54 protein-coding genes (2 of these 54 running past the window's edge) are annotated in these 57671 nt (G+C 48.3%); 29 read left to right on the top strand and 25 right to left on the bottom strand.

Translation table 11 applies throughout. From position 1 onward, the window contains the following. Nucleotides 1-460 carry the 3' end of a glutamine--fructose-6-phosphate transaminase (isomerizing) gene (gene glmS, locus Q4488_RS03285; RefSeq protein ID WP_303579028.1) on the top strand. 1370 nt of this gene lie to the left of the window's left edge, so 460 of the gene's 1830 nt are visible here — the last part of the coding sequence; the start codon falls outside the window, past its left edge; it ends in the stop codon at nucleotides 458-460. 226 nt (nucleotides 461-686) lie between these two features. On the opposite strand, the gene Q4488_RS03290 is transcribed toward glmS, so the two are convergent. Continuing rightward, a complete protein-coding gene (locus Q4488_RS03290; RefSeq protein WP_303579029.1) occupies nucleotides 687-1880 on the bottom strand; it encodes a YbfB/YjiJ family MFS transporter in 1194 nt (397 codons plus the stop codon). A 25-nt stretch (nucleotides 1881-1905) separates the two neighbouring features. Beyond that, entirely contained in the window at nucleotides 1906-2493 is a 588-nt protein-coding gene (locus Q4488_RS03295; RefSeq protein WP_303579030.1) for a 2-hydroxychromene-2-carboxylate isomerase, read from the bottom strand. 165 nt (nucleotides 2494-2658) lie between these two features. On the opposite strand from Q4488_RS03295, the gene Q4488_RS03300 reads away from it, so the two are divergent. Then, nucleotides 2659-3531, top strand: coding sequence for a LysR family transcriptional regulator (locus tag Q4488_RS03300; RefSeq protein ID WP_303579031.1), 873 nt, complete (start codon nucleotides 2659-2661; stop codon nucleotides 3529-3531). Nucleotides 3532-3610: 79 nt separating this feature from the next. Beyond that, entirely contained in the window at nucleotides 3611-4189 is a 579-nt protein-coding gene (locus tag Q4488_RS03305; protein WP_303579032.1) for a TetR/AcrR family transcriptional regulator, read from the top strand. A 26-nt stretch (nucleotides 4190-4215) separates the two neighbouring features. On the opposite strand, the gene Q4488_RS03310 is transcribed toward Q4488_RS03305, so the two are convergent. From Q4488_RS03310 to Q4488_RS03325, 4 genes are all read right to left on the bottom strand, one after another. Beyond that, nucleotides 4216-5973: an FAD-binding protein gene (locus Q4488_RS03310; protein WP_303579033.1), complete on the bottom strand. Its 1758-nt coding sequence runs from the start codon at nucleotides 5971-5973 to the stop codon at nucleotides 4216-4218. 4 nt (nucleotides 5974-5977) lie between these two features. Beyond that, complete coding sequence (locus Q4488_RS03315; protein WP_303579034.1) at nucleotides 5978-6193, bottom strand: ferredoxin family protein; 216 nt, start codon at nucleotides 6191-6193, stop codon at nucleotides 5978-5980. 24 nt (nucleotides 6194-6217) lie between these two features. After that, entirely contained in the window at nucleotides 6218-7600 is a 1383-nt protein-coding gene (locus Q4488_RS03320) for a ferric reductase-like transmembrane domain-containing protein (RefSeq protein WP_303579035.1), read from the bottom strand. 486 nt (nucleotides 7601-8086) lie between these two features. Then, a complete protein-coding gene (locus Q4488_RS03325; protein WP_303579036.1) occupies nucleotides 8087-10075 on the bottom strand; it encodes a sigma-54-dependent Fis family transcriptional regulator in 1989 nt (662 codons plus the stop codon). 393 nt (nucleotides 10076-10468) lie between these two features. Between Q4488_RS03325 and Q4488_RS03330 the strand changes: the two genes are divergently transcribed. The 9 genes from Q4488_RS03330 to Q4488_RS03370 all read left to right on the top strand — a co-directional run bounded on the left by Q4488_RS03330 (nucleotide 10469) and on the right by Q4488_RS03370 (nucleotide 22097). After that, nucleotides 10469-12613: a hydantoinase/oxoprolinase family protein gene (locus Q4488_RS03330; RefSeq protein WP_303579037.1), complete on the top strand. Its 2145-nt coding sequence runs from the start codon at nucleotides 10469-10471 to the stop codon at nucleotides 12611-12613. A gap of 34 nt (nucleotides 12614-12647) precedes the next feature. Continuing rightward, entirely contained in the window at nucleotides 12648-14981 is a 2334-nt protein-coding gene (locus Q4488_RS03335; protein WP_303579038.1) for a hydantoinase B/oxoprolinase family protein, read from the top strand. Nucleotides 14982-15084: 103 nt separating this feature from the next. Then, nucleotides 15085-15585, top strand: a complete 501-nt coding sequence (locus Q4488_RS03340) for an acetone carboxylase subunit gamma (protein ID WP_303579039.1) — start codon at nucleotides 15085-15087, stop codon at nucleotides 15583-15585. 105 nt (nucleotides 15586-15690) lie between these two features. Continuing rightward, nucleotides 15691-16143, top strand: a complete 453-nt coding sequence (secB, locus tag Q4488_RS03345) for a protein-export chaperone SecB (protein WP_303579040.1) — start codon at nucleotides 15691-15693, stop codon at nucleotides 16141-16143. A gap of 87 nt (nucleotides 16144-16230) precedes the next feature. Further along, nucleotides 16231-16422: a hypothetical protein gene (locus Q4488_RS03350; protein WP_303579041.1), complete on the top strand. Its 192-nt coding sequence runs from the start codon at nucleotides 16231-16233 to the stop codon at nucleotides 16420-16422. A 325-nt stretch (nucleotides 16423-16747) separates the two neighbouring features. Next, nucleotides 16748-18001 carry a cytosine permease gene (gene codB, locus Q4488_RS03355; protein ID WP_303579042.1) on the top strand — a complete coding sequence of 418 codons (1254 nt, stop codon included), beginning with the start codon at nucleotides 16748-16750 and terminating at the stop codon, nucleotides 17999-18001. Beyond that, nucleotides 18001-19242 (top strand): PucR family transcriptional regulator, encoded by a 1242-nt coding sequence (locus tag Q4488_RS03360; protein ID WP_303579043.1) that lies wholly within the window; start codon nucleotides 18001-18003, stop codon nucleotides 19240-19242. The genes codB and Q4488_RS03360 overlap by 1 nt, the downstream gene beginning before the upstream one ends. Beyond that, the gene (gene codA / locus Q4488_RS03365; protein ID WP_303579044.1) at nucleotides 19229-20485 is read left to right on the top strand and encodes a cytosine deaminase; all 1257 of its coding nucleotides are present in this window, start codon (nucleotides 19229-19231) and stop codon (nucleotides 20483-20485) included. The genes Q4488_RS03360 and codA overlap by 14 nt, the downstream gene beginning before the upstream one ends. 121 nt (nucleotides 20486-20606) lie before the next feature. Beyond that, entirely contained in the window at nucleotides 20607-22097 is a 1491-nt protein-coding gene (locus Q4488_RS03370) for an FMN-binding glutamate synthase family protein (protein WP_303579045.1), read from the top strand. 57 nt (nucleotides 22098-22154) lie between these two features. On the opposite strand, the gene Q4488_RS03375 is transcribed toward Q4488_RS03370, so the two are convergent. Both Q4488_RS03375 and Q4488_RS03380 read right to left on the bottom strand, forming a co-directional pair. Further along, a complete protein-coding gene (locus Q4488_RS03375; protein WP_303579046.1) occupies nucleotides 22155-22373 on the bottom strand; it encodes a PA3496 family putative envelope integrity protein in 219 nt (72 codons plus the stop codon). A gap of 206 nt (nucleotides 22374-22579) precedes the next feature. Continuing rightward, complete coding sequence (locus Q4488_RS03380; protein ID WP_303579047.1) at nucleotides 22580-23461, bottom strand: MurR/RpiR family transcriptional regulator; 882 nt, start codon at nucleotides 23459-23461, stop codon at nucleotides 22580-22582. 228 nt (nucleotides 23462-23689) lie between these two features. On the opposite strand from Q4488_RS03380, the gene Q4488_RS03385 reads away from it, so the two are divergent. Next, a complete protein-coding gene (locus Q4488_RS03385) occupies nucleotides 23690-24817 on the top strand; it encodes a TRAP transporter substrate-binding protein (protein WP_303579048.1) in 1128 nt (375 codons plus the stop codon). Nucleotides 24818-24915: 98 nt separating this feature from the next. Here Q4488_RS03385 and Q4488_RS03390 read toward each other — a convergent pair whose 3' ends face one another. Beyond that, nucleotides 24916-26295 carry a TRAP transporter large permease subunit gene (locus tag Q4488_RS03390; RefSeq protein ID WP_303579049.1) on the bottom strand — a complete coding sequence of 460 codons (1380 nt, stop codon included), beginning with the start codon at nucleotides 26293-26295 and terminating at the stop codon, nucleotides 24916-24918. After that, nucleotides 26292-26846, bottom strand: a complete 555-nt coding sequence (locus Q4488_RS03395) for a TRAP transporter small permease subunit (protein ID WP_303579050.1) — start codon at nucleotides 26844-26846, stop codon at nucleotides 26292-26294. The genes Q4488_RS03390 and Q4488_RS03395 overlap by 4 nt, the downstream gene beginning before the upstream one ends. A 194-nt stretch (nucleotides 26847-27040) precedes the next feature. Here Q4488_RS03395 and Q4488_RS03400 point away from each other — a divergent pair, with 194 nt between their 5' ends. The 3 genes from Q4488_RS03400 to Q4488_RS03410 are packed head-to-tail and all read left to right on the top strand — an operon-like array spanning nucleotide 27041 to nucleotide 28356. After that, complete coding sequence (locus Q4488_RS03400; RefSeq protein ID WP_303579051.1) at nucleotides 27041-27637, top strand: YjaG family protein; 597 nt, start codon at nucleotides 27041-27043, stop codon at nucleotides 27635-27637. Beyond that, complete coding sequence (locus tag Q4488_RS03405) at nucleotides 27637-27897, top strand: hypothetical protein (RefSeq protein WP_303579052.1); 261 nt, start codon at nucleotides 27637-27639, stop codon at nucleotides 27895-27897. The genes Q4488_RS03400 and Q4488_RS03405 overlap by 1 nt, the downstream gene beginning before the upstream one ends. 15 nt (nucleotides 27898-27912) lie before the next feature. Further along, nucleotides 27913-28356 (top strand): hypothetical protein, encoded by a 444-nt coding sequence (locus Q4488_RS03410; RefSeq protein WP_303579053.1) that lies wholly within the window; start codon nucleotides 27913-27915, stop codon nucleotides 28354-28356. A gap of 30 nt (nucleotides 28357-28386) precedes the next feature. On the opposite strand, the gene Q4488_RS03415 is transcribed toward Q4488_RS03410, so the two are convergent. Next, nucleotides 28387-29319: an NADP-dependent oxidoreductase gene (locus Q4488_RS03415; RefSeq protein WP_303579054.1), complete on the bottom strand. Its 933-nt coding sequence runs from the start codon at nucleotides 29317-29319 to the stop codon at nucleotides 28387-28389. 142 nt (nucleotides 29320-29461) lie between these two features. Here Q4488_RS03415 and Q4488_RS03420 point away from each other — a divergent pair, with 142 nt between their 5' ends. Beyond that, nucleotides 29462-29686, top strand: coding sequence for a hypothetical protein (locus Q4488_RS03420; RefSeq protein ID WP_303579055.1), 225 nt, complete (start codon nucleotides 29462-29464; stop codon nucleotides 29684-29686). A 28-nt stretch (nucleotides 29687-29714) separates the two neighbouring features. Next, entirely contained in the window at nucleotides 29715-30506 is a 792-nt protein-coding gene (gene cysZ / locus Q4488_RS03425) for a sulfate transporter CysZ (RefSeq protein ID WP_303579056.1), read from the top strand. Nucleotides 30507-30603: 97 nt separating this feature from the next. On the opposite strand, the gene phoR is transcribed toward cysZ, so the two are convergent. The 4 genes from phoR to Q4488_RS03445 all read right to left on the bottom strand — a co-directional run bounded on the left by phoR (nucleotide 30604) and on the right by Q4488_RS03445 (nucleotide 34174). Next, nucleotides 30604-31917 (bottom strand): phosphate regulon sensor histidine kinase PhoR, encoded by a 1314-nt coding sequence (gene phoR / locus Q4488_RS03430; RefSeq protein WP_303579057.1) that lies wholly within the window; start codon nucleotides 31915-31917, stop codon nucleotides 30604-30606. A 9-nt stretch (nucleotides 31918-31926) separates the two neighbouring features. Beyond that, nucleotides 31927-32622, bottom strand: coding sequence for a phosphate regulon transcriptional regulator PhoB (gene phoB / locus Q4488_RS03435; protein WP_303579058.1), 696 nt, complete (start codon nucleotides 32620-32622; stop codon nucleotides 31927-31929). Between the two features lie 105 nt (nucleotides 32623-32727). Continuing rightward, on the bottom strand, nucleotides 32728-33615 hold the full coding sequence (ubiA, locus tag Q4488_RS03440) for a 4-hydroxybenzoate octaprenyltransferase (protein WP_303579059.1): 888 nt from the start codon (nucleotides 33613-33615) through the stop codon (nucleotides 32728-32730). 16 nt (nucleotides 33616-33631) lie between these two features. Continuing rightward, nucleotides 33632-34174, bottom strand: coding sequence for a chorismate lyase (locus Q4488_RS03445; protein WP_303579060.1), 543 nt, complete (start codon nucleotides 34172-34174; stop codon nucleotides 33632-33634). A gap of 66 nt (nucleotides 34175-34240) precedes the next feature. Between Q4488_RS03445 and Q4488_RS03450 the strand changes: the two genes are divergently transcribed. Further along, a complete protein-coding gene (locus Q4488_RS03450) occupies nucleotides 34241-34840 on the top strand; it encodes a DUF1415 domain-containing protein (RefSeq protein ID WP_303579061.1) in 600 nt (199 codons plus the stop codon). 248 nt (nucleotides 34841-35088) lie between these two features. Next, nucleotides 35089-35376: a hypothetical protein gene (locus Q4488_RS03455; protein ID WP_303579062.1), complete on the top strand. Its 288-nt coding sequence runs from the start codon at nucleotides 35089-35091 to the stop codon at nucleotides 35374-35376. A gap of 81 nt (nucleotides 35377-35457) precedes the next feature. On the opposite strand, the gene phoU is transcribed toward Q4488_RS03455, so the two are convergent. The 5 genes from phoU to Q4488_RS03480 all read right to left on the bottom strand — a co-directional run bounded on the left by phoU (nucleotide 35458) and on the right by Q4488_RS03480 (nucleotide 42191). Further along, the gene (gene phoU, locus Q4488_RS03460; protein WP_303579063.1) at nucleotides 35458-36192 is read right to left on the bottom strand and encodes a phosphate signaling complex protein PhoU; all 735 of its coding nucleotides are present in this window, start codon (nucleotides 36190-36192) and stop codon (nucleotides 35458-35460) included. A gap of 16 nt (nucleotides 36193-36208) precedes the next feature. Then, the gene (pstB, locus tag Q4488_RS03465) at nucleotides 36209-37042 is read right to left on the bottom strand and encodes a phosphate ABC transporter ATP-binding protein PstB (RefSeq protein ID WP_303579086.1); all 834 of its coding nucleotides are present in this window, start codon (nucleotides 37040-37042) and stop codon (nucleotides 36209-36211) included. A 24-nt stretch (nucleotides 37043-37066) separates the two neighbouring features. Next, nucleotides 37067-38755, bottom strand: a complete 1689-nt coding sequence (gene pstA / locus Q4488_RS03470; protein WP_303579064.1) for a phosphate ABC transporter permease PstA — start codon at nucleotides 38753-38755, stop codon at nucleotides 37067-37069. 26 nt (nucleotides 38756-38781) lie between these two features. Continuing rightward, the gene (locus Q4488_RS03475) at nucleotides 38782-41058 is read right to left on the bottom strand and encodes an ABC transporter permease subunit (protein ID WP_303579065.1); all 2277 of its coding nucleotides are present in this window, start codon (nucleotides 41056-41058) and stop codon (nucleotides 38782-38784) included. A gap of 161 nt (nucleotides 41059-41219) precedes the next feature. Beyond that, the gene (locus Q4488_RS03480) at nucleotides 41220-42191 is read right to left on the bottom strand and encodes a PstS family phosphate ABC transporter substrate-binding protein (protein WP_303579066.1); all 972 of its coding nucleotides are present in this window, start codon (nucleotides 42189-42191) and stop codon (nucleotides 41220-41222) included. Nucleotides 42192-42410: 219 nt separating this feature from the next. Between Q4488_RS03480 and Q4488_RS03485 the strand changes: the two genes are divergently transcribed. Continuing rightward, nucleotides 42411-42809, top strand: a complete 399-nt coding sequence (locus tag Q4488_RS03485) for an acyl-CoA thioesterase (RefSeq protein ID WP_303579067.1) — start codon at nucleotides 42411-42413, stop codon at nucleotides 42807-42809. A gap of 37 nt (nucleotides 42810-42846) precedes the next feature. On the opposite strand, the gene Q4488_RS03490 is transcribed toward Q4488_RS03485, so the two are convergent. The 4 genes from Q4488_RS03490 to Q4488_RS03505 form a co-directional block, all read right to left on the bottom strand. After that, nucleotides 42847-44076 carry a nucleoside recognition domain-containing protein gene (locus tag Q4488_RS03490; protein ID WP_303579068.1) on the bottom strand — a complete coding sequence of 410 codons (1230 nt, stop codon included), beginning with the start codon at nucleotides 44074-44076 and terminating at the stop codon, nucleotides 42847-42849. 84 nt (nucleotides 44077-44160) lie between these two features. Further along, nucleotides 44161-46377, bottom strand: a complete 2217-nt coding sequence (uvrD, locus tag Q4488_RS03495) for a DNA helicase II (RefSeq protein WP_303579069.1) — start codon at nucleotides 46375-46377, stop codon at nucleotides 44161-44163. Between the two features lie 118 nt (nucleotides 46378-46495). Continuing rightward, on the bottom strand, nucleotides 46496-47449 hold the full coding sequence (locus Q4488_RS03500) for a homoserine kinase (RefSeq protein ID WP_303579070.1): 954 nt from the start codon (nucleotides 47447-47449) through the stop codon (nucleotides 46496-46498). Between the two features lie 34 nt (nucleotides 47450-47483). After that, entirely contained in the window at nucleotides 47484-47771 is a 288-nt protein-coding gene (locus tag Q4488_RS03505; RefSeq protein ID WP_303579071.1) for a DUF2782 domain-containing protein, read from the bottom strand. Between the two features lie 117 nt (nucleotides 47772-47888). Here Q4488_RS03505 and polA point away from each other — a divergent pair, with 117 nt between their 5' ends. Continuing rightward, a complete protein-coding gene (gene polA, locus Q4488_RS03510) occupies nucleotides 47889-50630 on the top strand; it encodes a DNA polymerase I (RefSeq protein WP_303579072.1) in 2742 nt (913 codons plus the stop codon). Nucleotides 50631-50879: 249 nt separating this feature from the next. Here polA and yihA read toward each other — a convergent pair whose 3' ends face one another. After that, a complete protein-coding gene (yihA, locus tag Q4488_RS03515; protein WP_303579073.1) occupies nucleotides 50880-51515 on the bottom strand; it encodes a ribosome biogenesis GTP-binding protein YihA/YsxC in 636 nt (211 codons plus the stop codon). 205 nt (nucleotides 51516-51720) lie between these two features. On the opposite strand from yihA, the gene Q4488_RS03520 reads away from it, so the two are divergent. From Q4488_RS03520 to tatA, 7 genes are all read left to right on the top strand, one after another. Beyond that, entirely contained in the window at nucleotides 51721-52323 is a 603-nt protein-coding gene (locus Q4488_RS03520; RefSeq protein WP_303579074.1) for a cytochrome c, read from the top strand. 135 nt (nucleotides 52324-52458) lie between these two features. Beyond that, complete coding sequence (locus tag Q4488_RS03525; RefSeq protein ID WP_303579075.1) at nucleotides 52459-53082, top strand: thiol:disulfide interchange protein DsbA/DsbL; 624 nt, start codon at nucleotides 52459-52461, stop codon at nucleotides 53080-53082. A 150-nt stretch (nucleotides 53083-53232) separates the two neighbouring features. Continuing rightward, entirely contained in the window at nucleotides 53233-54759 is a 1527-nt protein-coding gene (locus tag Q4488_RS03530; protein ID WP_303579076.1) for a GGDEF domain-containing protein, read from the top strand. A 100-nt stretch (nucleotides 54760-54859) separates the two neighbouring features. Further along, on the top strand, nucleotides 54860-56497 hold the full coding sequence (gene ubiB, locus Q4488_RS03535; RefSeq protein ID WP_303579077.1) for a ubiquinone biosynthesis regulatory protein kinase UbiB: 1638 nt from the start codon (nucleotides 54860-54862) through the stop codon (nucleotides 56495-56497). A 104-nt stretch (nucleotides 56498-56601) separates the two neighbouring features. After that, entirely contained in the window at nucleotides 56602-56991 is a 390-nt protein-coding gene (gene hisI / locus Q4488_RS03540) for a phosphoribosyl-AMP cyclohydrolase (RefSeq protein ID WP_303579078.1), read from the top strand. An 8-nt stretch (nucleotides 56992-56999) separates the two neighbouring features. Beyond that, nucleotides 57000-57335: a phosphoribosyl-ATP diphosphatase gene (locus Q4488_RS03545; protein ID WP_303579079.1), complete on the top strand. Its 336-nt coding sequence runs from the start codon at nucleotides 57000-57002 to the stop codon at nucleotides 57333-57335. Between the two features lie 95 nt (nucleotides 57336-57430). Then, nucleotides 57431-57671 carry the 5' portion of a Sec-independent protein translocase subunit TatA gene (tatA, locus tag Q4488_RS03550; protein ID WP_303579080.1) on the top strand. It continues 5 nt past the right edge of the window, so the window shows 241 of its 246 coding nt (coding positions 1-241); the start codon lies at nucleotides 57431-57433; its stop codon lies off the right edge, out of view.

The following is a 57671-nucleotide window of genomic DNA, read 5'->3' on the forward strand; positions in this document are numbered from 1 at the left end:
GATGGCCGAGCACTTTGTCGATAAACATCATGCACTGTTTTTAGGCCGAGGCACGATCTATCCGGTGGCTGTCGAAGGGGCGCTCAAGCTGAAAGAGATCTCCTATATTCATGCAGAGGCTTATCCCGCTGGGGAGTTGAAACATGGCCCGTTGGCCTTGGTCGATGAAAATATGCCGGTGGTCGCGGTGGCTCCGAATAACTCGTTGTTGGAAAAATTACAGGCCAACTTAGAAGAGGTGCGCGCACGGGGTGGAAAGCTATTCCTCTTTGCCGACTCCAAAGCCCAGGTAAAACCGGGTAATGATCTGGAATTAATCACTCTGCCGGATGTACCGACAGTGATGGCGCCGATCATCTATTCGATTCCGTTACAGCTATTGGCTTATTATGTTGCTGTGCTGAAAGGCACCGATGTCGATCAGCCGCGAAATCTTGCTAAATCGGTGACGGTCGAATAGGCGTTTTGTGAAGCGTGTTATCGGTGTGTTATGACAATAAAGTTTGATAAGTAACCCGATAATTTGATCAAGATACTGTGAATGAAAAGCCTATCGATAAATCGATAGGCTTTTTTTATAGTGTTTACTTCAGCAAACGGTGTCGTGAAAGCCGAATAAAGGGTGACGAAGATCGGTAAGTGTTTAGGCCTATCTTCGCTTACTAACATATTGGACATATTTGGCTTTAGTTGACGGAGCTGAGGGGGGATTGTGTTTTAGGTTCTCGTGCTTTAAGCATCAGTAGCAGTATGCTACCCAAAGCCATAATGAAGGCGGCCATATAAACCGCGCTGATATAGTTACCACTGTGCTCTGCTAATAGGCCCGCTAATGCCGGAGCGATGATCTGAGCGGTGCCAAAAGACAGTGTCATCTTGCCCATCATTTTGGCTGGACGGGTAGGGTAATAACGTCCCGCCATGGTGAGCACCAGACACACCATACCAACGAAGGTGCCGCCATATAAGATCGCGCCGATCATCGTCAATAGATAGCTGGTTTCGATGACGGGCAGCAGTATGCCGATCACCTGTAATATGCTGGCACAGATCAATGCGTTGAGTGGGCCAAAGCGTCGAGCGATGAAGTCCCAACCGATAGCGCTGGGGGTGGCCGCCAGTCCGATGATGAGAAATGCCCAGCTACCCTGTCCTTCAAGTCCGGGTAGTTGATCAACCAGTGCCACGATAAAGGTGGCGCTGATCACATAGCCGACACCGGCGCAGAAGTAAGCCACCTGAAAGAGGCGCATAAAGGCCGCACTCGGTGGGGCATCGATCAAGGTTTCGCCGCGAGTGGTCTGCTGGGTTTTATCGGGCGGCGGCAACCAGCGCCATGCGGGTATCATGATAAATACGCCAATTAGGGTTAATAAAACCCACTGTTCACGCCAATCAAAATAGGCTTGCATCGATTCGATCGCGATAGCACAGAGAACGATGCCCAAGCCGACGCCACAGAAATGAATACCGAGTTCACTGTGATGACCGTGACGCATCAGCCAGTTGAGAATTAATCCCGATCCGAGCAACATGCCGCCTGCGCAACTCAAGCCCGCGAGGAAGCGACACACGGCCCATAGCCACAGGTTATCCGTTAGCCCCATACCAATGGTCGTCACTAATGCCATGATTAAGCCACAACGATAGAGGCGATCTTTTATCACTAGATCGCTGATCATCGCCGCTATTAATGCACCACAGAGATAGCCAAAATAATTGATCGCGGCTAATCCGCCACCCTCTGAGATACCGAGTCCGGCGTGCTGTTGCATGATCGGTAGCATCGGCGTCAAGGCGAAACGTGCGATACCCATGGTGAGCATCAGGCTTAATATGCCGGAGCTGAGCACTTTTAAACGTTGGGTTTTATTATGCATGGGACGGCCTCTGGAGAATCAAGTTTTACTTGGCAAGGGCTTTTTCAACCCACTCCAGGCGGTCTTGACCGAAAAATAGCTCATCATCAACAAACATGGAGGGAGCACCAAAGATACCCCGTGCGGTGGCGGCTTGAGTGGCATCCATTAGAGCGGTTTTAAGGCTGGGTTGAGCTATCTCAGCCATCACGGTGGCGGCATTAAAACCTGCACTGTTTAATACGGCTTCCAGATCAGGCTGAGCGGAGAGATCCTTACCATCGACCCAGGCGGCGGTGAACATCGCTTGATTGTAGGCTTCGAGTTGATGGTTAGCCTGAGCCCAGAGCGCGCCACGCATAACCTTAACCGTATTGAAAGGGAAGTGAGGGTTGAGTTGATACGGCACACCATAGTGATCGGCATAGCGTTGTATATCTTGTTTAACCCAATTCCACTTTGCGGGAATGGTGATCGGGCTAATATTGTCACAGGCATTAAAAACACCGCCTAATAATATAGGTTTGTAGTTGATATGTGCCCCCGTACGTTGAGCGATGCCCTCTAGCTGTGTCCATGCCAGATAGGAGGCAACACTGATAATGTCATAATAGAAATCGATTGTTTTTTTCATGCTGTATTCCTTAATGATCGCCGCTAGCCACAATCAGTGCGATAGGTCTGTTGGTGGTCATCGTTAGCCTCTAATGAGTGATGATGGGATAGTAAAAGCCTAGTTGTTCTCGTATGATAAATAAAATCGATTATATCTATGGTTATTATAATCAGGAGTTATTATATGGAGCTGCAACAGCTGCGCTGCTTTTTAGCCGCGGCGGAACTCGAAAACTTCACTCGGGGCGCTAAACGTGCTTTTGTGTCACAGCCGGCACTCTCGGCATCGATTTCAAAATTGGAAGCTGAGATGGGGGTAAAGCTGTTTACGCGCAATAAGCGTAATGTGGTGTTGACCCCCGCAGGGCGTATGCTGCTCAAAAGAGCCAAAAATATTATGCATGAGTGCGCTCGCGCGAAAGATGAACTGAAGCATCATGATATGCAGCGGGTGCTACGCCTTGGCGTTATTAATACCCTATCGATTACTCATGTTGCTCGGTTGATTGAGCAATACCGTCGGCAACACCCCCACTTACGTTTGAACGTCTTTGATGCCAGTGAAGCGGAGATGGAACAATTGGCGCAAGCGGGACGAATTGATATGGCACTGACAGTGTTATCAGCAGCGACGGATAATGGCGGCGCATTTAATCAATCGCAGGCGTTATTTTCAGAATCGTATCACTTGGCGATGGCCGCGGATCATCATTTGAGTCAATTACCTTCTGTCAGTCTAACGGATTTACAGCATGAGCCTTTTATTGCTCGCTCTCACTGTGAATACCGACGTGTTTTTCAAGCGCTGCTCAAAGATAGCGATGTGCGTCTGACGGTTGCGTATGTTACCAATCAAGATGATCGCGCGTTACGGCTGGTGGAAGAAGGCGTGGGAGTGGCGTTTATGCCAGAACATTACACATCACCGGGTATCGTTAAGCGGCCGTTACTCAACGCAGCAGAACAAAGAACGATCGGCTTTACATGGGCGGCGGGGAATAATCAGGATGAAGTGGATCAATTGGTCGCATTTGCCTGTACGGCACGCTGGCCATGAACGGTCGATCAGATTGTTTTGAACGAGTGCTCAGGTTATAATTTACCAATCTCAACTCCATGCAAAGGCCGAAACCAAGGTGTCAAACTTAAAATATGATCGTCAGGATGTTATCGATAGGGCGACGGATCTGTTTTGGGCCAAGGGTTATCACGCCACCTCGATGCGCAATCTGCAGGAGGTTGTCGATATGCGGCCGGGCAGTATCTATGCTTGCTTTGGTAGCAAAGATGGCCTGTTCAAAGAGACATTACAACATTACGCTCAGAAGAGTCAGCAACGCTTGAAAGCCTGTCTCGCAGCATCAGCATCACCGCTTGATGGATTGAAGTTATTTGTTCGAGGGGCGGTGACAGACTGCAGTACTTCGGCCCCGAGTGGTATGTGCATGTTGGTGAAAACCATCTCCGAGTTGACGCAAGAAAATACCGAGTTACTCGTTGAGGCACAGCAGTTACTCCAGGGTATCGAAGCCATGATGGCATCGATACTGCGACAGGCTCAGGAGCAGGGCGAGATCAATGCGACTAAATCGCCCGAACGTTTGGCGCGTTCGCTACAAGTGCAGTTGATGGGGCTACGTGTTTATGCGAGCACTAGCACAGATAGCCAACAACTTGATCAGTTGATCGAAGATCTGTTTGATAATCTGCGCTGAATGATACCGTTAGGGCCGAGGCTGCCTTAAGCAAACTTAGGCCACTGATTAAAGTGTTGTTTTTCTAACTGCATGTCGCCTTTTTCATCTTTATAAATATTGATCCACGCTTGCCAGTTTTCATTATCAATCTCGGGGTAATCCAGACGGTAATGGCTGCAACGGCTTTCTGTGCGCATCATCGATGCTCGCAGTTTCATCTCTGCCGTATGGATCATATTCATGGTTTCATGAGCAAGGCGAAGATGATGTCGATCAGATGCCATCAGCATCGGCCCGTGATGCTCTTTTAATTCCTCAATATAGGCCAACGCCGCTTGCATCATGCGCTCTTTTTTAATGTATAAGACAAAGTTAGGAATCATGACGCTTTGTAATACCTGAGTGACCCAAGCGGGGCTATAGCCAGTCTCGCGTTTAAGTGGGTAAAGGATCTCTGCTTTGGTTTGCACTATTTTTTCACTGGGTATGGCAATACGCGTGACGCTTTGACTGGCTTTAGCGGCAGCTTCGCCGGCGATGGCGCCTTGTACTGCTGAGCCTGCCATGGAACTACCGATCTGAGTATAAATACCGCCAGACATATAGGAGCCCAATGCATCGCCTGATGCCCATAAGCCGGGAATGCTACTCAAGCCGGTTGCATCGATCGGCACTAAGCCTTCGGATTTATGTATTGCCATTCCCGCCGTTGAACCGCCTACCGATTCATTGCCCATACCCGGGGGGCCTTGAGGCTTATCTTGAGAAAAGAGCGCTCGTAAACCGGTGGCTTCGGGCTGTTGTGGCGGCGGACCCGCCTGACGAAAGGCTTCTGGCACATAAGGCCCTGCAGAGGCATCGTTATCTGCTGCTTTATTTGCGCCGGGCCCCATACTCACCGGGCCACCATTGATATAGGCGGCATAGTTCATATCCACCCCGAGATGGTGATTAATCTGTGCTGAGGTGGTGCTCGGTAACTCTTCTATCTGACCGTGCCAGTTATCATAACTGGAGCCGGAATTTTTAGCCGAGGCGGGATGGCCGTCATTCCACTCTTTACCGGTGATTTTAGCACCAATGTTATAGGCCATAATGGTGCCATCATGAGTGAGGTCACAGAGTGGAAAACCATTGGCTTTAAAGCCGCCAGAACCGGTACAGAGTATGACTGTTTTAGCGGAAAAGTTGAACACCGTATTATGATCTAAACTAAACCCTGATGCGCCGACGACTCGCCCCTGTTCTTTGTGAAGGTGGGTCATCATGATGCGTTCCATGGTCGGGATCTGACGTTCTCGCATGGGCTTGGAAAAGCTTTCGAAGCATAGCGGCGAGTCGAAGAAGCCCCACTCTTTTAATTCGGCCACTCGGTCGGCCGAGTGATCTAACAGTTGACGAGTAAAGACCGGGTTATTGGTGCCGATGGAAGAGTCGGCGACTTTGGCTAAAAACTCATCGGGGCTCATTTTGGCATTTTTCTTATCATAGCTAAAAATGCCTTTACCGAAGGGCGTTAGCCCTGAGCTGCCTAGACGGCCTTTTGAAACCATTAATACGTTGGCGCCGGCATCATGGGCTTTTACCGCGGCAAAGAGCCCAGCAATACCACTGCCAATCACTAAAACATCGGTTTCTAGGGCTTTTTCTTTAAAGCTGTCGGCATCGATAGAAGGCTGATTTCGGCTCGGTGCTTCCATGGGTGGCATGGGCGGCATATGTCCGGCCATGGCGGTTGCACCGATGGCACTACCGGCAATACCGAGAAACATCCGGCGAGAGATAGGTGTAGTCTTTGACATGGGGTTACCTCCAAGAAACGACGACAGGGATCGATTTTTCCGGGGTAATGCTAATGGCATCTACCGGGCAGTAAAGACGGCATAAATGACAGATTTGGCAGTCTTCTGGGTAGGCGATATAAGCGCGTCCCTGATCATGATCAAACTGTATAACGTCGGTAGGGCAGGTTTGCACACAGGTTTTACAGCCTATGCAACCCGCAATTTCACTAATGGGCATGATCGTGTTCTCCTCAACCTGCGGTTAAAATGAGAGGTGTTCGAAATGGATATTGGCACGGGATATCTTTAATGATTTTAGGCTTTTATTAACGCTGGTAATCATCGGTTTTGGGCCACATAAGTAGACAGTCCAGTCGTCCGGGCTCTCACTCTTGATAACGGCTTCAATGCAGCATGTATCAATAACGCCCTGATAAATATCGGTGCAAATTGGGGCTGTAAGACAGGCCAATTGTTGCTTGAAGTTAGGCATTGTCTTTTCTAAGCGTTTAATCTCATCTTGCAGCACCATCTGATCCATATGGTTATTGCCGTATATCAAGCGGATTGGACGAGGATCGTGAGCTTCGGCTAAACCGCGCAACAGGCTTAGCATTGGGCCGATACCAGCACCACCGGCAATTAAAACGATCGCTTTTGCGTTAGCGGATTCGGCTAAATTCATACTGCCGTAAGGACCATCGAGATACACATCCTGTCCGACTGTGAGTTGATTCAGTTTTGATGTGTAATCCCCCAAATTACGAATAATAAAGGAAATCTTTGGCAGATCGCGCTGACACGAAGCGATTGAGAAAGGGTGCTCTTTGACGCCACCGCTGTGTTGACTGGTGTTTAACCAAACAAACTGACCGGCGGTAAAATTAAACGCTGAATCACTTTTTTTCTCGATGGTTACCTGCCAATCGGTGCGACTGATCTGTGAGACATCCAGCAGTTTGAAAGGCTGTGACCGTTGTATAAATGGTTTAATAGAGTAGTTGTATAGCACCATGGCGATGGATGCTGAACAGAGTGACCACCAAATGAGATTGAAGCTTGCTTGAAACTGACCATGACTGCCGACGCTGGTTACATGCAGTGTGGCGAGGATGGTAATAACGACAAACCCCAGCATATGGCTAAAACGCCATGTTTCATAACGCAGGGGCAGCGCGTCTTTAAAGATTGCCGTCAGTATCCAGATAATCATAGCGACCCAAGCGATGAGCCCTGTGAGCATTTGTGGGGCGGTGATAACGGAGATCAGACTATGCATACCATCATTGAATGACACCATGAAACGGGGCGCTAGAATGAGTATCGGATGAAACAGGAAAATGATTCCCAACCATTGACCTACTTTTTTATGTCGCGAGATACTCCAATCAATATTGGCGAATAAAGGGATCTGTTTTAAGCGGCTGGCTAAGGGAAATTGTATATAAAAGGCCATCATCGCTAACATATTGATGGTCATCAGGGTGGTCGCGTAGCTATCTTGATGGGCCATATCGAGTGCGAAGGTGGCGAGAAAGGGGAGCGATAGCAAGCTTAAATAACCCAACGTTAGCCAAATTTTTTGACTAAGTTTAAAGCCGAAGCGCTTACCGGATCGCCCGAAAAGGGTTGCTAGCGTGGTCATAATGGTCATCCAATTGACGATGAAGGTTTATCTAAGCAAGGTGCGAATAAGTCCGTTATGTCCGCCCTTCGGGGCTTTCAGAGAAGCAGGATCTCAGCGTTAACATTTTTCGACGTACAACCAGTATGCCTGTAACGGTTGCCTTGATCTCCAGCTTCTCTGTAAGCCAGAGGCGTCATTGACTTATTCGCACCTTCCCTAAGCACTTATATGAACCGTCAGGCGGCGAGCACCAAGTACGGAATAAATGTTTCTTTAGATAGTATTATGGGTGTTAAATGCAGCAAAACCATGAATAGATTATGGATTAAATATGGACGTTTACCTGAGAGCGTCAGCTATCCTCGAGACCGATAGCTGACACTAAGCGACAGCATTTAAGTACGGATATAAGCGACTTATAACCAGAATCCTAGAAAAATACCGTAGACTCGGGCTGTTTTTTTACAACAGCAGCGAGCCTGCGATGATGCTTTTTAGGGTTGATTATGTTGTGCGGTCAATGCCATATTTTTGCAGTTTGATATACAGCGTACTCTTGGCAATATTTAATGCTTTAGCGGTGCGAGTTAGATTACCGCCTTGTTGTTGCAGGGTACGGCAGATAACCTCTCTTTCCGCGTGCTGTAACGGGGTGTCTGTCTCGATCGTTTGATGCCCATGGCTAATAACCGCGCTGCTGTTTTGCAACGGTGTTGGCAGGTCTTCAGGTGTGAGTTCTGCTGCATCGGTTAGGAAATAGGCGGCGGTAATGAGATTACTGAGCTCGCGGATATTTCCGGGCCAGGAATGATGTTCAAGTTGTAATTTTAATGCGTGGCTAAGCTGCTTTTTTATACCGCCATAGCGCTGCGTTAACTCTTCGAGCATATGTTCCGCGAGTTGAACGATATCTTCATGCCGTTCGCGTAGAGGAGGAATGGTGAGGGTCATGGAGGATATGCGATAGTAGAGATCCATACGAAAACGGCCTTGCGCGACTTCTTCGGCTAAATCTCGGTTAGTGGCGGCAATCAGACGGAAATTGACCTTACGTGGCTGTGTTTCGCCGACGCGACAGATTTCAGATTCTTGCAGTACTCGTAGAAATAGTGGTTGAAGATCCAAAGGCATCTCGCCTATTTCATCGAGAAACAGGGTACCGCCGTTAGCCGCTTCAATTTTACCGATCATGCCGCCACGACGGGCACCGGTGAAGGCTCCTTCGATGTAACCAAATAGCTCACTGGCTAACAGATCCTTGGATAAACTGCCGCAATTGAGCGCGATAAACGCTTTGTTATTGGCGGGGCTTACCTCATGCATGGCATGCGCAAACAGTTCTTTACCAACGCCGGTTTCGCCTTGAAGTAATACCGGAATTGGCGCCTTGGCTAAACGGGAAGCTTGTTGAATTAATTTTAGAAACAAAGCATTACGACCGACAAGCCTTGAAAAGCCAGGTTCATGAATTGGCTCCGATTGATTAGCGGCATGATGTATTGCTGATGGCTGTCGAGTGGGGAAAGGCACCACTGCGAGAATGCCAATCTGCTTATCTTGATAGTGAATAGGTTGCAGCCACTGCGGCTGAAGTTGGTTGATAATCGAGGTCGCTTGCGCTGAGAAAGTGCCTTTTTGATTAAGTCGCTGAATGGGATTGAAGGGCGTTAAATCGATGTTTAAACCGCGCGCGGCTAATACGCGATCGGCCTGATGATTGTTGCGAATCACATGGCCTCGATTGTCTAACAATAGCAGGCCGTCGTTACTCGGTGTGTTGAAGCGTTCGAGAGTTAGGCTCAGTAACAGGTCTCGTTTAGCGAGACGATGCTGAGCCAGTTGCCCCTCTATTTGATGAGCACCGGATACGGCGAGTGCTAGGCAATAGTCATGCAGTGTATCTTTGAGGCCAGAGATATTCACGGCTCCTAAAATGCTGTGTTCGAAGGGATCGCGAATAACGGCTGCAGAGCAGGTCCAATCATTGATATTTTCACAAAAGTGCTCATAGGCATGCACCTGAATGGCAAGGCCGGTATTCAGGGCGGTACCAATGGCATTCGTACCAGCAACACGTTCATTCCAATTAGCCCCCGGCATCAGTCGGTAATCATTGGCAAGCGCACGGGTATGTTCATCACCTTGGGAACATAAGATGATGCCGCTTGGTGCGACCAGATGCATAATGGTTCCAGAATCTGTTAATAGATCTTTGGCATCGTTAATGATCGGTTTAGCCGCTGATATGAGTGCTTCATGCTGATCGCTGAGAGAACTCAATTGGCTGCCTTCAACCTCAAGTCTGTTGCTGGCCACCAATGGATTAACGTCTTCTTTAAGACAGCGTTGCCATGAGGCTTGGATGACGGGGCGCACGGCATTATCGTTGAGCGCACCTTTGTTTAGTAATGTTTCTCGGGCCTTGGCTATTTTCAGAGGCTGCTCGACGGCAGCTGTGCCTCGCAGAGTATTTTTTATATTGACTGTATTCATACCGTTTTTTTTATATTTATGGATACGTAGTCTAATACTGAACCTACTATCGTCGATTTTCAATCGTCTATTTTTTAGCCGTTTTTAATATGACGGTGTTTAACTTTCTAGCCGTGTCTGTCTCGATCCCCTGACTTATCTCATCGCTCAAATCGACTTTTTAAAAGCGCCTGATTACCGGACGGTGACCGACCGATTATCGAACGGTTATTGCGCTAATTGCCGAGCTAATCTCCCTAAATAAATAATAAGCGTCTGATTTTTATGTAATTTTATTAATTGGCACAGCCGATGCTGTTAACTCAGGCAATCAGTTTCGGCTGATTGAGATCCTTACCTAGGCAAATTCCACCGGGTAAGTAGAGACAATAAAAATAATACGAGGATACGATTTTGAATCAATTAATGAATCCAGTAGAAGTGCTTGGGATTGATGCCGGCGGCACCATGACCGATACCTTTTTTGTCCGCGCCGATGGCGAGTTTGTAGTCGGTAAAGCACAAAGTAATGTTAATGAATCACAGGCGGTACTCGAATCGAGTACCGATGCCTTGGCGCATTGGGATCGCAAGGTTGAAGATGTTTTTCCAGAAATGGTGACCTGCGTTTTTTCCGGTACGGCGATGCTCAACCGCGTGGTCGGTCGAAAAGGGCTGCGTACCGGGTTAATTGTGAGTAAAGGATTTGAAGATTTTCATCGCATGGGCCGCGCGATTCAGAGTTATCTGGGCTATGCCTTTGAAGATCGTATTCATTTGAATACTCATCGTTATGATGACCCGCTGGTGGACATCAAAGATACCCGTGGCGTAACCGAGCGAGTCGATTCCAAAGGTAATGTGGTGATTGCCGTACGGTTACATGAAGCCCGTGAAGCGGCTCGCGAATTAATAGAGCAGGGGTGTCAGGCGATTGTTATTAGCTTGCTCAGTTCCTATCTCTATGAGGATCACGAAAAAGCCGTTCGCGATGCTTGTAAAGAAGTGGCGCGTGAGATGGGCGTCGATATTCCTGTATTTGCCTCCGTCGATTACTACCCCGTGCGTAAAGAGAGTCATCGCACCAATACCACCATTCTCGAAGCCTATGCGGCAGAACCCTCAAGAGCGACATTGGGCACTATCAGTGACAGCATGAAAGATGTCGGTGGGCAGTTTGATTTGCGAGTGATGGCGAGTCATGGTGGCACCATCAGCTGGAAAGCCAAAGAGCTTGCTCGTTCGCTGGTCTCTGGGCCGATCGGTGGTGTTATTGGGGCTAAATATCTGGGTGAAAAGCTGGGCTATGAAAATATTGCTTGTTCCGATATTGGCGGAACCAGCTTTGATATGGCGTTGATTACTAAAAACAACTTCGCCATTCATAAAGATGGTGATATGGCGCGTTTAGTGTTGTCTCTGCCTTTAGTGGCGATGGATACCATTGGTGCGGGCGCCGGTAGTTTTGTGCGTATTGATCCGCACGCGAATGCGATCAAGCTAGGTCCCGATAGTGCTGGTTATCGGGTGGGCACCTGTTGGCCAGAAGGCGGTGTGGATACGGTATCAGTGACCGATTGTCATATTATTCTCGGTTATCTAAATCCCGATAATTTCTTGGGCGGTATTCTTGAGCTGGATGTTGATCGTGCGCGTCGCGAAATTAAACGTCAGATTGCCGATCCTTTAGGTCTATCGATCGAAGATGCTGCCGCCGGTGTGATTGAGCTACTCGATCTGTCACTGCGTCAGCATTTACGAGCGATGATTACTGGTAAGGGTTATAGCCCGACGGATTTCGTCTGTTTCTCTTACGGTGGTGGTGGCCCCGTACACGCCTACGGTTATACCAAAGGCTTGGGCTTTAAGGAGACCATTGTTCCGGCTTGGGCAGCAGGCTTCTCGGCTTTTGGTTGTGCGACCGCCGACTTTGAGTATCGCTACGATAAGAGCGTTGATATCGGTATTACGGAAGAATCGAGTCGAGATGATATTTGCGCGGCAACGACAACCTTGCAGAACGCTTGGGATGAACTGCGGAACAAAGTACTAGAAGAGTTTCGTATCAATGGCTTCAAAGATGAAGAAGTGACACTGACACCGGGCTATTCCATGCAGTATTTGGGACAGCTAAATGATTTGGAAATTGATTCACCGCTGGGCTCGGTTACCGGTGTTGAAGATTGGGATCATTTGGTTGAATCATTTAACGAAACCTACGCGCGGGTTTATGCCGATGCGGCGCGTTCTCCTGAGCTAGGCTATGGCATCACCGGTGCCATTATGCGTGGCACTGTCGAAACGAAAAAACCTAATATTCCCGAAGAAGCCAAGGTTGGCCCCAACCCCTCAGCCGAGGCACGTCAAGGTACGCGACCTTTTTATTATGAAAAATCATGGGTCGAGGCTGATATTTTCAAAATGGAGCTATTGCAGCCAGGTAATGAGATTAAAGGGCCTGCCGTGATTGAGTCGGATGCCACTACCTACGTAGTACCACCGGGCTTTGAAACCTTCTTAGATGAGAACCGACTGTTCCACCTGATTGAATGCGACTAATCCGATAATAAATACAAAAAATTGAGGAAAGCAGATGACTATTCAAGAGAAATTCAATGGCGATAACACTAGACCGGCGAGTCTGTTAAAAAGTGGTTTGACGTTAAATGATCATCGTAATTTGATTCTTAAGCGCACCGAAGAAACCGGTTTTTATAACGGCTTAGAACAGTTGGAGTTTAAAGAAAACGATCCTATTGGTTATGAACGGATTTTTTCTAAGCTACGTGCAGGGTTGGTTAACTCCCGTGAGGTAGCCAAAAAAATTGCCGCATCACCGATTGTCGAGCAAGAGGGTGAGTTGTGCTTCACCCTCTATAATGCCGCCGGAGACTGTATTGCCACATCGACAGGTATCATTATTCATGTTGGTACCATGGGGGCGGCGATTAAGTACATGATTCAGAATAATTGGGAAGCCAACCCGGGTATTAATCCCGGCGATATGTTTACCAATAACGATTGTCAGATTGGTAATGTGCATCCCTGTGATATCGCCACCATTGTGCCTGTTTTTCATGAGGGAACATTGATTGGTTGGGTCGGTGGTGTGACACATGTGATCGATGTGGGGGCGGTAGGCCCGGGTTCAATGTCGAACGGTCAGGTGCAACGGTTTGGCGACGGGGTGCAGATTACCTGCCGTAAAACGGGGGTCAATGATACGCCGTTACGTGATTGGCTACATGAAAGTCAGCGTAATGTGCGAACCCCTAAATACTGGATACTGGATGAGAAAACTCGGATTGCCGGTTGTCATATGATTCGCGATCTGGTCGAAGAGACGGTGCGTGAAGAAGGCTTGGAGGCTTATGAAAAATTTGCCACTGAGGTCATTGAAGATGGTCGCCGAGGGCTCGTTAGCCGGATTAAAGCGATGACCATTCCCGGTAAGATCAAAACCGTGGCTTTCGTGGATGTTCCTTATGCTCATGAGGATGTGGCGGTACCATCGCCCTTCGCCAAAGTCGATACCATCATGCATGCGCCTTGTGAGATTACCATTAAGCCAGATGCCTCTTGGCGGTTGGATTTTGAGGGCTGCAGTCGTTGGGGCTGGCATACGTATAATGCCAACCCAGTTGCGTTCACCAGTGGTATTTGGGTGATGATGACGCAATCGTTGGTGCCCACCGAACGTATTAACGATGGTGCACGTTATGCCACTGAGTTTCGTTTACCGAAGGGGACTTGGACCAATCCCGATGATCGACGTACAGCGCATGCCGATGCTTGGCACTTCCTCGTATCGTCATGGAGTTCGTTATGGCGCGGTGTTAGTCGTACCTATTTTGGTCGAGGTTATCTGGAAGAGGTCAATGCCGGTAACTCTAACCCCTGTAACTGGTTACAAGGGGGCGGTATTAACCAAGAGGGCGAAATCCATGCGGTGAACAGCTTTGAAACCGCCGCCTGCGGCACGGGTGCCTGTGCGGTCAAAGATGGTTTAAATCATGCCGCGGCTATCTGGAACCCTGAAGGTGATATGGGGGATATAGAGATCTGGGAGTTGGCGGAACCTCTGCTGTATATGGGCCGGACGATTAAAACGAATACCGGTGGCTATGGTAAATATCGCGGAGGGCTCGGATTCGAAACCCTGCGTATGGTGTGGGGGTCGGCCGATTGGACCATGTTCTTTATGGGTAACGGTTATATGAACAGTGATTGGGGCATGATGGGAGGATACCCTGCAGCCACTGGCTATCGCTTTGAAGCACATAATACTGGCCTGTTAGAGCGTATCCAAGAGGGTAAATCATTACCGCTGGGTAAAGATCGCGATCCGAGTGAATGCGAGCTTGAAAAACACCTAAGTGACGATGCGTTGGTGAAACGGGATAAACAGTGTATTACCACCGAAGCGATCTTTGAGAACGGTGATCTGTATCTTAACTATCTGCGTGGTGGGCCTGGTTTTGGCGATCCATTGGAGCGTGATATTGCTGGGGTTGAAAACGATCTAAATCAAAACTTTGTGTTACCCGAGTTTGCCGAAAAGATATACGGCGTGGTGATCTCTCAAGATAAAGACAACACCTGGTGTATTGATGCGCAAAAAACGCAGGCACGGCGTGCGGCTATCCGTAAAGAGCGTATTGCGCGTGGCACCCCAACGCGACAGTGGATGGAGACCGAGCGTCAGCGCATTTTGGATAAAGAGGCTTCGGTGCAGGTGCAGCAGATGTTTGCCTCAAGCTTCTATCTATCTGCAAGCTTCCTTAACGAGTTTAAAGCATTCTGGGATCTACCGGATAGCTGGGAACTACTCGAAGAGTCGCTGGGGACACCTATGTTTGGCGCTAAGCATCATATGGATCTAAGTGAGTTGCCTGATGTCCATCCGGTCATTATGACCGAGCAGTAAGTACTGCTGGGGGGCGCTGCTGGGGGGCTTAGTGCCCCTCATGATGGCTTTTCACATTGAAATCTAATAACTCAAATCTAAAAACAATAAAGAGAGACTGATTATGTCAAATTTTACAAAAAAACAGGTGGCGGATCTGGTTAAAGGTAGCCTTGATTGGGATACCTTACACATGATGTTGTCCATGCCGAAGGACAAAGAACGTTATGCTAACTATATGTCAGTACTGCAGGATCAAGTGTCCTGGGATGACAAAATCATTATGGCATTTGGTCCACATCTTTTCTTGGCCGAAACGAGCGCCGACAAGTCGTTAGTGACCAAATGTTCCTGCGGCCATGACTTTGGCGATTACCGTACTAACTGGAAGTTGAATGCCCTGGTGTATGTGCGGGATGACGAAGAAAAAATGAGTCAGGTCTATCCAACACTCATGGCACCTGATACGAGCTGGCAGGTGTATCGTGAATATTATTGCCCGTCTTGTGGGGTGATGCATGATATTGAAGCGCCTACCCCTTGGTACCCGGTTATCCATGATTTCCAGCCGGATATTCCGGCATTATTTGATTGGTTGGATCTTCCCGTGCCGGTTAACGCGTAATGAATAAGACTCGATTCGACATCATCTCTGATCGCTGCTTGACAGTGATGTCCTCGGTGTTGAGTCGAGTCCTCATGGTTAGTTTTTTTAGTCCTGGAGCCGCTTATGTCAAACAATAACAATGAATCACAGGGCCCTGAAGCCCCTTTCTTTGCATTACAAAAAATCTATGTCAAAAACTCATCTTTTGAATCGCCCAATACCACTCGAGTATTTCGCGATGAATGGAAGCCAACGGTATCAATGGATCTGAATACCACCTATGAGCAAGTCGACGACGGGTTATACGAAGTCGTGCTATCTGTTTCTCTCACCGCTCAAAATCAAGATCAACTCGCGTTTGTCGTTGAAGTTGATCAAGCGGCTGTTTTCATGATCAGCGGCTTTCCGAGTTCACAACAAGCGGAAGCGCTCGGGGTTGCTTGTCCTTCAGTGATGTTCCCTTATTTACGCGAAACCCTTGATCAGATCATGGTGAAGGGCGGCTTCCCGCCATTGATGCTGGCGCCGGTGAATTTTGATGCGTTGTATGCCGAGCGAAATCGTAAAACGGCCTAAACAAACAGACATTGTGGCAGGGTATATTCAGTGATCGATGCCGGGTGACTGAATATACCGCTATTATTCTCTCAATGGAGGCTGGATATGTCAGCAAGCCGACGGCGTTTATTTCTCGAACTTAACGGGGTTAGCCGGATGAAACCGATGCAAAAGCGGGTTTGTAAAATATTTCTGTCGGCCGTGTGTTTTCTGCATCGGCGGCGGTGTTATCTGAAGAGAAAGGTCAATGACTGGATTCGTGAAAGTGAAGCAGTTGATCGTCATCTGTTGAAGTAATCTGCAGCCATCAGGCTGCAGTAGCTGTGTATTAAACGTTGTAGAAAATGCATATCGAATGTTATCGCTGAATTATCGATAATCCTGTTATTCGCTACTTAAAAGCGCAAAAAATAACCTTTTGCTACAAATAGAGGCATGTGTAACCACTGTGCTTTTTCTAGGTAGTTGTTTTTTTGTGCAGACTGCACTGATAATAAACCATAAAAAAAGTAGATATATAACACCTGAATCCGTATCGCTGAGTGACGCTATCGATGGTATAAACTTTGCCTTGGTTAAGGTTGAACGATACATATCAACCTGAATAAGAGCGGAGCATGCAATGGAAACTTCAGATTATCCATTAAGCGAAGTGCCTAAAAGTGAGCGTAAAGGGCTGCTTTCAACATCTATTTTATTACTTGGATTTACTTTTTTTACCGCCACTATGTGGGCCGGAGGGTCGCTAGGTAAGGCGTTCACCTTTGATGAACTGATACTGGTGATTGTTGCGGGTAACTTGATACTGGGTATCTATGCTGCTGCGTTGGCTTATATCGCTTGTAAAAGTGGTTTGAACTCGGTCTTGATGGGGCGTTTTTGCTTTGGTGAAGTGGGCAGTAAGCTGTCTGATTTTATCCTAGGCTTTACTCAGATTGGTTGGTATGCCTGGGGCACCGCGACGGTGGCAACGGTGTTGGTAAAAACAACGGGATTACCAGCATCACTCGAAATTCCACTGATGATCGCCTTTGGTATGGCCTTTTGTCTTACCGCCATGGTGGGTTATCGAGGCCTTGATTGGCTGTCGCGTTTTGCGGTACCCGCGATGATGTTGTTTATTATGATTAGCCTCTACACGGGTTGGGTGGATATCGGCGGCGTTAATGGTCTCATGGCACAGACGCCCACGGAGAGTCTTAGCTGGGCTGCCGCGATGACGATGATTATCGGTACCTTTGTGAGTGGCGGTACTCAGGCAACTAACTGGAGTCGTTTTGCTAAAACGCCGAAGGTGGCCGTCATGGCGACCCTAGCAGCATTTTTTCTGGGTAACGGCTTAATGGTGATAACCGGTGCGATGGGCGCGCTGATCTATCAGCAGGCTGATATCGTTGATGTGATGATAGCACAGGGTTTTGTGGTGCTAGCGGTACTAATGTTACTGCTGAACATCTGGACGACTCAAGATAATACCATCTATAACTTTGCGGTGGCGGGTTGTAACTTGCTGCGTACCGATAAGCGTCGTCTCGTCACGGTGATTGGCGCGGCTATCGGCACCGTTTTAGCGGTCGGGGGAATGTATAACTTATTGATCCCTTTCCTGATTTTATTGGGCACCTTTATCCCTCCTATTGGTGGTGTGATTATGGCGGATTTCTGGGTGAATCATAAAGGACGCTACCCTAAACTTGCCGAGCAGACACTGCCCGCGTTTAACTGGTTAGGCTTAGGGGCTTATGCGATCGGTTCTCTCGCCGCATACAGTTCGCCGATGCCGCCCATTGTTGGGGTGTTAGTGGCAGCGATTAGCTATGTGATATTGGTAAAACAACCATTCACGAATACCTCTCTTGATCCAGTGGAAAGTTAATGTCGATAATTTGTGCTGATGTTTCACGGTTACCCGGCCTTGAAGCTATCAATATGGTGGCGGGCTTACGCGGTAGTCAACATGCTGTGCGTTGGCCCTATGTCGCCGAAGATGAAACGCTGGGGTCTTGGTTACGCGGCGGTGAACTGATTTTCGTCACGGGGATTAATAAACGTCGTTCTGAAGACAATCTGCAGCGTTTGATTCGAGAGGCGGTGGAGTATGGCGCAGCGGGGATCGTTATTCTGACGGGGTCTGAGTTTATTCAAAGCATCCCTAGCAGTGTCAAAGCGCTCGCCAATGCGTTGGGTTTTGCGCTGTTTGAACAACCTTATAGCTTGCCAATGGTTCAGGTGACCGAGGTCATTTGTAATGCGATTGTACAAGATAATTTGATCGGTCAGTCGACGCGGTTGTTTCTGACTCGACTGATCAATGGCTATGCTGATACACCCGAGTTGATTCATCTGCGTGCGGCCGACTTGGGTCTAAGTGATACGCGGCCCTATGCGGTGCTGGCCGTCAGACTGAAAGGTTTTAATCAACGTCTGCGTGATGATCCTGCCGAACAGTGGAAGTTGATACATCAGCGTAGTCTACTCGAAGATAAGCTCACTGAACTCCTAAAGCGTCGAGGCATCGACTGGCCGGTGTTGGAATATGAGCAGGATCTTTTAGCGATCTGGCCGACGGATGCGCAACATTCGCCGGCACTGTCGGGGGAAATTATGCAGGCGCTTGAGTATCTCCCCGCAGAACTTGAGGTGTATGCCGGTATTAGCGATCTGCAACCAGGTTTAAGTAGTATCGCTAAGGCGTCAGAGCAGGCACGACATGCGGTGCAGTTTGCATTACAGCAAGAACAAAAAATGTTTTGTTATGATCAGTTGGGGATTGCTCGATTGTTTGATGCGATTCCACAACGGAGTTTATTGTCACAGTTCTGTCAGCAGCAGCTAGGGGCGCTGTGCTTTGCTCGAGATCAGCGCTCGCTTATGCTCAAGGAAACCCTGACGCACTTTTTGAATTATTTCGGCAATCAACAGCAGGCGGCGGATTGTTTGAGTATTCATAGGAATACACTCAGTCATCGATTGAAGCGGATAGAGCAATTGATTGATTGTCCTCTAAACGATCCCTTTGCCCGTCTTAATTTACAAAGCGCTTTATTGATAGAGCAGATTTTGTTTCAACATCACAATATAGAAAGTCAAAGCGAGAATCACGATGGAAATAGTTAATGCCCGTCTACGAAAAAAATCGGCGCTGCACACGTTGGTGATTGAGCAAGGCCATTTTACCTCAATTACTGAGCAGTCTGCTGATGTGGCAGCGAATGCTGAGCAGATAGACGCGGCAGGTCAACTGGCCTGTGCGCCTTTTGTCGAACCCCATATTCATTTAGACGCGGCTCTCACGGCGGGGGAGCCTCACTGGAATCAGAGTGGCACGCTGTTTGAGGGCATCGAGCGTTGGGGAGAGCGTAAACCTCTACTGAATGAAGCGGATATCCGTCGGCGGGCGCTGCAAACGATCGAGTTACTGGTGCAAAACGGAGTGCAGTATATTCGTACTCATGCGGATGTGAGTGATCCGAGCTTAGTAGGATTGCGCACTCTGTGTGCGCTGCGCGATGAGCTCGCCGATAAAATAGAGATTCAGGTGGTCGCCTTTCCTCAGGAGGGGTTACTCTCCTTTCCCGGCGGACTGGCACTGATGGAGGAAGCCCTGCAGGTGGGTGCCGATGTGATCGGTGGTATTCCGCATTTTGAATACACCCGAGAGCTGGGTGAAGCGTCGATGAAAAAGGTGATTGAACTGGCGCTTGAGTATGATCGGCTGGTGGATGTGCATTGTGATGAGATTGATGATCCAAACTCCCGCTTTCTCGAAGTGTTGGCAGCAGAAGCGCTGTTTAAGCAGTTGGGAAACCGTGTCACCGCGAGTCATACCACGGCAATGGGCTCTTACGATAACGCTTACTGCTCGAAACTGTTTCGCTTACTGAAAAAATCAGGTATCAACTTTGTCTCATGTCCGACCGAGAGTATTCACCTACAAGGCCGATTCGATAGCTATCCGAAGCGGCGCGGATTGACGCGCGTGAAAGAATTAAATGCCGCCGATATTAATGTGTGCTTTGGTCAGGATTCTATCTTCGACCCTTGGTATTCATTAGGTAATGGTAAGCTGTTACGAAGTCTCGATTTCGGCTTACATATCTGTCAAATGATGGGCTATGCCGATTTTAGTTCGGCGTTAGATTTTATCAGTGATAATAGCGCTAAAACTCTCAATGTTGAGCATCGTTATGGTATTGAGTTAGGCAAGCCCGGACATTTTATTTTGCTCGATGGTGAAGATGATTATGCGGTGATTCGTCAACAAGGTGAGGTATTGTTGTCGGTACGCTATGGCGAGATCATTATGCAGCGCGAGAAGGCTAAGAGGTTAACCGATAACTGGATTGATGTCGGTGATTAAGTTTGTTTTCGATGCTTAGCGCCTTGTCGCAACAAATTGCTCGTAGGCAATATCGCTATAACAGGATAGGATGCGTGTTAAGATTTTTGCTCTGTGACAAACAATAACAAGGAGTGCGAACATGATAGATTCCCTCAGCAGCTTTGCGATTAATTTCGTTGCCATCTTGGGCGGTATTCTGTTGTTGGTGTTTATAGGGGCGGTGATTACGGCACTGATTGTTTATCAAATAGATAAACATCAGACACAGCAGACCATTCGTCGAAACTACCCTTTATTTGGCCGTTTTCGTTATGTGTTTGAACACTTAGGCGAGTTTTTTCGGCAGTATTTCTTCGCTATGGATCGTGAAGAGATGCCGTTTAATCGGGCGCAGCGTAGCTGGTGTTATCGGGCGGCTAAGGATATTGATAATACCATCGCGTTTGGGTCTACCCGTGATCTTCGCTCGCCAGGAACCTACTACTTTTTGAACTGTCCTTTTCCGACCCTGGAAGAAGATGCGGTAAAAAATCAGCCCTTGGAGATCGGCCCCTTTTGTCGTGAGCCATACGCGGCTAAATCCTTTTTTAATATATCGGGCATGAGCTTCGGCGCGATTTCAAAGCCGGCGATTAGAGCGCTATCCAATGGTGCGCGGGAAGCGGGCTGCTGGATGAATACTGGTGAAGGCGGGATATCACCTTATCATCTCGAAGGGGGAGCCGATCTTGTGTGTCAGATCGGTACCGCTAAATATGGCGTGCGTAATGAACGTGGTCTGTTGAGTGATGATAAATTAAGGGATAAAGCGGCCTATAAACAGGTCAAGATGTTCGAGATTAAGTTAAGTCAGGGGGCCAAACCCGGTAAAGGGGGGATGTTACCCGGCGAAAAAGTCACGGCTGAAATCGGCGCTATTCGCGGTATAGCGGAAGGTATTGCGTCGATTAGCCCGAATCGACATGTTGAGGTCAATTCCGCCGATGATTTGCTGGATATGATTAGTCATATTCGTGAAGTTACCGGTAAGCCGGTTGGCTTTAAGCTAGTGTTAGGCTCAATCGATTGGCTAGATGAGTTTTGTCAGCGGGTGGTGATGCGAGGCATTGAGCAGGCGCCCGATTTTATTACCCTCGATAGTAGTGATGGTGGCACCGGTGCCGCACCGATGCCGCTGATGGACAGCGTCGGGTTACCGTTGCGGGAAAGCCTACCTATATTGGTTAATCAACTGATTAAGCATGGTCTTCGAGAGCGTATTCGGGTGATTGCTTCGGGTAAATGTATTAATCCAACGGATGTCGCAGCCGCATTGTGTATGGGGGCTGATTTCTGTGTCAGTGCAAGGGGGTTTATGTTCGCCTTGGGTTGTATTCAAGCGCTGCAATGTAATAAAAATACCTGCCCGACAGGCATCACCACGCATAATAAAAACTTACAACGAGGCTTGGTGCCAGAGGATAAAGCGAAAAGAGTGACTCACTATCATAACAACTTGGTGAAAGAGGTCGAAATGATCGCGCATTCCTGTGGCGTGCCTGAGCCACGGAAGTTAAGCCGTAAGCATGCTGCGATAGTGGTCGACAGTGGTCGCTCAGTACCCTTAGATGTGCTCTATCCTGATCTCTAGTCAGGTTGAGTGTCTGTAAAGCCTGTTTTCGCGTGACAGGCTTTTTAGCTGACTCGCTTAGTGATCATCTTCGAGATCATCAAACCAACGTTCATCATTAATTTGATATTCGAGCTCTTTTCGCTGTTTGCGATCTTCAATAGCGCGTCTTACCGATAAACTTTTCTGACGTACTCTTTGCTGTTTAGCCTGCTGTTCATGTTCATCAATACCGATGATGATATCGAAGACTGTTGTTTGGATTTCGTTTAGATCTTGATCTTTCCGTATAAGCATAGCATTGACTCCTACACCTTCTGTCAAGCTCACCCGATCGCTGTATCATCTGATGAGCTAACTGTCCGTTTAACATCGTTGATTAACAGGGAATCTCTTTTTTACAATATTAAAAAGAGAACTTCAATCTGTAATAAGCCGTAGCAGCGGCGCTAACAGAGGTTAATCTTGATGTAGAAATGTGACAAAAAGAGGAAAAAGCAGGTTTATACTTCTGGTTTACGTAAAGGTAGCCGTTTATCGTTCTGACGTAAGCTTTTTAGACTGCGTTTGATTGTTTTCAGATGATCAAGCAGACCCGGCCCTAGTTTCATGGCCACGCCAACCGCTAGTACATCAATGACCACGAGATGGACCACACGGGATGACATCAAGGTGCTGAGGTCTTTGTCTTCTTCAAGATCGATATGAATCGCAATGCTGGCGAGATCGGATAGAGGAGTATTACTCGGGCAGAGGGTGATAACGGTGACTCCCGCATCCTTCACCAGTTTGACCGCGTGTAGTAGGTCTTTGGTACGGCCGGTCTGAGAGATAGCGATGACCACATCCCGTTCTGTAAGTGTGGTCGCTGAGATCATCTGCATATGCGGATCGGAATAAGCGGAGGCGGCAATTTTCAGACGATGAAACTTATGTTGCGCATCATTACACACGGGAGCTGATGCGCCGAAGCCATACAACTCTAAGCGATTGGTGCTGGCAATCGCATCAATGGCATCTTCCAAAGTATTCGCATCGAGTTCCTCTCTAACGCGCATCATATTGCCGACCGTTGAGTCGAAAATCTTTTGCTTAAACTCACTCACAGTATCCTTAGAGTTAAGGGAGAACTGCTCGAAGTTAGCATTGCTAGCAAGCCCTTGCGCTAAAGTCAGCTTGAAATCTTGAAAGCCATCATAGTTAAGCGCACGGCAAAAACGGACAACGGTTGGCTCGCTCACATTCGCTTCAGATGCAAGATCGACAATTCGCATATGAATGACATCGGAAGGATTTTCCAAGACATAATCAGCAACTTTTTGTTCTGATTTACGCAGATTGGGTTTCGCATCGGCGATAGATTTAAGTAGATTGAGCGACTGCAAGCTGATTTCCGTTTTCAGATTAGGCATAACGGCAAGAGTATATCAGTAATTTATCTTAATAGAATAAATGCGTAGGCTTTTTGTGGTTAATAATTGATCAATAGAGGCCGGCTTACACATTGAAATTGCGGCAATTATAACTTGATGCTATGTTCAGGTGTTGATAAAAAAAACATACAATAATACTAGATAGAAACAGCGTTACAATGACGAATTTGGAGAAGCCTTGTGAAACGTCGTGATATTGTCAAAGTCCTCGGTTTAGGGGTCGCTGCTGCAGGTTTAGCTGCCTGTACAGAAGAGAAAGAAACAGTGGCCGCTGATTGTGCACAGCCCGCCGCTGGGGCTATGCCGGACAAACCGGAAACCGTTGAATGGAAAATGGTGACCGCTTGGCCAAAAAACTTCCCCGTTTTGGGAACGGGTGCCAATGAGCTGGCTGAATTGATCGGTCAGATGTCTGGTGGCCGCATTAAAGTAAAAGTGTATGGCGCAAATGAGCTGGTGGGGGCGTTGGAAATTTTTGATGCCGTTTCACGTGGTACTGCCGAAATGGGGCATGGCGCTTCTTACTATTGGAAAGGTAAAACCCGAGCGGCGCAGTTCTTTTCTGCGGTTCCGTTTGGCCTGACGGCTCAGGAGATGAACGCTTGGTTGTATCAAGGCGGCGGTATGGAGCTGTGGGAAGAAGTCTATGCTGAGTTTAACTTGATTCCAGGTGCTGCGGGTAACACTGGCGTACAGATGGGTGGCTGGTTTAATCGTGAAATCAATAATGTTGAAGACCTTAAGGGTCTGAAAATGCGCATACCTGGACTCGGTGGTGAAGTACTTAAGCGTGCGGGTGGTACACCGGTATTACTCTCAGGCGGTGAGATTTTCTCTTCTCTGCAATCTGGGGCGATCGATGCGACCGAGTGGGTGGGTCCTTATAATGATCTAGCATTTGGCCTGCATAAAGCGACTAAGTTTTACTATTACCCGGGTTGGCATGAGCCTGGTACCGCTCAGGAATGCTTTATCAATAAAGACGCTTTCGAAAAACTGCCGGCTGATCTTCAGTTGATTGTACGTAGCGCGTTGCGCATCGCTAACCAAAATATGTTGGCTGATTTCACCGCGAAGAATAATCAGGCGCTGCAGCAGTTGGTGAATGATGAGGGCGTTCAGTTGCGTCAGTTCCCAGATGATGTACTCAAAGAACTGCGCAGCCTATCGGCTGAGGTTGTTGCTGAAGAAGCAGCGAAAGACCCTCTGTCACAAAAAGTCTATGATTCGTTTGTGAAATTCCGAGAGGAATCGATTAAATGGCATGCGATCTCTGAACAGGCTTATCTAAACGCTCGCTCAATGTAAAGTCGATTGACACCGCTAGGTGTTCACTGAGGACGATAAAAAACCCGCCAAGTGCGGGTTTTTTTGTCGTTCAATTTTATCGTTCAATTTTGTTGGGTTTAACCGTAGACGAGATGCGGTAACCACGTTGCTAGCGCAGGCCATTGTGCTAGCGCCAACAGGGCGACGAGTTGAATCATAATAAAGGGAATAACGCCTTTATAGATCTGCATGGTGGAAATACTTTCCGGTGCCACGCCTCGAAGATAAAACAGTGCAAAGCCAAATGGCGGCGTGAGGAATGAGGTCTGCAGGTTCAGTGCGATCATAACGCCAAGCCAAATTGGGTCGAGTCCCATGGCGAGGAGTATGGGAGCTACAATGGGCACAACCACAAAGGTGATCTCGATGAAATCAAGAAAGAAGCCAAGCAAGAAAATCACCAGCATGACTAGTGCGACGGCGCCAAATACGCCACCGGGTAAGTCTGTAAGGAAGTTACGCACCAGATCATCGCCGCCAAACCCTCGGAATACCAGTGAGAAGATCGAGGCTCCGACCAGGATGATAAACACCATTGAACTCACTTGAGTTGTCGAGCGCATGACCTCTTTCAGAATCTGTAAGGTGAAGCAACGACGCGCCATCGCTAAGATGATGGCGCCGAGTGCACCCACGGATGCCGCTTCTGTCGGTGTTGCCCAGCCGCCCAGAATCGAGCCGAGTACTAAGCCAACCAAAAAGATGGGCGGCAGTAGCGCAAAGATAACGCGCTGAAACAGATTGTCCATGGCATCCCGCTCTTCTTTGGGAATGGCAGGAACTGTCGCCGGATGGAAGATGGCTTTAAAAATCAAATAGCCAATATAAGCACTGACCAACAGTAGACCGGGGAGGAGTGCGCCAAGGAATAGATCGCCCACCGTGACGGTTTTAGGTGAATAAATACCCTGCTCAAGTTGTGCTTGCTGATAGGCCGAGGAGATAACATCACCGAGTAAGACCAACACAATGGAAGGCGGGATGATCTGCCCGAGAGTGCCCGAGGCACAGATCGTGCCTGTGGCAACGCCGGGATCATAGCCACGGCGCAGCATGGTGGGTAAAGAGAGCAACCCCATGGTGACAACCGTTGCGCCAACGATGCCGGTACTGGCGGCCAGTAACATACCGACAATGGTGACGGATATGCCTAAGCCGCCGCGAACGGGACCAAATAGTATGGCCATCGTATCGAGCAGTTCTTCCGCAATTTTAGATTTTTCTAGCATCACGCCCATGAAGACAAACAGGGGGACCGCGATCAAGACGGAGTTATTCATAATGCCAAACAAACGATTTGGCACGGCCTCAAGGAAGCTCGCTTCGAAGTGACCGGTCATGATACCAATAGCGGCAAAAATAAGGCCGGTGCCCGCCAGAGAATAAGCAACGGAATAGCCGAGTAGCAAGACAAAGATAGCGCCTAAAAACAGCAGTAGTGGGAGAAGTTCAATCATACGGGATGCTCCTGAGAGTCCTCTTCAATCAGATGTGCCTGTCCGGCTAAGACGAGAATATTACGACCGAGCTCTGCGATACCTTGCAGAATCATGAGTACGGGCATCACTAATAATGAGGTCTTTAAGAGATAGATGGCTTCGATACCGCCGGCTTCTTGCGAGCCTTCCAGGGTATGCCATGAGAAGATGACGTAATCCCAAGAGATCCATAAAATAAACACTGACACGGGTAATAGCAATATTAAAATGCCGATCAGATTGATGATGGCTTTGCCGCGTTCACTCAAGGGTCGATAAAAAATATCGACGCGAACATGGCCGTCATGTTTGAGTGTATAGCCTGCCCCAAGAAGGAAGACAAAACTATGCATATAGATAATGGATTCTTGTAATTGAACATTGCCGATATTTAAAACATAACGCATTACTACGACAGTAAAGGTAACGAGTACCATCAGCAAAGTCAGCCAGGCAATGCTACGCCCGGTCCATTCACTGAAGCAATCGAGTCCTTTTACGAGGGTCGCGAGAGGATTTTTGACATTCATGGTTCATCTTCCGCTAGGAGCTTGAATTTCAGCGGGGAAGTATACAATAAAAAGACAGCGTGAATTAGATGAAAAGTACACGAGAACCGCGATAAACGCGGTTTAATCTAGGAATTTGGTCAATCTTGTATTACAGCTGCAAAATGATTTCTGCGCTGTACAATAGGAGAAAATATAGTTCGGGAGTTTATCTGATGTCACAATGGTTGCTCGAGAATGAGCTGAAGGCACTCGATGGTTGGCAGTTGAGCGCTTTTTCGGTTGCGGTTACTGAGCGTATGTTGCCAAATTTTGCGCTATTTTCAAGCTTACTCGATTTTGGTGATCGGCATCAGATTCGCAGTATTATCGATGGTGTATGGAACAAGTTGAGTAATACCGGTGCGACGATGAACTTTGAAGTTCAGCAAGTCAATGTCGAAGCTAATATGCCTGATCTCGATGTGTTTGACATGTATGGCGCCTCTCCTGCGTTGGATGCCATGGTCGCGTTGTATTCAACGATCAATTGCTTGTTAGAACCTAACCGCACAGAAGCCGCGAATGTGGGTAATCTGTCACTGGAGTGTGTGGCAACGTATATTGAAGTGACCGCCGATACCGATATGTCCGATGAAGAGTTACTTCGTTATATCAATGATCACGAGATGATGCTGCAAGAGGAGCGTTTTCAAGCCGAGGTGATTCGTTGTTTGACGGGGGTTAAGCATCCAAGCAATGGGCTAATAAAAGATTTAAAGACACTCGCTGCGAATGATGGCATCAGTAATATTGGGGTGAGTGAAGGGTAATGATACGACTCGGCTTATTATTGTTGGTGCTCCCCGGTGTGGTATTGATGGCGGGGTTCTGGTTGGAGCTGAGCGATGTGAATGAGTGTGTAGCCGCAGGCGGTTCATTTGACTATCAAGCATCCGCGTGTGATATGAAGAACAAGCACCCGTTTGTGCCTTTTGCGCTGCGCCATCCTCTGTTTGTTAATTTAACCATGCTGGCCTCGGCGGCTGGTTTTATCTGTTGTCTGATTGGACTTTACGTCCGTAAGCGTTGAATAAAAGGGTTGAGCATGAAACGACGTTTTTGGCTGGGGCTGTCACTGGCGATGATTGTTGGTGTTTATTATACCTGGTTGAATGCTCCTGAGTGGTTGGCAGGCTGGAATAAAGAGCATCAGATGATGGTGAATCAGCAACGTCAAGCGGGTATGGCGGCGGGGGAGCAAACCGATCAGCAAGGTTGCGTGTCTCTGGCGTTGCAACGGGTTGAGCACTGTAATGACTCTGAATATCGCTGTACCGTGGGTGGCGGCATGTTTTTTAAAGCCTGCTGGCAGCATAGTCAGCCTTCCGCAGAGGCTTGTGACGGGATGCCTGCTTACCATGAAACGCCAACCGAGGATGATAAAGCCTGGGTTAAAGATCGTTGCACCGCACTGGGTTTATTAGCCAAGGGTTGTCGTTTAATTGTGCGTCAACAGCAACAACTCTGTAGCGCTGAAAAATCCGGCTAAGGTGGCCTTAACCACGATAGCCTGTTGCGATCAGAAGGTGAGAATCAATTTGCCACAGACATGCCCACTCATGCTAAGGGAAAAGGCTTCAGCAGCTTTTTCGAGAGGAAACGTCTCACCGATGTGGAGTTTAAGCTGCTCATCGGCGACTAACTCGCTAATTTGACGCAGTTGTTGTGCCGATGGCTCACAACGAATCGCTTCTACGCGGCGTCGTTGAGCCAGCCCCGCGGCGATGACTTGATCTTTAGTGACCGAGGGTAGGGTGACCAAAATACCCTCGGGTTTGAGACAGGGAAGCGCTTCAATGCCGGTATCGCCGCCGACACAATCGATAATCAGATCCATGCTATTGGTGTATTCACTCAGGCTTTGATGACGATAATCAATGGCGTGTTCACAGCCGAGCGTCGCAAGAAATTCATGATTATGTAGTGAGGCCGTGCCAGAAACATGGGCGCCAGCCCATTTGGCTAGCTGTACCGCGAGATGACCGACACCACCGGCGGCGCCCAGAATCAACACCTGTTGCCCCGCTTTTAATTCGCCTTTCTCAAATAGCGCTTGCCAAGCGGTGAGGCTGGCTGTCGGTAGGCCTCCGGCGGCCGTTAGATCGGCCGCATCGGCTAAGCGAGCTATCTGCTCTGCTGGGGCGGCGATATATTCAGCATAACAGCCTGCGGGTTGAGGAAAGCGAATCATACCAAAGACGGCTTCATTGAGCTTAAAATCGGTGTCTCCAGGGTCGGCAACGAGGCCCGAGAACTCCCAGCCGGGAATAAACGGCATGTCTGTAATAAATTGACTCGCACCCCCACCAGAGCAAGTCTTCCAGTCAATTGGATTAACTCCGGCTGCGGCGGTCTTTACCAATACTTCGCCAGGACCGAGCTGCGGTCTGGATTGTTTACTGTAAATCAGCTCATCAAGGCCGCCAAACTGATGTATTGATATCGTATGCATAAGAAACTCCGGTGAGTAACAAGTAAGCGATGTGCGTGAAAGGTGTTTGTCTTCACATAAAGTTATAGGCTAAAGCCACCACTAATGCAGCCTATTTCTGTTAATCTTAGCATCCTAAAGAATAACGAATGGTGATAAGCAAATGACTCTGGTGATGTTAGAACAGCTGTTAATGATGGTGGGGCTTGGTGTCTTTCTGGTGTCACTGATACTCTATGTTCTGCGAACCAGTGATGTGAAATCGATACTGATCTTCTGGCAGGCAACGATCAATTTTACCAAACGAGAGTTTATGATTAATCGGATTGGTTTGTCGATGATGTTGTTGGCGGTGGTGGTGCGTTTTTATAATCACTTTTTTGCCTGACCCAGCGGACTAATGAATTGAGGGAAAGATGAAAGGAAACCCGTTACGCGGCGCGAACTATCTATTGCGTGGTCTGGCGATGTTGCCAGAAAAAGGCATTCGACATTTTGTGATAGTGCCTTTGATAATCAATATTTTTATTTTTACCGGTGCTATCTGGTTGCTGTTTGATCAAATGGGATATTGGATTGAGTATCTCTTGAGCGCTATCTTGCCGGATTGGGATTGGCTGCAGTTCATACGTTATATTTTATGGCCATTTATTGCCATATTAGTGCTGATCGTGGTGTATTACAGCTTTAGTGTGGTGGCGAATATTATCGCCGCGCCTTTTAACGGTATTTTATCCGAGAAGGTCGAGCAACGCTTACGCGGCGTGACGTTGACGGATTCTGGTTGGAAGGAGATTGTGGCATTAATCCCGCGTACGATCGCGCGTGAATTATCTAAACTAGTCTACTATCTGCCGCGCTTATTGCTGCTGATCCTACTGGCCTTTATTCCGGTCGTGGGTATGATTGCACCTATTTTGTTGTTCCTGTTTGGTTGTTGGATGATGGCAATACAGTATTGTGATTACCCGATGGATAATAACAAGATTAGTTTTCGGGATATGAAAGATTCTCTCAAGCAGCGTCGACTGACCTCGGTAGGATTCGGCGGGTTGATCTCATTGGGCATGATGATTCCACTACTTAACCTTTTATTGATGCCGGCAGCGGTGGTGGGTGCAACGATTTATTGGGTGGAAGAGTATACCGATGGTAGCGATATCGATCTGAGTGGATTGACGACTCAGGGGCGCTTGAAAGAGCGATGATCAGGAATAACCGGTAATCCCTTATCGGTCAGCTAAAAACGTACTTTCGAGTGCATTTTTTGGTTTCATAGTCACGCTAAAGATATATCCGTGAGGCTTAGTCTGCTTCGGTTTCTTTTGTGGGAGTCGGTGCGATGAGTTCGCTAGGGAAGTGACAGGTAAACGTGCTGCCTTTACCTAAATGGCTACTAATCGAGAGCTTTCCGCCATGTCGCAACATCACGTGTTTGACAATCGCGAGACCCAAACCGGTGCCGCCACTATCAGATGAACGGCTTTCATCGACGCGATAAAAGCGTTCTTGTAAGCGGGGCAGGTGAATACTATCGATTCCTGGCCCGTTATCTTTAACGGCCAGATGACCGCCCTGTTTATCGGTCCACCAGCGCAACTTGATCACGCCGCCTGCCGGGGTATAACGGACCGCATTGAAGACCAGATTAGAAAGCGCACTGTAGACTTCAGATTCTTGCCCTAGGAGGATGCTATTGGCTTCTAGATTCAGTTCAATGGTCTGCTTTTTATCCTGACCTAGGGCGAGTGCATCTTCTCGAATACGGGCTGCGATTGAGTGGATAGGAATAGGCAGCTCATCGGCGACATGAGCACTGGTTTCCAAACGGGATAGCAGTAGCAGATCGGCTACCAGGTTCTCCATGCGATGGGATTGGCTTTGCATTTGACTCAAACCGCGCTGTAATGGCCCTGGTAGTTCTTGATCGAGAAAGGTTTCCAGGTAGCCGCGGATAACCGTAAGTGGTGTACGTAGTTCATGAGAGGCGTTAGCGACGAAATCCTGACGCGTTTGTTCCAGTTGTTTGAGGCGTGTGATATCCCGTACGATAAGAATGCGATCACCGGCACCAAAACGGGTAATGCGATATTCCAGCACGATATCGTGTTGTATCGGCGAGGATAGTTGCAGCGGATCGTCGTAGAGGTTTTTGCGGTAATAGCGAACAAAACGTGGATCACGCAGAAGGTTGATAACCGAGCGACCTCGATCGGTTTGGGTTTTCATTCCGAGCAGCTTTTCAGCGGCGCGGTTCCACCACTCTAGATTGTTATGGGCATCGATAATCACAATGGCATCACTGAGAGCCGCAGATGATTGCTGAAACCGGTGAATCACATTACGTAACGCTTGAATGCGTAACTTCTGACGCTTTTGATCTCTAGATATTTCATCAAACAGCTCGCCCCAGTGGCCTCTGCTTTCGGGAACATCGGTATGTTCAATGCGCATCAACCACTGCTGTAGGCGGTTAAATTGTTTGATCTGATAGGCGGCCCAGCCAAGTAGCGTGCATGCTAAGATCCAACCGGGATAGCCAATGATAAAACCGAAAAATAAACCCGCCGTCAGTGTGAGTAAGAGATTGCTGACTATCGTATGACTCGAGTTATACATGCGTCAGACTCAGGTTATCTGCGATGAAAAGCGGTAACCCGTACCGCGAACGGTTTGAATCAGGTAGTCATGGCGTTCGCCGAGCGCCTTACGTAGGCGACGGATATGCACATCAACGGTACGCTCTTCGACATAAACATTACCGCCCCAGACAAGGTCCAGCAACTGACTACGTGTGTAGGCGCGATCTTGATGAGTCATAAAAAATTGCAGTAAGCGAAACTCTGTGGGTCCTAGTTCTAATGGCTTAAGTTCAGAACTCACCCGATGTGATACCGGATCCAATGTCAGATTATCAATCGTTATTGGCTCTTCAATTCCTTTCGGTGTTGTGCGGCGCAGGACTGTTTTCAAGCGTGCCACGAGTTCTCGGGGAGAGAAGGGCTTGGTAATATAGTCATCAATACCGGTTTCCAGACCTTGAATTTTATTGTCTTCATCGGTTTTTGCGGTGAGCATAATGATGGGAATGTCGGATGTCATCTCATCTTTGCGCAAGCGACGCGCAAACTCAATGCCGCTGATACCCGGCATCATCCAATCCAGCAAAACCATATCTGGTTTACGATCAACGATCATGGGATGAGCCGCCTGTGCAGAGTCAGCCTCCATACAGTCGTAGCCAGCCATTTCGAGTGCCACTGCGATCATCTCGCGAATCGGAGCCTCGTCATCCACAATCAGAACGCATTTACCCGACGTCATGACCAATCCCTCATTTTATTTCTTTGTATTTAAGACGGTCATATTAGATGATGAAACTGTTACAGAAATATGACAAAGCGCCAGCCTAAGCAAGAGAATGCATCATTAAATTGTTTGATAGTGGATTAAGAGACCGATAAATACCGCCATACCCGCGTAATTGTTGTTGAGAAAGGCACTGAAACAGGCATCTCGTTGACGTTCTCTGATGAGGTATTGCTGATAGATAAAAAGCCCTGCCATCACCATGACACCGAGGTAGAACCAGATGCTCAGCTGTAATTGTGCCCCGAGTAGCAGCAAAATGATCAGTGTGAGTAGCTGCAATAAGCCAATAATCAGCTTATCCATATCGCCGAATAATACGGCCGTCGATTTAACCCCGATCCGAAGATCATCATCGCGATCGACCATGGCATACATGGTGTCATAAATCACGGTCCAGATGACCGCGCCGGTATAAATAAGCCAGCTGATCAATGGTACCTCACCCAGAGTAGCACTGAATGCCATCGGCACCGCCCATGAAAAAGCCATACCTAAAACCACTTGAGGTAGATGAGTATAGCGTTTCATAAAGGGATAACAGAAGGCGAGGATAATCCCGCCGACGGATAAGTAGACGGTGATCGAGTTGGTAAACAGCACCAGGAGAAAAGCAGCCAGTGATAAGGTGATGAACAGCAGAATGGCTTCTTTGGCCGAGATTCTGCCGGCTGGCAGAGGCCGCTGTGCGGTACGCTTCACATGGCCATCGATATTGCGGTCGGCAAAATCATTAATAACACAGCCCGCTGAGCGCATTAAGAATGTGCCTAGGGTAAAGATAAATAGTAGTTTGATGGATGGGATGCCTTCGGCGGCAATCCACAACGCCCATAGAGCCGGCCATAGCAGCAAGTAAGTGCCGATGGGGCGACTGATGCGCATCAGTTCGCCGCAGGCTTTGAGCTTCTGTCTCGCAGGGCTTAACGTGTGAGTACCCGATTGCATAATGAAAGATCCGTTTTTATTGGTTGGGGTAGTTTACCTGTTGCAGTGCCGGCAGGAAAACCTCGGCAACCAGCAGCGGTTTATTGGCGAGATAGAACAACGAGCGGCGCGCCCATGTCATTTCGCCGGTGTTTAAAGTTAGACGACTGATTTCCAGTGGACTTCGTTTCATGGACGGATCACGAAACAAAACACTGCCCAGCGAGCGGGAACCCAGCGTGTGCAGCTTGCGCTGTTTTCCGGTGAGTGTCGAGGCGGGGATAATGGTGCGGGCAAAGACCCAAGGCTGATGATAGCCGAGTAACTGAACTTCTCGGATTAACACTTTTTGCCGGCCTGAAATATTCAGCGCACGCGCCTCGGCACGACTCGGCCGTCCCCACTCTTGACGCAAAACCTTAACCTTAAAATGACCGTTACTGGCCTGAATAAGTCGCTGCGTTAGCGAACCATTGTCCAGTAGCCATTTACGCCAGATACGCGGCGCATCGGTGGTTGCTGGGCGTTTTAAGGCATACCAACGGATGTCAAAACGATTCTGATTGAGAGCTACAGACACAATAATTTCTCAGCAAAAAAAATGCCTGTATAGTACCCTAACAGGCGTGAAAAGTATTGGTTTGGCATGGCTCAGAGTGAAGTGAACAAGATGGTTAAAGCGCAACAAAGCTATTCAGTAGAACAGATAGAACAGATGACTCGGTTATGGGTCGAGACGATGGTTGTTGGCTTAAACCTTTGTCCCTTTGCTGCGCCGGTTGTTAAGGATGAGACGCTGCGTTTCGCGATTACCGATGCTGACAATGACGCCGCCCTGACACGCGCTTTTTTGGCGGAAGTTGAGCGGCTCCTCGCGGCCGATGAGCAAACCATCTCCACCACGCTGTTTATTGTGCCAACCGGCTTGGAAGATTTTTACGATTATCTCGATCATTTACGCTTGTTTGAAAGCTTGTTACAACAGGCTGGCCTGGAAGGGGTGTTACAATTGGCAAGCTTTCATCCCGGCTATCTGTTTGCCGGTGTGGCTGCAGATGATCTGAGTCATTGGAGTAATCGAGCACCCTGGCCCACGTTTCATCTTATTCGAGAAGCCGAGGTGAGTCGGGCGCTGGCTCATTATGCCCATCCAGAACAAATCCCCGAGCGCAACATTAAACGTTTAAGAGCCCTCGGAAGAGACGCTTTGATAGCGCGTTTCCCGCCGTTTGCCGATTATTGTTAGTGTGTTAGATACCGCGGCTATTTCAAGTTTGAGGCGAGATGAGGCTTATTGTTTGCCTTTAGAGGCTTTGTAAGCCGTTGCCACTGAGGGTAGATTTTAGCAATTAATGCTCGCTAGGTGAGTGCAAGCTATGTGCTAATTACGATAATATTTGCACATTGTATGTGTAATGAAGATCATTAACATAGGCGTTAGTAACCAACGGATTACCGTGCGCTGAACAGATGTCATGATATTAGGGTGAAAGTGTGCCAGTTGATTTAAAGAAGAGCCCTCAGGGAAAACTGGGTGGCAGGAAGCATCCGTCACGCAAAATTGGCGAAGCGACTTGTGATATGCAAGGCGAGCTGTGGGATCTGGATGCTGTTTTTTTACAGTGGATGAAACAATTAGAGCCGGGATGGAGTGGTGGCAGTCTATCCTCTGATATGCTGTCGGTGTTAAAGAACACCGGTAAATTTGAGGCGCATGGCTTTTTACTCACCGCGGCACCGATTAGCGGCGGTAAGATTGGCTTACGTATCGTCACGCTTTGACGGTTTAGCGCACTCGCGTTAACGGCCTAAACCGCAGAAAGGCAGCTCGAAGGCTGCCTTTGATGTACATTATCGCGCGATTTATTTCTTATGCTCGACTTCGCGTACTGTGCGCTTAATCTCTTTTAGACTGCTATGACGGACGTCAGTGCCGCTGACCAAATAGATTAGGTGTTCAGCCATATTGCGGGCATAATCGCCAATCCGCTCGATACTGCGTAAGATCCACATCACGTTCATAATGCTGGTGATATAACGCGGGTCTTCCATCATATAGGTCATCAAAGAGCGCATGGCGGTGCGGTACTCTGAATCCACCTCTTTATCCTGCTTGGCAACCTTATAGGCCATCTCCGCATCACTGCGGGCAAATGCCGTTAAGCAGTTTTGCAGCATATCGCGAACGAGATTGCCAATGTGGCGAACTTCCTGATAACCACGGATATTTTTGCCGTCATTGGCTAGTTCGATGGCGTAACGGCAGATGCGGCTGGTTTCATCGCCGATACGCTCTAGATCGCTAACGGCTTTGCTGACTGAGATAATCAGTCGCAAATCGGCGGCGGTAGGCTGACGACGGGCGATGATCAGGGTGCATTGTTCATCGATCATGATTTCCATATCATTGATCGCCTGATCGCTTTTACGGGCTTGATCGGCCTGCTCGGTATCACCCGAGACCAGTGCGTCGACGGCATCGGTTAATTGCCGTTCAACGAGGCCGCCCATTGTTAGCAGTTCGGTGCGAATCTGCTCCAGCTCTTCATTGAAGCTCTGGGAGATGTGACTGCTATGATGATCCTGTTCGTAACTCACTTTGATGCTCCCCTAATTAACCGTAGCGACCAGTAATATAGTCTTCTGTTTGTTTTTTCTCTGGATTAGTGAACAAGCGATCGGTGACACCAAACTCGATGAGATCGCCCATATACATAAAGGCCGTGTAGTCGGAAACACGCGCGGCTTGCTGCATATTGTGAGTCACAATCACGATCGTGAAGTCTTTTTTAAGTTCGTTAATCAGCTCTTCTATCTTCAGTGTGGAGATAGGATCTAGTGCCGAGGCCGGTTCATCCAATAATAACACTTCGGGCTTCACGGCGATGGTACGGGCGATTACTAAGCGCTGCTGCTGACCACCGGACATGCCCAGTGCGCTTTCGTGCAGGCGATCTTTGACTTCGTCCCAGAGGGCCGCGGATTTCAGTGCCCACTCAACGGTTTCATCGATCACGCGTTTTTTATTAATACCCTGAATCCGTAAACCGTAAGCAACATTTTCATAAATGCTTTTAGGGAATGGATTGGGCTTCTGAAACACCATGCCAACACGGCGACGTAGATCGGCTACATCGATGCCACGTTCATAGATGTTCTCGCCGTACAGGCTCATGTTACCTTTAATACGGCAGCTATCGACCAGATCGTTCATCCGGTTAAAGCAGCGTAATAGGGTCGATTTACCACAACCCGATGGGCCGATAAAGGCGGTGACTCGGTTTTTGGGAATATCCATGCTCACGCCATGCAGGGCGCGTTTATCGCCGTAGAACAGCTCGAGATCGCGAACTGTCAGGGCAATGGTCTCATCTTCAAGGCGCAGACTTTGATTCTGACGCTGAAGAGCGGAAATATCGATTGAATGGGTCTTAGCTTCCATAGTCATCATTAAACCTATCTAGTATGCGGCTTACATCTCAAGCGCTTTATATTTTTCGCGTAAATGGTTACGGATCGCAATGGCTGACATGTTCAGCAATGCGATAACCAAAACCAAGAGCAGGGCGGTGGCATAAACCAGTGGCCGAGCTGCCTCAACGTTGGGGCTCTGGAAGCCCACATCATAGATGTGGAAACCCAGGTGCATAAATTTCTGATCCAAGTGGATGAAGGGGTAGTTGCCATCCAAGGGTAGGCTCGGGGCCAGTTTAACCACCCCAACTAGCATCAATGGCGCCACTTCACCGGCAGCCCGAGCAATCGCCAAGATGACACCGGTCATCATCGCCGGGCTTGCCATGGGTAGGACCACCTTCATCAGTGTTTCAAACTTCGTCGCTCCCAGCGCCAAACTGCCTTCTCGCAGGGCACGAGGAATACGACTCAAACCTTCTTCAGTGGCAACAATCACCACGGGTACCGTCAGTAGGGCGAGTGTTAGAGAGGCCCACATCAAACCCGGAGTACCAAACGTTGGCGCGGGTTTGGCGGCGGCGAAAAACAGATCGTCAATGTTACCGCCTAGGAAGTAAACAAAGAAGCCTAGACCAAACACACCATAGACAATCGACGGCACGCCGGCCAGGTTATTCACCGCGATACGAATGAGTCGAGTGACAAAACCCTGCTTCGCATACTCGCGCAGATAAACGGCGGCGATCACCCCAAAAGGAGTGACCAACAGCGACATCAGCAGCACCATCATCACGGTACCGAAAATAGCCGGGAAGATACCGCCTTCGGTATTGGCTTCCCGAGGATCATCGCTGACAAACTCCCACAGCTTAGCCGCATAATGGATCATTTTCTGGCCCATGTGCATATCATTCGGGCGGAAGATACGAACAATCTTAGCCAATTGAACTTCAACAACCTGTCCCCCAGCGACTTCCGCCGTTAATGAGTCACGGTTAATCTGTGTATACAGGTCGATTAAGCGTTGTTGTAAATCTTCATAGGCAAGATCTAATACTTTACGCTGCTGATTAATCGCTTCGAATGGCGCTGAGTCCGTGACGTTATCCAACTGTAAGCCTCGCTCTTTCAGTCGGAGGCGTTCCAGTTCATAGTTGATAGCACCGATTTCATGCTTCTCAATCTCGAGAATATCGTCATGAATTTGCAGCACACGTTCAAGCCGCTCATTTAGTTCGCTCCAGAGAGCAATATAGTCAGATGATTTTTCATAGCCATCGAAGCGAGCGATCTCGGTACCGTCTTGTTTCAGTGAACGGAGATAACCGTACAGATTGCCCCATTCGCGCCGTTCGGCGGTAAACAGCATTTCTGGATAGGTTTGCTCTGTGAAAAAAGCCTCCAGCGCCCAAGTAAAGTCAGAACCGTATATATCACGGTTACCGACTTTAAGCAGATGACGAGTGGAAAATTCATCATCGGTTGTTAGTTTGATGCCGGCCTCAAGTAACTGCTTGGTGAGCACTTCATTGGTTTCAACAATTTCGCCGACGACCGTTTTCGATTGAGCATCAATCGTATAGGAGCCTTGCACGATGCCTGCTGGCCAAAAGTGACTCAGTCCTCGTACCGCAATCAAGCCCAGTAGGCCGACAACCATAATGATACAGATGGCGACGGCAGCGGCATTCATCCACACCCACGGTGAGCCGGATTTAAACCATTCTTTTGCAGAGATGTTCATATCTGTTATTTCCTCAACAGCTCAGGTTACAGGGAGCCATATTTATTGCGTAGCCGTTGACGGATGGTCTCCGCCAGAGTGTTGACCGCAAAGGTAAACATAAATAGCACAAAGGCAGCCAAGAAAAGGATGCGGTAGTGTGTACTACCGACTTCAGATTCCGGCATTTCGACAGCGATATTGGCCGCTAGAGTACGCATGCCTTCAAAGATATTGACATCCATAATCGGTGTGTTGCCGGTGGCCATTAATACGATCATCGTTTCACCAACCGCTCGACCCATGCCAATCATAACCGCGGAAAAAATACCCGGGCTCGCGGTCGGCATCACCACGCGTGTCAGCGTTTGCCAAGGGGTTGCTCCCAGTGCCAGTGAGCCATAGCTGAGATGCTTAGGCACCGCGAAGATGGCGTCCTCGGTGATCGAGAAAATAGTCGGAATGACGGCAAAGCCCATGGCAATACCGATGACCATCGCGTTGCGCTGATCATAGGCGATTCCCAGATCGTTGGTTAACCAGTGGCGCATGTTGCCGTCAAATAGCACGAGCTCGATTGAGGGGCTAATGCTGATACTGACCCACGTTGCCAACATAATCACGGGAATGAGGAGTAAAGCATCCCAGCCATCCGGTACCAGCCAGCGAATCTGCTTCGGCATCTGCGCCCAAGCAAAGGCAAAGGCGAGGACGGCCAGCGGCAGTAATAACAGTGTGACAAAAATGCCTGGTAAGTTCTCCTCCATAAAGGGAGCGAGCCAGAGACCCGCTAAAAAGCCAAGGATCACGGTAGGCAGTGCTTCCATCAACTCTATAAACGGTTTAACTTTGCGACGTAGCGATGGCACCATGAAATAAGCGGTATAGATGGCGCCGCAGATGGCTAACGGCGTTGCCAGTATCATGGCATAAAAAGCTGCCTTCAGGGTGCCGAAAGCCAGCGGCATCAAGCTAAATTTAGGCTCGAAATCATTGTTAGCCGCAGATGACTGCCAGATGTAGCTAGGCTCTTCATAGCCTTCATACCAAACTTTACCCCAGAGCGAACTCCAAGAGACTTCTGGGTGCTCATTATCGATATGCAGCAGCGTCAGCTTACCGGCCTGTTCAATCAACGCCGCATTGGCTCGTGGCCCCAGCGTGATCATCGAAGCATCCGCTTGCGTGACATTTTTGACCAGCACGTTTGCGTTAGCCGTGCTGTTATAGAGACGCAGGTCGCCTGCGGTATCGATGGTAGCAAAGCCTTTACGGCGGTGCTCAATAGCGAGATCGGTGACGGAGGTATTACCGGTGTCAAATGAACGGATTTTAGTCATTTGCCACTGACCTTGATCGTCACGTACTAAGAACCATTGTGAAACTTCACCTTTGGCGTTGCCAAGCAGAATGGCGTTACCGCCCAATAAAAGATCAAAGGTGGTGATCTTACTCGATGACGCGTTGAGCACTTGAGTGATGATGGGTTCGTCTTTATTGCGTAGACTAACCACCGCCATTTTACCGTTCTCGCCGGCGACAAATAACCAAGCCAGATCAGGCATCAGTAGCATTTTCTTTATTTTGATACCGAGATCTGGCAGATGGGTTGTGGATTGCTCAAGTTCGACATCGCCAGTAAACATATTCTCTGTTTGCGAGATGAAGATCGCTTGGAGGTTTCCCTGAGTGCCGCCGATCAGCGCATAGCTACCATCACTGCCGCTGACGGTAAGTTGTTCCAGTGGACTTGAGGCGACATCGATCGGTTGTTCGCCCAATGGAAAGGTAATGCTGGGCAAGATCACTCGCTGACCATCGGGGTAGGTCGATTTATAGGTATGTTTAAATACCATCGCCTGACCATTACTCAGGCCTAGGGCAAACATGCGGCTGTTTTCGGAGACCATCGCAAAGCTAGTAATCGTGGTGTTGAGAGGTAGCTGTGCTTGATGACGTTTGATGATGTCACCCGAGGTAGTGCTGAAAAACACCATCTCTCCTTGATCGGTGACGCGTAAACCGATCTCGGCCTGCTCTTCCATCGCCATATACAGCGTTTTGCCGGCACCAGGAAGCGCATAGGGTTCAACGATTTGATTGTTATGTTGCCATGGTTGCACTTCAGCCGAACGGAACATCGGCAGTACTTCATAGAGAAGATAGAAAAAGATCAAAAGGATCGCGATGATGACGCTGATGCCACCTAAGCCGATGCCGACGCTGGCCATCTTGTCTTTGAGTGCCCGGAGTTTGCGTCCGCGACGAGCGGCCGGCGTATCAAAATCCAGATCAGGAATAGCGGAGCTGTTCTCTATATTCATGACAAATTTCTACAATGATAAAAGTGATGGCGCCAAGATAAACATAATTGATGACAGAAATGTTACAGCGCTGTAATAAAACTTTTATAACTAAAAAGGAGCCTGCGAGGGCTCCTTTGTTAGTTGCAGGATCTGAGGTCAGATCCTGAGCAGTGGCTGTTTTACAGGCCGAGTTCCTTCATCTGCTTTTCAACCAGAGAGGCGGGCAGAGGGATGTAGCCATCTTTAACAACGACTTCTTGACCGACTTTAGCCATCACCATTTTCAGGAATTCACGCTCAAGTGGCGCTAAGTCTTGACCAGGCTTCTTGTTAACATAAACATACAGAGCACGTGCCAGAGGGTAAGAACCGTTCAGCGCATTTTCAGGTGATGCTGCAACGAAAGGAGTACCCGCTTTTTTGGTCAGTGGCAGTGCACGAACAGAAGAGGTCTTGTAGCCAATACCTGAGTAACCGATACCGTTCAATGAAGTTGAAACAGACTGTACCACAGAAGCCGAACCCGGTTGCTCGTTCACGTTGTTACGGAAGTCACCTTTACAGAGCGCCTTTTTCTTAAAGTAACCGTAAGTACCGGAGACAGAGTTACGGCCAAAGATCTGGAAGCCTTGATTAGCGATAGAACCGGTCGCACCAACATCACCCCAAGTGTTGACTTCTTCAGCCATTCCACACTTACGAGTAGAGGAGAAGATTGCATCAACCTGAGGAATGGTCAGGCCTTCAATGGCGTTATCTTTGTTGACGAAAACGGCCAATGCATCAATAGCAACAGCAACAGGGGTTGGCTTGTAGCCAAATTTCTTTTCAAAGGCGCCGAGCTCTTTGTCTTTCATTTTACGTGACATTGGGCCCAGATTCGATGTGCCTTCAGTCAGTGCTGGCGGCGCAGTAGAAGAGCCGGCTGCTTGAATCTGCACGTTGACGTTAGGGTAAGTACGTTTGAACTCTTCAGCCCACATAGTCATCAGGTTAGCCAGTGTATCTGAACCAACAGAAGACAGGTTACCGGAAACGCCAGATGCTTTCTTGTAAGTTGGCAGGTTCGCATCGATTAAATCAGATGCGGATGCAGTCATGCAAGTTGTTGCTAGGGCAACCGCGGCAAAAATTTTCTTCATTGGTTTCATTACAAGCTCCACAGAGTAGGGTTTGAATACGCTTTAAAAACGATCAGTATTAATTCGATGAAGGCAATATAAGGGGCTTGTGTGACAGGGATGTGACAAGGTGAAATATTTTTCGACGCGAAAGAAAATGGTCAGACATCTTTTTGCTAGACCAACGTCGGGTAATTAATAGTAAAATACCGGCAGATAACAATAACTTGATCTGGGAAGTAACCTGATATGAATACCGATAAGACATTGCTCAAGCCTGAAGGCGAACTTAGCCTTCGCTGTCCTGCGTCGGGTGCGGCGGCGAATATGTTTGGCGATGTGTATGGTGGCTGGGTTGCCTCTCAGGCAGTCTTGGCGGCTGAAATTCGTGCCGCGGAGGCCGCCGAAGGGCGGGTGGCAACGGTTTCCATTGGTGCTATGAGCTTTATGGCGCCAGTACTCGAGGGGACCATTTTGAGTTTTTATACGCGGATTAAAGAGCAAGGTATCAGTTCGTTACGTATTAACGTTGAAGTGTGGGGCTGTTGTCCCGATGGTCGTGATCTGCGCAAAGTCTCAGAGACAGAATGTGTTCAAGTGGCGATTGATGGCCATGGTCATATTCGAGCGCTCGATTTTGGTCAGTAAGTCGATGGCCTTATTTTTTATTGGCGCGGTTATCTGCTTAGCCAAAGAACCAATAGCCCACCACAATCGCACTGATGATGCCCGCCAGATCGGCGGTTAGGCCGCAGGCTAAGGCATGCCGCGTATGGCGAATACCCACCGAACCGAAGTAAACGGCCAGGACGTAAAAGGTGGTTTCAGTTGATCCTTGAATGATGGCGGCTAAGCGTCCGGCAAACGAATCAACGCCATGCGTATTGATGGTGTCGAGCATCATGGCGCGAGCCCCCGAACCGCTCAGCGGCTTCATTAGTGCGGTGGGCAGCGCATCAACAAAGCGGGTATCGATGCCGAGGTATGAAATACCTTCACGTAGCAGCCAGATCGCACCATCCATCACGCCACTGGCGCGAAACACGCCTATCGCCACCAGCATTGCCAGTAAGTAGGGGATAATCATAATCGCCACCGAAAACCCCTCTTTAGCGCCCTCGACAAACGTTTCGTAGATATTCACTCCTTTGAGGTGGGCGGCGGTGAGGAAACAGATAATGGCACTAAAAATCATCAGATTGCCAATCAGAGATGATTGCTGCTGCAGCTGAGTCACGGTAAGCGTGGCAAAATAGCCAATGAACGCAAGCAATAGCGCGAAAAAACCACCTAGATAGAGTAGCGTTATCCGTTCCCAGAGACGAATCTTCTGTACCCAGGCAACGGCGAGTAATCCGGCCAGTGTGGAACAGCAGGTGGCCATTAAAATGGGAATAAATACCGAGGTGGGATCGCTTGCTCCCTGTTGTGCACGATAGAGAAACACGGTAATGGGGAACAGCGTGACCGATGAAGTATTTAATACCAGAAATAAAATTTGGGCATCGGTCGCGCGGGTTTTATCGGGGTTGAGTCGTTGCAGATCCTGCATCGCTTTCAAACCGAGTGGGGTGGCCGCGTTATCCAGTCCCAGCATATTGGCGGAGAGATTCATGGTCATCGAGCCGATGGCCGGATCGCCTTTTGGCACGTCTGGCATCAGCCGAGTAAATAATGGACTGAGGCCATTGGCAAGCTTGGTGATTAACCCTGCGGCTTCGGCGAGTTTCATGATGCCGAGCCAAAAGGCGAGTGTACCGATTAGCCCTAGCGCTAATTCAACCGACAGTTTGGACATATCAAAGGTGGCTTGCACCATCCGTTGAAAAACGGCGGCGTCCGCCCCGATAAGCCATTGATATAAGCCGCCGGCAAAGGCTAGTAGGAAAAATCCAAGCCAGATTCTGTGTAACATGTCGGTTCCTCTCCGATTGTTTCAGAATAGGGTCGCGGCGACAGGGTGGACAAAATAAACACAGTTAAGCGTTGCGAGCGTCGCTTACATCGCTTGTAGATTGGCGTATCCCACCACCAGCCATTTACTGCCTTCTGCATCGAAATTGACCTGCACGCGTGCTTTGGGCCCCGATCCTTCGTAATTAACGACAATGCCGTCACCGAAAATAGCATGAGAGACACGCTGTCCCAAGACGATCTGCGTATCCGGTACTTCGGCCTGATTGAACATGGCTGGGCGCTGTTGCTGTCGCGCCGTCACGGGCCGACTCACGCTAGCATTTAAGCGCACCTCCTCTAAGCAACTGTCCGGTATCTCACGGATAAAGCGGGAGGGCCGGTTAAAGGTTTCATTGCCATGTAGGCGTCGTGACTCAGCATAGGTAATATAGAGCTTCTGCATCGCACGGGTAATACCAACATAGCAGAGTCGGCGTTCCTCTTCGAGACGGTCACCTTCTTCTAGGGACATTTTATGCGGGAACAGTCCCTCTTCCATACCGGCGAGAAAGACCAGTGGGAATTCCAGCCCTTTGGCGGAGTGCAGTGTCATCAGCTGCACCGAATCCTGATGTTCATCGGCCTGAGCTTCTCCGGCATCGAGCGCCGCATCATCGAGGAACGCGGTGAGTGGGGTACTGTTTTCGTTGCCCTCTTTATCAGGCTGCCAAGTCGATAGGTATTGTCGTGCGGCACTGATTAATTCTTCAAGGTTTTCGATTCTTGCCTGCGCTTTTTCACCTTTTTCTTTTAGATGATGATCGATCAATCCTGATTTTTGAATCGCATGTTCTGTTTGCTCATGCAGGTCCGTGCCCTCGGTGTCCTGTGCAATCTGATTCACCAGATCGATAAAGGCTTGCAGTGCATTGGCGGCTCGGGCGGTGAGTTTATTCAGCTCGATGACTTCGTTGGCTGCCCGCCACATAGAGATGCCTTCGGTACGCGCATGCAGACGAATCTCTTCGATGGTTTTACCGCCGATACCACGGGTGGGCACATTAATCACGCGTTCCATGGCGGTATCATCTTCGCGATTACTCACTAAACGGAGGTAAGCGAGGGCATTTTTGATCTCTAAACGGTCATAAAATCGTTGTCCGCCGTAAATACGGTAAGGCATGCCGGCACGAATTAAGGCTTCCTCAAGCACCCGTGACTGCGCGTTAGAGCGATACAGAATGGCACTTTCACTGCGTTGATTGCCCTTGCTTACCCAACTTTCGATCTGATCAACAATAAATCGAGATTCATCCTGTTCATTGAATGCCGAATAAAGAGAGATCGGTTCGCCATCCGGCTGATCGGTGTGCAGTTCTTTGCCTAAACGCCCTTGGTTATTGCGAATTACGTCGTTGGCGGCCTGCAAAATGGTATTACTGGAGCGGTAGTTTTGCTCCAGTTTAATGACCATGGTGTCTTTAAAGTCTTGATTGAAACGTTGAATATTCTCAATCTTCGCCCCGCGCCAGCCGTAAATTGATTGATCATCATCACCGACGGCCATCAGCTTTTCGGATTTGGGTTGACGTGGATCGAGAGGCTGACAGAGCAGTTTTAGCCACGCGTATTGAATCGAGTTCGTGTCTTGAAACTCATCCACCAGAATATAGCGAAAGCGTTCTTGATAGTGTTCTAGCAGGGCTGGTTTATGATCTCGCAGTAGCTCAAGCGAACGTAGCAGTAATTCACCAAAATCAACCATACCGCCGCGATCACAGGCTTCTTCATACGCGGCGTAAACATTCGCCATGACCTGCGCATGAGGATCACCGCCGGGGTCTATATGGCGGGCACGTAAACCTTCATCTTTCTGCGCATTGATATACCACTGAAACTGACGGGCAGGCCAGCGGCTATCATCCAGATTCATCTCTTTGGCCAGCCGCTTAATAAGGCGCAGTTGATCATCGGAATCCATAATCTGGAAATTTTGCATTAGCCCTGCATCATGCCAATGAGCCCGCAAAATTCGGTGCGCTAGGCCATGAAAGGTGCCGACCCACATGCCGCTGGGATTGATACCCATTAGCTCTTGAATTCGGCCACGCATCTCTTTGGCGGCTTTATTGGTAAAGGTGACCGCCATAATAGAATAAGGCGAGAGCCCTTCTGTTTGTACCAACCAGGCGATTCGGTGCACTAGCACGCGGGTTTTACCGGAACCGGCACCGGCGAGCACCAGCATATTACACACCGGTGCAGAAACGGCTTCCCGTTGGGCTTCGTTTAATGAATCAAGGAGATGGGATACGTCCATAAGGGCTTCTTTAGATAGCTGTATAAATATTCAGGTAAGGATTATAGCGATCAGAGCGGTCAGTGGCTATTAAAAGCCGGTTAAACGCCGCTCGTCTCGTTTTGTCTAGTCGCTTCGATCAGGGTAGTTGGGCTGGATGATCGATACGGTATTGCAGTATTCGCTTGAGCTCTTGCGGGTCTTTGATCTTCTGGGTGGAGTCGGGGTCCAGCGCTGGAATCAGACGGGATAACCAGAAGCGCATGGCCGCGGTACGTACCAACTGTGGCCAAGCTAGGTATTCATTCGCTTCGAATGGGCGCACCGCCGCATAGGCGTTTAAGAGAGCTGTTTCTCGCTGTGGATCGATTGAACCATCGGCATTGATGCACCAGTCATTCGCCACAATCGCGAGATCAAATAACAGGTAGCCGCTACAAGCATTGTAGATATCCAAAATAGCACTGAGCTGATCATCCTGAAACAGGGCGTTATCGAAGAATAGATCGCCATGGATCACGCCTTGAGGTAGGTTCCAAGGTTGTTCCCGTAATTGATCGAATAGTGCCACCTCGTTACGTAACAGGGCGGCTTCGTCAGCGTTAAGCTTATTAGCAATGTGCTGTGATTCTCGCCGCCACCAGAACACGCCACGATGGGCTTGACGTTGTAGATAAAAATCACGGCCCGCTTGATGAAACTCGGCGAGTGCCGTGCCGATCTGATGACAGTGCGCCGGCGTTAGGGATTCAACGTGTCTACCGGGTAGACGGGGTTGTAGCAGTGCGGGTCGGTTATGCAGCGTCTTCAGAGCAATGCCGTTGCTATCTTTGAAGGGAAAGGGCACTGGGCAGCCGCGATCAGCCAACCAAGTGGTTAGCTCAACAAAATAGGGCATCTCTTCTTGGTTTAACTCTTCGAAAAGTGTGAGTACATACTCTTCGGTTAAACCCGCGTCGGTGCGGAGGGTGACGAAATAGTTCGTGTTTTCAATGCCACCGTCGATACCTTGAAACTCGATTAGCTGACCCCGCTCGAAATCATGTAACAGTTGTTCTAGATCGGTGCGACTAATCTTTGTGTATACAGCCATAAATTACGCTTCGTTAGTTACTGCGTTGAACAAATTACCAACTGAATAGAATCCATTTCGGTAGCATCAGATTGGAGTCTTCAGAACGATAAAATTCGCCATCATCCGTGGGTATCAGGTAGTAAGTTTTACCGATGGTAGGTTTGACTTTTATTTCTATCAGTTGGCCATTAACGCGGTATTCGTAATAAGTGGCTTGATCGCCTTGACGAATGGTGACAGCCGGATCATCGTCATTAAATTCTGGCAGCACATCGGCACTCGCTGTAGAAACTATCGAAAACGAGCATAGTAGTGTCAACAATAGCACTATTTTTTTCATAACCACTCCGTGAACTGAGGTCGCCTCTTCTGTGTCAGAGGCATATCTAATATGATGGTGTCTGACGGACACCAAACCCGCTAACAATATCCCTTGACGGACAATAACTGCAATACCATGACCGCAAATACTTCTCCTATTATATTAGTCGATGGCTCTTCATACCTGTACCGAGCGTTTTTTGCTGCCCAACAGGCCGATATGCGTACCTCTGAAGGGGTTCCAACCGGAGCCGTCAGATTGGTCACCAGTATGCTACGTAGCCTAATTAAACAGTATCCTAACAGCCCGGTTGCCGTGGTGTTTGATGCCAAAGGCAAAACGTTCCGTGATGATATCTATCCCGAGTATAAGGCGCAGCGCCCTTCGATGCCCGATGATTTGCGGGCTCAGATTGAACCGATTCATCAGATTGTACGTGCCATGGGCTTTCCATTGATCTCTGTGGCAGGGGTTGAGGCTGATGATGTGATCGGCACCCTCGCGCGCGAAGCCAGTGCCAAGGGGCTGGACACCATTATCTCCACTGGCGATAAAGATATGGCGCAACTGGTCGATCAGCATGTCAGCCTGATTAATACCATGAATGATTCCCATATGGATGTGGATGGGGTGAAGGATAAATTCGGTATTCCACCGGCGTTGATTATCGACTATTTGGCGTTGATGGGGGATAAAGTCGATAACATTCCTGGGGTGCCAGGGGTGGGTGAAAAAACGGCCTTGGCATTACTGCAGGGTATCGGTGGTATTAGTGATCTGTATGAGAACCTAGATAAGATAGCTGCGTTAGGGTTTCGCGGTTCGAAAACCATGGCTAAAAAGCTACAAGATAATCGTCAAGCGGCAGAGCTCTCGTATCTGTTAGCGACGATTAAAACCGATCTCGAATTGGAGTGCGGTATCGAGGATATACCGTTACCGGTGGCCGATAATGAGCAGTTGCTGGCGCTGTTTCAGCAGTGTGAGTTTCGCACTTGGGTCAGTGATTTAGATGCGGCAGCGGCTATGGATACTAAAGCGGCGGAAAATCAGGCGCAGTTACCGACTGAAATTATCTATGAAACGATTTTAGATCAAGATGATTTTGATCGTTGGCTGAATGTGTTGGCTGCTGCCGAACTGTTTGCCTTTGATACTGAAACTGACAGCCTTAATTATATGGAAGCTAACCTTATCGGTGTGTCTTTCTCGGTTGAGCCAGGTAAGGCGGCTTATTTACCGCTGGCGCATGATTATATGGGCGCACCGGCTCAGTTAGATCGTCAGGCTGTACTACAACAGCTAAAGCCGTTACTCGAAAGCGAAACACATCGGAAAGTTGGTCAGCATATCAAATATGATATGAATGTCTTGGCGCGTTATGACATTGCGCTGCAAGGCATTGCTTTCGATACCATGCTTGAATCCTATGTACTGAACTCTACCGCAACGCGCCATAATATGGATGCCATGGCTGATTTCTATCTTGGGGTGAAGACGGTTAAGTTTGAAGAGATTGCCGGAAAAGGTAAAAAGCAGCTCACGTTTAATCAGATCGAGATGGAACAGGCCAGCCCTTACGCCGCAGAGGATGCCGATATTACCTTGCGCTTACATCAGCAGCTTAATGGTCAGCTGACTCGGACGCCTTCCCTTGAACGGGTATTGACTGAGATTGAGTGTCCGTTAATTCCAGTGTTGGCACGGATGGAGCAGCAAGGCGCGATGGTTGATGCGGCACAGCTGGCGATTCAAAGTCGGGAACATGGTGTGCGTTTGGCCGAATTAGAAGCCAAAGCGCATGAGCTGGCGGGAGGGCCTTTTAATTTGAGCTCACCGAAACAGTTACAGGAAATTCTGTTTGAACGGCAAAAGCTACCGATCTTAAAGAAAACTCCGAAAGGGGCTCCGTCGACGGCGGAAGAGGTGTTACAAGAGTTGGCGTTGGATTACCCGCTGCCTAAAATGATTATCGAACATCGTAGCTTGAGCAAACTGAAGAGTACCTACACGGATAAATTGCCACAGATGATTAATCCAGCCACAGGACGGATACATACCTCCTATCATCAGGCAGTGACCGCCACGGGACGACTCTCATCATCCGATCCTAACCTGCAGAACATCCCTATTCGCTCCTCCGAAGGGCGCCGTATTCGTCAGGCTTTTGTGGCCCCTGAGGGATATAAGTTGGTGGCGGCGGATTACTCCCAAATCGAGCTACGTATCATGGCGCACCTGTCACAGGATCAAGGTTTGCTGAATGCTTTCGCGCAAGGGGAAGATGTGCATAAAGCAACGGCGGCAGAAGTGTTTGGGGTTGAATTAGAAAACGTCACCACTGATCAGCGTCGTAGTGCGAAGGCGATTAACTTTGGCTTAATTTACGGAATGTCCGCCTTCGGTCTAGCGAAACAGCTGGGCATCGGCCGTAATGAAGCACAAACCTATATCGATCATTACTTTGCTACGTATCCCGGTGTGCAGCGTTATATGGACGATATTCGCTTGCAGGCGGCAGAAAATGGTTATGTCGAAACGTTGTTTGGGCGTCGCTTGTATCTGCCAGAGATTAAAGCCAGCAATGGTATGCGCCGACAAGCTGCCGAGCGAACTGCGATCAATGCGCCGATGCAGGGAACGGCGGCGGATATTATTAAGAAAGCCATGGTCGCTGTTGATCACTGGCTACAGAATAGCACGAGTGGTGCCCAGATGATCATGCAGGTGCATGATGAATTGATCCTTGAAGTGCCTGAAGCGTGTATCGATGAGGTCACGGCGCAATTAGTTGAGCTGATGCAAGGGGCTGCCGATTTAGATGTACCATTACTGGTGGAAGCCGGTATTGGAGATAACTGGGATCAGGCTCATTGAGGCTAATCTGTTGATTTGTTGGCGAGGCCGATGCCTGAACTTTTTCCAATAATGGTTATCTAACTTGCTATAAGAGTTAGGTTGGTGCCTTGTTAGGGATCGTAGGGATCGTAGGGATCGCTCTTATTTTACTTTTACATAGCATATACCGGTTCGTATGCTATGACGCTCTCGATATCAAACTGTTCCCCCTCTATGATTCGAGAGCTTTTTTTCTGTTTGCCCGGTAGCCGCTTAGTATAGCAGCGGTTATTTTTCTTCTGTTGCTTGTTCTTGATCATCCAGCAACCAGTGGTTGAGCTGTTCACGTAATTGATCAACACCGGTGGTTTTCAAGGCTGAAAATGTTTGTATCGTCAGCAAAGGGTTGGTTTTCACACTCAGCAATTGCTTCATTTTCAACAGCGCATTTTGTGCTGCGCCTCGGTTTAATTTATCGGCCTTGGTCAACAAAATGTGTAATGGCATCTCTGCTTCACCACACCACTCAATCATCATCTGATCGAACGCTTTTAATGGATGACGAATATCAACCATCAATACCACTCCGCGCAGGCATTGACGATTTTGCAAATAATCATTGAGGTGCTTTTGCCAGTGTTCCTTCATAGCGATAGGCACTTTGGCATAACCGTAGCCTGGTAGATCGACAATACGGACGCCTTCAACATTGGTGTCGAAGATGTTGATCAGTTGGGTTCGCCCTGGCGTTTTACTGGTGCGAGCCAGTTTCGCGTTGGTTAAGGTATTGATAGCGCTAGACTTGCCAGCATTGGAACGACCGGCAAATGCGACCTCGGCTCCGGTGTCTTCTGGACACTGACTGAGTTTGCTGGCGCTAGTGTTAAAGCGGGTCATATGATATTGAATTTGAGGAGAAGACATATACTTTTTGCCTATCAGCCTGCTATTGCAGACATTTATCGTTCCAGTTTGTGTGGATATTAGGTTATAATCTCGCCGGAATTCTACCTGTGGCAGGAATATTACACCAGTCCGGGTGTTGATTTGGTCGCCCTGTTTCAGTCTGATTAGCTTCAGATTGCGGCAGAAACCGTTAGCAATCTATAGCAAGAGTCTGGGTTAGTCGATGAATAAACTACTGATTGCCATACTGGCAAGCGTGAGTATCATAAGTGTTGCACATGCAGCGGGCGATGCTGCTGCAGGGCAAGGTAAAGTAGCCGTCTGTGGTGCATGTCATGGAGCTGATGGCAATAGTGCTGTCGGAAACTTTCCTAAGCTGGCAGGACAGAACGAACGTTACCTGTTAAAACAGCTGCAGGAAATTAAAGCGGGTGATCGACAGGTTGTCGAAATGACCGGCCTTTTGACTAATTTGAATGATCAAGATTTAGCGGATATTGCTGCTTACTTTGCATCGAAAAATATTCAAATTGGTGCGGCTAAAGCTGATTTGGTTGAAGCCGGTGAAAAAATCTATCGTGCCGGTGTTGAATCTAAAGGTGTTGCCGCTTGTACCGCGTGTCACGGTGCGCAGGGTAAAGGTATTGCCTCTGCCGGTTATCCTTCGTTAGGTGGACAGCATGCGCAATATGTTGAAACTCAATTGAAAAACTTCCGTGTTGGGACGCGTAATAATGACCCACAAGCGATGATGAGTACTATTGCAGCGAAGCTGAGCGATAAAGAAATTCAAGCCGTTGCTAGCTATATTCAAGGCCTGAATTAAGTAAGATTCAGCTTTGAGTCAGGAAAGGCAGCTTAAGCTGCCTTTTTTATTGGCAAAAATATTGTTCTCAGGGTGAACTTGATTCATCTTGGTGGGTCACAGTAGTTTGAATTTTCTGAAAGGTGGGATACAGATATGTTGAAAAAGCTTGCGATTGGGTTAATGCTTGCCTTCACTGCAGTAACAGCTCAGGCTGAAGAGTATCAAGCAGGCGTCAACTATGATGTGATTGCGATGCCAGTGCCGACAGCCGATAAAACCAAGGTTGAGGTGGTTGAGGCATTTGGTTATCTCTGCCCTCACTGTGCTAGTTTTGAGCCGATGTTACATCACTGGACGACTAAGCTGAGCTCCGATGTTAACTTTGCGCGTGTACCGGTGGTTTTTTCCCGATCATGGGAACCGTTGGCGCGGGCATATTATTCAGCCGATATTCTGCAAGCGTTGGATAAAACGCATCAGGCAACTTTTACCGCGCTGCATAATGAACGGCGTCGTTTTAACAGCCTAGAGGATCTGGCTGATTTCTATGCCGATCTCGGTGTTGATAAAGATAAGTTTATCGAAATGAATCAGTCTTTTGCTGTCAATATGCGTATGAATCAAGGTCAGTCTAAGCTGAAGGGCTATGGCATTCAGAGTGTGCCTACACTGGTTGTGAATGGTAAATACCGCATTACGGCGGAAAAAGCCGGGGGGCATGCTGGTATGCTTAAAGTAGCAGAGTATCTTATTGCACAGGAAAAACGAGCGTTATAAACGTTGATTTCTTTGAAAAAGCCGCTTAATGCGGCTTTTTTATTGCTTGTTTATCGGTTTACTGTTCGTTTGGGGCTGGCTTGTCGGGTCTGAACTGACATAACATTGGGGAAATTTATTTACTGGCTGACCGGTTTGTAAGGATTAAGGATGGAACAGGAAGACTGGAAAGAGCGTTATAAATCACTTTCTAATCAGATGGATGTGTTGCAGGCGCAACTTGAAGATCAGCCGCTCCAGCACCTAGTAATGCAGATGGCTATCGCGCTCGATGGTCAGTCAGAACAACTTGATTATGCCCTCAATACCTTAAGTGAGGAATTCAAAACGGATCAATCAGGGCAGCCTAATACACTGCGCTTAGTCGAAAAGCTGCTTCGTGGATTGGATATTGAACAGCAGGAATACCGTAATGGGCTGCTTCAGGGGCTGCATAAGTGGGTTTATCAACTGCGCCTTAATCTCACCAGTGATCCGAGTAAACAACGCCTTGCGCAGTTAGAGGAAGGGATAACCCTGTTCTTGGGAAAGCCGGCCTTTATTGCAAGCATTATCAACGATCTGGTTGAGCTACAAGAACCCATTTTAACCGATGATTTTAATCGTGGGCGGCAACAGGCGGAGCTAAAGCATGAGCATGACGCGTTGTTACAGAAGGTTGGAACTGAGCTGTTAAGTCTAATATCCGGTTTGAGTATCCCTCCGGGAGAAACGCGCCTCGCCCGGCAGCTGTCTAGTCGAATAGAGCAGGGCGTCACATTGAATGGACTATCCTCGATTATTAAAGATCTTGTTAGGTTAGTGACACGCCTTAACGCCTATAATGGTGCGGAATTTGAAAGTTATCTGCAAAATTTGACAGGGCAGTTAAGTGAAGTTCAGGCGTGCGTCGAAGCGGCTCAGAAGGATGACTTAGCAAAAGAAGAATTCGATCTATTGAGCCATGATATTGAGCAAGATGTTCAGGCGATACAAACCGTGATGTTGGAAGCTAACGATCTACAACAACTCAAGAGTGATGTCGCATCTCAGCTATCGAATATTGTTCACTCGGTTCAATTGTTTAAACAGCAAGAGGAACGTCGTGAACAGCGTCTCTATGAGCGCTATATGCAATTACAGCAACGCTTTGAGCAGATGGAAGAACAGACTCATCAGATGAAAGTGCATGTTGAGTCTGAACGACATAAGGCGATGACAGACTCTCTCACCTCGTTACCAAATCGAGCCGGCTATGATGATCAACTGAAGTCCGAGTTTGGTCGTTGGAGTCGTTACGGTCAGTCCTTTTCTCTCGCCGTGGCTGATCTGGATCTGTTTAAGCGAATCAATGATACCTATGGTCATCAAGCGGGTGATAAGGTGCTGCGGCTGGTGGCTAGTATTCTTAAACAACAGAGTCGCTCGACTGATTTTATCGCCCGCTATGGTGGTGAAGAATTTGTTATTCTGATGCCAGGGACAACGGCGCAGCAGGCATTGGTGGCGGTTGATAAAATACGTCAAGCGATTGCCCAAAGCCCATTTAATTTTCACGGTAAACCGGTTCAGATTACGCTCTCCATTGGATTAACTGAGGTACAGACGGATGACTCCGAGGATCATCTATTCGGTCGGGCGGATAAAGCGCTCTATACGGCAAAGCGACTGGGCCGAAATCGTACTGAATTGGGTTAGCCTGATGTATATTGAGTATCATGCAGCCCTTTACCTTCGATGATGAAGTGGGCAATATGCCTGCCTTATTCCCGAATAACTACCACGGAACATAACAGCGGTGCGACGTTTACTCCGAATTTTCAAAATAGCACGGGTTTTTGCGCGATATCGGCTTGATACCTTTTTTGAACAAATTAATTTGCATTGGTATGCCCGTTTATTACTAAAATTAATGCTCTGGCGTTACTTCATACCGGTGGGCTCTCGCTCACAGGGTGAGCGCTTACGTTTAGCGTTAGAAGAATTAGGCCCGGTGTTTATTAAGTTTGGTCAGATGCTGTCCACGCGACGGGATCTATTATCGGATGATTTGGCATTAGAGCTGACAAAACTGCAGGATCGAGTGCCGCCTTTTTCAAGCGCTGATTCTCAAAAGTTGATTGAAACTGCCTTAAATGCACCCGTTGAAGAGCTCTTTGCTGAGTTTAATGCTCAACCGATGGCCTCTGCGTCAGTCGCTCAAGTGCATGAGGCCTTGCTGTATAACGGTGAGGAAGTGGTGGTTAAAGTTATTCGCCCCGGTATTGCTAAAACCATTAAAAAAGATATGGACTTACTTTATACGTTGGCTCACCTAGTCGAAGCGTTGTGGGCTGAAGGGCGTCGACTTAAGCCGGTCGAGGTTGTTGCGGATTATGAAAATACCATCTTCGATGAGCTCGATTTGCGTAAAGAGGCTGCCAATGGCTCTCAGGTTAGGCGTAACTTTGAAAACTCTCCGATACTGTATGTACCTGAGATTTATTGGGATTTAACGCGGCAAAACGTTCTCGTAATGGAGCGTATTCATGGCATCCCTGTTGCTGATATTGAGCAATTGAAAGCACAGAATACGGATATGAAAAAATTAGCGGAGCAGGGCGTTGAGATCTTCTTTACTCAAGTGTTTCGGGATAGTTTCTTTCATGCGGATATGCATCCGGGAAACATTTTTGTAGCGCGAGAAAATCCCTCATCGCCACAGTACATTGCGGTAGATTTTGGTATCGTCGGTTCGCTGTCTCCCGAAGATCAAAGTTATCTTGCGCGTAACTTCTTGGCTTTTTTTCAGCGAGATTATCGACAAGTTGCTCAATTACATATTGATTCGGGTTGGGTGCCTGCCGATACAAATGTGCAGGCGTTTGAAACAGCTATTCGCAGTGTCTGCGAACCTATCTTTGAAAAGCCCTTGAAAGATATTTCGTTTGGGATGGTATTGATGGGATTATTTCAAACGGCGCGCCGCTTCAATATGGAAGTGCAGCCGCAGTTGGTATTGCTGCAGAAAACCTTGTTGAATATTGAAGGGTTGGGACGTCAGCTCTATCCGGAACTGGATCTGTGGCAAACCGGACAGCCATATCTCGAACGCTGGATGAAAGAACGAATGGGCCCGAAAGCGGTCTACCGTTCTATGAAACAGCAAGCACCTGATTGGTTAGAAAAAATGCCGCAATTACCGCAAATGGCTTATGATGCGCTGAGTCAGTTAAAGAATCTGGATGATACGCGGCGGCGAGATATGTTGGCCATGAGTATCGCTCGACAAGAACTGCATAAACAAAACAGCCATAAGTGGCGTTGGTTAGGTTTAATCTGCTTGGTGATCGCCGCTGGCGTGTCCTTCGATGATCCGTTATTCGTGATCCGTGAATTGCCCGCGATCAGTTGGCTGCTGGGCGGTGTTGGCGCTTTGTTATTATTGCGTCACTGAATTGAAACAATAAACATTTACCCTGCGACCTCCCGTATTTCGGGGATAGTAGTGTTGTAGGGGATCAGGTATCCTTGCCTGCTTAGACGATAAAGAATATTCATATGTCAGAACAGTGGTTAGAACAGGTTAAGTGGAATAGTGATGGCCTTGTGCCCGCGATCGCTCAGGATTTCGCTTCGGGTAAGGTATTGATGGTGGCATGGATGAATCGCGAAGCGCTTGCGTTGACGGTTCAAGAAAATAGGGCGATATATTGGTCTCGATCGCGGCAAAAGCTATGGCGTAAAGGCGAAGAGTCGGGGCATGTGCAGCAGCTCCATGATATTCGTCTCGATTGCGATGACGATGTTATTTTGTTGAGCGTGGAGCAGCTCGGCGGTATCGCTTGCCATACTGGGCGCGAACACTGTTTTTATAAAACCCTGAAAGAGGGTGAGTGGGTGGCTGTAGAGCCTGTTCTGAAAGATCCAAATACTATTTACGATAAGTAAGGCCTAATATGAGTGATGTATTGACGCAGTTGGGCGATATTCTCGAACAACGCAAAACAGCAACGACTGAAAAATCCTATGTGGCCAGTCTACATGCAAAAGGGTTGAACAAAATCCTAGAAAAGGTGGGTGAAGAAGCCACTGAAACTATCTTGGCAGCGAAAGATGCGCAGGTCAGTGGCGATAACAGTGATGTTGTTTATGAAACGGCTGATTTGTGGTTTCATTCATTGGTTGCATTGTCGCACTTGGGGGAGCGTCCTGAAGCGGTGATTAATGAACTGGCTCGTCGCTTCGATATGTCTGGGCTAGAAGAGAAAGCATCAAGGGCTGAACATAAATAAGCGGGGTCGTTATACAGCGTCCGCAGCAGTGAGCAGTCTAAAATAATTTAATGGACGATACCGATCGTTCATATTGAAACACGGAGAACAATAATATGTTAGGTGGTATTAGTCTTTGGCAGTTGGCTATTTTGTTGGTAATCGTTGTGCTGCTATTTGGTACTAAGAAGCTACGCAATCTAGGTGGTGATCTGGGCGGTGCAGTGAAAGGTTTTAAAAAGGCTATGAATGAAGAGCCGAAAGAAGAAGAAAAAAAGATTGAGAGTGATGCTGATTTTGCTGAGGTAGATAAGGCTGCAGCCAAAGATCAGGCTAAAGAAGAGTCAAAAACTGATA

The sequence above is a fragment of the Amphritea sp. 1_MG-2023 genome (assembly GCF_030547545.1).
Lineage (GTDB): Bacteria > Pseudomonadota > Gammaproteobacteria > Pseudomonadales > Balneatricaceae > Amphritea.

Excerpts from the sequence above, each read along its gene's own strand:
- Q4488_RS03290 (WP_303579029.1), bottom strand. The coding sequence starts at position 1,880 with ATGCATAATAAAACCCAACGTTTAAAAGTGCTCAGCTCCGGCATATTA.
- Q4488_RS03295 (WP_303579030.1), bottom strand. The coding sequence starts at position 2,493 with ATGAAAAAAACAATCGATTTCTATTATGACATTATCAGTGTTGCCTCC.
- Q4488_RS03300 (WP_303579031.1), top strand. The coding sequence starts at position 2,659 with ATGGAGCTGCAACAGCTGCGCTGCTTTTTAGCCGCGGCGGAACTCGAA.
- Q4488_RS03310 (WP_303579033.1), bottom strand. The coding sequence starts at position 5,973 with ATGTCAAAGACTACACCTATCTCTCGCCGGATGTTTCTCGGTATTGCC.
- Q4488_RS03315 (WP_303579034.1), bottom strand. The coding sequence starts at position 6,193 with ATGCCCATTAGTGAAATTGCGGGTTGCATAGGCTGTAAAACCTGTGTG.
- Q4488_RS03320 (WP_303579035.1), bottom strand. The coding sequence starts at position 7,600 with ATGACCACGCTAGCAACCCTTTTCGGGCGATCCGGTAAGCGCTTCGGC.
- Q4488_RS03325 (WP_303579036.1), bottom strand. The coding sequence starts at position 10,075 with ATGAATACAGTCAATATAAAAAATACTCTGCGAGGCACAGCTGCCGTC.
- Q4488_RS03335 (WP_303579038.1), top strand. The coding sequence starts at position 12,648 with ATGACTATTCAAGAGAAATTCAATGGCGATAACACTAGACCGGCGAGT.
- Q4488_RS03340 (WP_303579039.1), top strand. The coding sequence starts at position 15,085 with ATGTCAAATTTTACAAAAAAACAGGTGGCGGATCTGGTTAAAGGTAGC.
- secB (WP_303579040.1), top strand. The coding sequence starts at position 15,691 with ATGTCAAACAATAACAATGAATCACAGGGCCCTGAAGCCCCTTTCTTT.
- Q4488_RS03350 (WP_303579041.1), top strand. The coding sequence starts at position 16,231 with ATGTCAGCAAGCCGACGGCGTTTATTTCTCGAACTTAACGGGGTTAGC.
- codB (WP_303579042.1), top strand. The coding sequence starts at position 16,748 with ATGGAAACTTCAGATTATCCATTAAGCGAAGTGCCTAAAAGTGAGCGT.
- Q4488_RS03360 (WP_303579043.1), top strand. The coding sequence starts at position 18,001 with ATGTCGATAATTTGTGCTGATGTTTCACGGTTACCCGGCCTTGAAGCT.
- codA (WP_303579044.1), top strand. The coding sequence starts at position 19,229 with ATGGAAATAGTTAATGCCCGTCTACGAAAAAAATCGGCGCTGCACACG.
- Q4488_RS03370 (WP_303579045.1), top strand. The coding sequence starts at position 20,607 with ATGATAGATTCCCTCAGCAGCTTTGCGATTAATTTCGTTGCCATCTTG.
- Q4488_RS03375 (WP_303579046.1), bottom strand. The coding sequence starts at position 22,373 with ATGCTTATACGGAAAGATCAAGATCTAAACGAAATCCAAACAACAGTC.
- Q4488_RS03390 (WP_303579049.1), bottom strand. The coding sequence starts at position 26,295 with ATGATTGAACTTCTCCCACTACTGCTGTTTTTAGGCGCTATCTTTGTC.
- Q4488_RS03395 (WP_303579050.1), bottom strand. The coding sequence starts at position 26,846 with ATGAATGTCAAAAATCCTCTCGCGACCCTCGTAAAAGGACTCGATTGC.
- Q4488_RS03400 (WP_303579051.1), top strand. The coding sequence starts at position 27,041 with ATGTCACAATGGTTGCTCGAGAATGAGCTGAAGGCACTCGATGGTTGG.
- Q4488_RS03405 (WP_303579052.1), top strand. The coding sequence starts at position 27,637 with ATGATACGACTCGGCTTATTATTGTTGGTGCTCCCCGGTGTGGTATTG.
- Q4488_RS03410 (WP_303579053.1), top strand. The coding sequence starts at position 27,913 with ATGAAACGACGTTTTTGGCTGGGGCTGTCACTGGCGATGATTGTTGGT.
- Q4488_RS03415 (WP_303579054.1), bottom strand. The coding sequence starts at position 29,319 with ATGCATACGATATCAATACATCAGTTTGGCGGCCTTGATGAGCTGATT.
- Q4488_RS03420 (WP_303579055.1), top strand. The coding sequence starts at position 29,462 with ATGACTCTGGTGATGTTAGAACAGCTGTTAATGATGGTGGGGCTTGGT.
- cysZ (WP_303579056.1), top strand. The coding sequence starts at position 29,715 with ATGAAAGGAAACCCGTTACGCGGCGCGAACTATCTATTGCGTGGTCTG.
- phoR (WP_303579057.1), bottom strand. The coding sequence starts at position 31,917 with ATGTATAACTCGAGTCATACGATAGTCAGCAATCTCTTACTCACACTG.
- phoB (WP_303579058.1), bottom strand. The coding sequence starts at position 32,622 with ATGACGTCGGGTAAATGCGTTCTGATTGTGGATGACGAGGCTCCGATT.
- ubiA (WP_303579059.1), bottom strand. The coding sequence starts at position 33,615 with ATGCAATCGGGTACTCACACGTTAAGCCCTGCGAGACAGAAGCTCAAA.
- Q4488_RS03450 (WP_303579061.1), top strand. The coding sequence starts at position 34,241 with ATGGCTCAGAGTGAAGTGAACAAGATGGTTAAAGCGCAACAAAGCTAT.
- pstB (WP_303579086.1), bottom strand. The coding sequence starts at position 37,042 with ATGACTATGGAAGCTAAGACCCATTCAATCGATATTTCCGCTCTTCAG.
- pstA (WP_303579064.1), bottom strand. The coding sequence starts at position 38,755 with ATGAACATCTCTGCAAAAGAATGGTTTAAATCCGGCTCACCGTGGGTG.
- Q4488_RS03475 (WP_303579065.1), bottom strand. The coding sequence starts at position 41,058 with ATGAATATAGAGAACAGCTCCGCTATTCCTGATCTGGATTTTGATACG.
- Q4488_RS03480 (WP_303579066.1), bottom strand. The coding sequence starts at position 42,191 with ATGAAACCAATGAAGAAAATTTTTGCCGCGGTTGCCCTAGCAACAACT.
- Q4488_RS03485 (WP_303579067.1), top strand. The coding sequence starts at position 42,411 with ATGAATACCGATAAGACATTGCTCAAGCCTGAAGGCGAACTTAGCCTT.
- Q4488_RS03490 (WP_303579068.1), bottom strand. The coding sequence starts at position 44,076 with ATGTTACACAGAATCTGGCTTGGATTTTTCCTACTAGCCTTTGCCGGC.
- uvrD (WP_303579069.1), bottom strand. The coding sequence starts at position 46,377 with ATGGACGTATCCCATCTCCTTGATTCATTAAACGAAGCCCAACGGGAA.
- Q4488_RS03500 (WP_303579070.1), bottom strand. The coding sequence starts at position 47,449 with ATGGCTGTATACACAAAGATTAGTCGCACCGATCTAGAACAACTGTTA.
- Q4488_RS03505 (WP_303579071.1), bottom strand. The coding sequence starts at position 47,771 with ATGAAAAAAATAGTGCTATTGTTGACACTACTATGCTCGTTTTCGATA.
- polA (WP_303579072.1), top strand. The coding sequence starts at position 47,889 with ATGACCGCAAATACTTCTCCTATTATATTAGTCGATGGCTCTTCATAC.
- yihA (WP_303579073.1), bottom strand. The coding sequence starts at position 51,515 with ATGTCTTCTCCTCAAATTCAATATCATATGACCCGCTTTAACACTAGC.
- Q4488_RS03520 (WP_303579074.1), top strand. The coding sequence starts at position 51,721 with ATGAATAAACTACTGATTGCCATACTGGCAAGCGTGAGTATCATAAGT.
- Q4488_RS03525 (WP_303579075.1), top strand. The coding sequence starts at position 52,459 with ATGTTGAAAAAGCTTGCGATTGGGTTAATGCTTGCCTTCACTGCAGTA.
- Q4488_RS03530 (WP_303579076.1), top strand. The coding sequence starts at position 53,233 with ATGGAACAGGAAGACTGGAAAGAGCGTTATAAATCACTTTCTAATCAG.
- hisI (WP_303579078.1), top strand. The coding sequence starts at position 56,602 with ATGTCAGAACAGTGGTTAGAACAGGTTAAGTGGAATAGTGATGGCCTT.
- Q4488_RS03545 (WP_303579079.1), top strand. The coding sequence starts at position 57,000 with ATGAGTGATGTATTGACGCAGTTGGGCGATATTCTCGAACAACGCAAA.